Origin of the sequence: Kitasatospora sp. NPDC051164, from assembly GCF_044455625.1 — a bacterium.
In the GTDB taxonomy this organism is placed as follows: Bacteria; Actinomycetota; Actinomycetes; order Streptomycetales; family Streptomycetaceae; genus Kitasatospora.
In genome coordinates, this window is the sequence record NZ_JBITFB010000016.1 from 197,818 (window position 1) to 241,630 (window position 43,813).

Annotated in this window: 32 protein-coding genes; 11 read left to right on the forward strand and 21 right to left on the reverse strand. The window is 73.3% G+C overall.

The window, feature by feature from the left end; genetic code table 11:
- Positions 1–131: 131 nt before the first annotated feature.
- Together ftsX and ftsE are read right to left on the reverse strand one after the other, a co-directional pair.
- Positions 132–1,043, reverse strand: a complete 912-nt coding sequence (ftsX, locus tag ACIBEC_RS24730; RefSeq protein ID WP_360496768.1) for a permease-like cell division protein FtsX — start codon at positions 1,041–1,043, stop codon at positions 132–134.
- 80 nt (positions 1,044–1,123) lie between these two features.
- The gene (ftsE, locus tag ACIBEC_RS24735; RefSeq protein ID WP_030059730.1) at positions 1,124–1,813 is read right to left on the reverse strand and encodes a cell division ATP-binding protein FtsE; all 690 of its coding nucleotides are present in this window, start codon (positions 1,811–1,813) and stop codon (positions 1,124–1,126) included.
- A gap of 350 nt (positions 1,814–2,163) precedes the next feature.
- Between ftsE and ACIBEC_RS24740 the strand changes: the two genes are divergently transcribed.
- A complete protein-coding gene (locus tag ACIBEC_RS24740; protein ID WP_360496765.1) occupies positions 2,164–2,358 on the forward strand; it encodes a hypothetical protein in 195 nt (64 codons plus the stop codon).
- 94 nt (positions 2,359–2,452) lie between these two features.
- Here the strand turns inward: ACIBEC_RS24740 and prfB are convergent, their stop codons facing one another.
- From prfB to ACIBEC_RS24755, 3 genes are all read right to left on the reverse strand, one after another.
- Complete coding sequence (gene prfB / locus ACIBEC_RS24745; protein WP_360496762.1) at positions 2,453–3,565, reverse strand: peptide chain release factor 2; 1,113 nt, start codon at positions 3,563–3,565, stop codon at positions 2,453–2,455.
- Between the two features lie 58 nt (positions 3,566–3,623).
- A complete protein-coding gene (locus ACIBEC_RS24750; RefSeq protein WP_360496759.1) occupies positions 3,624–4,877 on the reverse strand; it encodes a serine/threonine-protein kinase in 1,254 nt (417 codons plus the stop codon).
- A 248-nt stretch (positions 4,878–5,125) separates the two neighbouring features.
- A complete protein-coding gene (locus ACIBEC_RS24755; protein WP_360496756.1) occupies positions 5,126–6,994 on the reverse strand; it encodes a protein kinase in 1,869 nt (622 codons plus the stop codon).
- Between the two features lie 411 nt (positions 6,995–7,405).
- Here ACIBEC_RS24755 and ACIBEC_RS24760 point away from each other — a divergent pair, with 411 nt between their 5' ends.
- A complete protein-coding gene (locus ACIBEC_RS24760) occupies positions 7,406–10,261 on the forward strand; it encodes an FtsK/SpoIIIE domain-containing protein (protein ID WP_360496753.1) in 2,856 nt (951 codons plus the stop codon).
- Positions 10,262–10,342: 81 nt separating this feature from the next.
- Here ACIBEC_RS24760 and ACIBEC_RS24765 read toward each other — a convergent pair whose 3' ends face one another.
- From ACIBEC_RS24765 to ACIBEC_RS24800, 8 genes are all read right to left on the reverse strand, one after another.
- Positions 10,343–11,362, reverse strand: a complete 1,020-nt coding sequence (locus ACIBEC_RS24765) for a CU044_5270 family protein (RefSeq protein WP_360496750.1) — start codon at positions 11,360–11,362, stop codon at positions 10,343–10,345.
- Positions 11,359–11,988 (reverse strand): RNA polymerase sigma factor, encoded by a 630-nt coding sequence (locus ACIBEC_RS24770; RefSeq protein ID WP_360496747.1) that lies wholly within the window; start codon positions 11,986–11,988, stop codon positions 11,359–11,361. The genes ACIBEC_RS24765 and ACIBEC_RS24770 overlap by 4 nt, the downstream gene beginning before the upstream one ends.
- Positions 11,989–12,096: 108 nt before the next feature.
- Positions 12,097–12,942, reverse strand: coding sequence for a hypothetical protein (locus ACIBEC_RS24775; RefSeq protein WP_360496744.1), 846 nt, complete (start codon positions 12,940–12,942; stop codon positions 12,097–12,099).
- A 199-nt stretch (positions 12,943–13,141) separates the two neighbouring features.
- On the reverse strand, positions 13,142–18,088 hold the full coding sequence (locus ACIBEC_RS24780) for an NAD-glutamate dehydrogenase (RefSeq protein WP_360496741.1): 4,947 nt from the start codon (positions 18,086–18,088) through the stop codon (positions 13,142–13,144).
- Positions 18,089–18,369: 281 nt separating this feature from the next.
- Positions 18,370–20,001 (reverse strand): L-glutamate gamma-semialdehyde dehydrogenase, encoded by a 1,632-nt coding sequence (gene pruA, locus ACIBEC_RS24785; protein WP_360497230.1) that lies wholly within the window; start codon positions 19,999–20,001, stop codon positions 18,370–18,372.
- A gap of 129 nt (positions 20,002–20,130) precedes the next feature.
- Entirely contained in the window at positions 20,131–20,787 is a 657-nt protein-coding gene (locus ACIBEC_RS24790; protein WP_360496738.1) for an HAD family hydrolase, read from the reverse strand.
- 47 nt (positions 20,788–20,834) lie between these two features.
- On the reverse strand, positions 20,835–21,344 hold the full coding sequence (locus ACIBEC_RS24795; protein ID WP_360496735.1) for a DUF6912 family protein: 510 nt from the start codon (positions 21,342–21,344) through the stop codon (positions 20,835–20,837).
- Between the two features lie 117 nt (positions 21,345–21,461).
- Positions 21,462–22,643: a patatin-like phospholipase family protein gene (locus tag ACIBEC_RS24800; protein ID WP_360496732.1), complete on the reverse strand. Its 1,182-nt coding sequence runs from the start codon at positions 22,641–22,643 to the stop codon at positions 21,462–21,464.
- 340 nt (positions 22,644–22,983) lie between these two features.
- On the opposite strand from ACIBEC_RS24800, the gene ACIBEC_RS24805 reads away from it, so the two are divergent.
- Positions 22,984–23,448: an Rv3235 family protein gene (locus tag ACIBEC_RS24805; RefSeq protein ID WP_360496729.1), complete on the forward strand. Its 465-nt coding sequence runs from the start codon at positions 22,984–22,986 to the stop codon at positions 23,446–23,448.
- A 122-nt stretch (positions 23,449–23,570) separates the two neighbouring features.
- Here ACIBEC_RS24805 and secA read toward each other — a convergent pair whose 3' ends face one another.
- Positions 23,571–26,333: a preprotein translocase subunit SecA gene (gene secA / locus ACIBEC_RS24810; protein ID WP_360496726.1), complete on the reverse strand. Its 2,763-nt coding sequence runs from the start codon at positions 26,331–26,333 to the stop codon at positions 23,571–23,573.
- Between the two features lie 242 nt (positions 26,334–26,575).
- Between secA and ACIBEC_RS24815 the strand changes: the two genes are divergently transcribed.
- Together ACIBEC_RS24815 and ACIBEC_RS24820 are read left to right on the forward strand one after the other, a co-directional pair.
- Positions 26,576–27,133 (forward strand): GNAT family N-acetyltransferase, encoded by a 558-nt coding sequence (locus ACIBEC_RS24815; protein WP_360496723.1) that lies wholly within the window; start codon positions 26,576–26,578, stop codon positions 27,131–27,133.
- A 129-nt stretch (positions 27,134–27,262) separates the two neighbouring features.
- Positions 27,263–28,474: a DNA glycosylase AlkZ-like family protein gene (locus ACIBEC_RS24820; RefSeq protein WP_360496720.1), complete on the forward strand. Its 1,212-nt coding sequence runs from the start codon at positions 27,263–27,265 to the stop codon at positions 28,472–28,474.
- A gap of 95 nt (positions 28,475–28,569) precedes the next feature.
- Here the strand turns inward: ACIBEC_RS24820 and ACIBEC_RS24825 are convergent, their stop codons facing one another.
- Both ACIBEC_RS24825 and hpf read right to left on the reverse strand, forming a co-directional pair.
- Positions 28,570–29,322: a response regulator transcription factor gene (locus ACIBEC_RS24825; protein WP_360496717.1), complete on the reverse strand. Its 753-nt coding sequence runs from the start codon at positions 29,320–29,322 to the stop codon at positions 28,570–28,572.
- Positions 29,323–29,525: 203 nt separating this feature from the next.
- Positions 29,526–30,218: a ribosome hibernation-promoting factor, HPF/YfiA family gene (gene hpf / locus ACIBEC_RS24830; RefSeq protein WP_360496714.1), complete on the reverse strand. Its 693-nt coding sequence runs from the start codon at positions 30,216–30,218 to the stop codon at positions 29,526–29,528.
- Positions 30,219–30,597: 379 nt separating this feature from the next.
- Between hpf and ACIBEC_RS24835 the strand changes: the two genes are divergently transcribed.
- A complete protein-coding gene (locus ACIBEC_RS24835) occupies positions 30,598–31,350 on the forward strand; it encodes a ComF family protein (RefSeq protein WP_396288871.1) in 753 nt (250 codons plus the stop codon).
- A gap of 74 nt (positions 31,351–31,424) precedes the next feature.
- Here the strand turns inward: ACIBEC_RS24835 and ACIBEC_RS24840 are convergent, their stop codons facing one another.
- The 3 genes from ACIBEC_RS24840 to mtrA form a co-directional block, all read right to left on the reverse strand.
- The gene (locus ACIBEC_RS24840; protein WP_360496711.1) at positions 31,425–33,323 is read right to left on the reverse strand and encodes an LpqB family beta-propeller domain-containing protein; all 1,899 of its coding nucleotides are present in this window, start codon (positions 33,321–33,323) and stop codon (positions 31,425–31,427) included.
- Positions 33,298–35,298 carry an MtrAB system histidine kinase MtrB gene (mtrB, locus tag ACIBEC_RS24845; protein ID WP_360497224.1) on the reverse strand — a complete coding sequence of 667 codons (2,001 nt, stop codon included), beginning with the start codon at positions 35,296–35,298 and terminating at the stop codon, positions 33,298–33,300. Before mtrB ends, ACIBEC_RS24840 begins: the two co-directional genes overlap by 26 nt.
- Before the next feature lie 112 nt (positions 35,299–35,410).
- Positions 35,411–36,088, reverse strand: a complete 678-nt coding sequence (gene mtrA / locus ACIBEC_RS24850; protein ID WP_030061806.1) for an MtrAB system response regulator MtrA — start codon at positions 36,086–36,088, stop codon at positions 35,411–35,413.
- Between the two features lie 288 nt (positions 36,089–36,376).
- Between mtrA and ACIBEC_RS24855 the strand changes: the two genes are divergently transcribed.
- The 5 genes from ACIBEC_RS24855 to ACIBEC_RS24875 all read left to right on the forward strand — a co-directional run bounded on the left by ACIBEC_RS24855 (position 36,377) and on the right by ACIBEC_RS24875 (position 41,954).
- Complete coding sequence (locus tag ACIBEC_RS24855; protein WP_360496708.1) at positions 36,377–37,564, forward strand: hypothetical protein; 1,188 nt, start codon at positions 36,377–36,379, stop codon at positions 37,562–37,564.
- 5 nt (positions 37,565–37,569) lie between these two features.
- Positions 37,570–38,316, forward strand: coding sequence for a DUF4129 domain-containing protein (locus ACIBEC_RS24860; protein WP_360496705.1), 747 nt, complete (start codon positions 37,570–37,572; stop codon positions 38,314–38,316).
- Entirely contained in the window at positions 38,313–39,533 is a 1,221-nt protein-coding gene (locus ACIBEC_RS24865) for a DUF4350 domain-containing protein (protein ID WP_360496702.1), read from the forward strand. Before ACIBEC_RS24860 ends, ACIBEC_RS24865 begins: the two co-directional genes overlap by 4 nt.
- Positions 39,530–40,543 (forward strand): AAA family ATPase, encoded by a 1,014-nt coding sequence (locus ACIBEC_RS24870; RefSeq protein ID WP_396288874.1) that lies wholly within the window; start codon positions 39,530–39,532, stop codon positions 40,541–40,543. Before ACIBEC_RS24865 ends, ACIBEC_RS24870 begins: the two co-directional genes overlap by 4 nt.
- Positions 40,544–40,643: 100 nt before the next feature.
- Entirely contained in the window at positions 40,644–41,954 is a 1,311-nt protein-coding gene (locus ACIBEC_RS24875) for a DUF58 domain-containing protein (RefSeq protein WP_360496699.1), read from the forward strand.
- Positions 41,955–41,977: 23 nt separating this feature from the next.
- Here ACIBEC_RS24875 and ACIBEC_RS24880 read toward each other — a convergent pair whose 3' ends face one another.
- On the reverse strand, positions 41,978–43,135 hold the full coding sequence (locus ACIBEC_RS24880; protein WP_360496696.1) for a DUF6596 domain-containing protein: 1,158 nt from the start codon (positions 43,133–43,135) through the stop codon (positions 41,978–41,980).
- A gap of 7 nt (positions 43,136–43,142) precedes the next feature.
- The gene (locus ACIBEC_RS24885; RefSeq protein ID WP_360496693.1) at positions 43,143–43,550 is read right to left on the reverse strand and encodes a YciI family protein; all 408 of its coding nucleotides are present in this window, start codon (positions 43,548–43,550) and stop codon (positions 43,143–43,145) included.
- Between the last annotated feature and the right edge of the window lie 263 nt (positions 43,551–43,813).

The following is a 43,813-nucleotide window of genomic DNA, read 5'->3' on the forward strand; positions in this document are numbered from 1 at the left end:
GGGGGTTTTTTCCCCCTTGCAATGGTTTTTTACCCCCCGCGCCGCGCCCGCGGGGCGGCACGGGGGGCGCGCGGGGGGGGGGGGCCCCCCGCGGGCGCGGGGGGGGGGGGGCCCGCCGAGGCGTCCGGGGATCAGACCTTGAGGTACTTGCGCAGCGTGAAGAACGCCGCCACACCGGCCATGCCCATACCCACCACGATCAGCAGAGGTATCACCGCGAGCACCGAGCCGAGGCCGATGAAGTGGATGAACTGCACCCGGTCGGCCAGCCAGTTCTGGACGAAGAAGTGCCCGCCGATCAGCAGTCCGGAGGCCATCGCCGCGCCGAGCAGCGCGGAGAACGCGGCCTCGGCGATGAAGGGCATCTGGACGTAGAAGTTCGAGGCACCGACCAGGCGCATGATGCCGGTTTCGCGCCGCCTGCTGTACGCCGACACCCGGACGGTGTTGACGATCAGCAGCAGGGCGACGAAGAGCATCAGCACCATGATCACGAAGGCCGCCGTCTGCAGGCCGTTGAGCAGGCCGAACAGGTTCTCCAGGATCTTCCGCTGGTCCTCGACCGACTTCACGCCGGGTTTGCCGGCGAAGGCGCTCTGGATCACGTCGTACTTGGTCGGGTCGTTCAGCTTGACCCGCCAGGACTGCGGCATGGCGTCCGGGCCCAGGACGGGGATGAGCGGGTTCTCCGGGTTCATCTCCTTCCAGTGCTTGTACGCGTCGGGGGAGCTCTCGTAGGTGGAGGTCTGGACGACCGAGGTCATCTTGTCCAGCTGGTCCTTGATGTCCTGGACCTGCTGGTCGGTGGCCGCGCCCTTGTCGCACTGGGGCGAGTTGCGGGCGTCCGCCTTGGTACAGAAGTAGATGCTCACCTCGACCTTGTCGTACCAGTACCCCTTCATGGAGTTCACCTGGTCGCGGACCAGGAGCGAGGAACCGGCGAGGGCGAGGGAGAGCGCGACACTGACGACGACCGCGATGGTCATCGTCAGGTTGCGTCGGAGACCCACACCGATCTCCGACAGGACGAACTGGGCACGCATGCGGGAAACAACTCCAGGGTCGGTACTGCTCCGGGTCGGGCGATTCGGGCCGGCGGCCCTACGGGGTCAGCGCTGGGGGGTCAGTGCTGGTATCCGTAGACGCCGCGAGCCTGGTCGCGGACGAGCAGCCCCTTGTCGAGCTCGATGACGCGCTTGCGCATCTGGTCGACGATCGCCTGGTCGTGGGTGGCCATCAGCACCGTGGTGCCGGTGCGGTTGATGCGGTCGAGCAGCTTCATGATGCCGACCGAGTTCTGCGGGTCGAGGTTGCCGGTGGGCTCGTCCGCGATCAGCAGCATCGGACGGTTCACGAAGGCGCGGGCGATCGCCACGCGCTGCTGCTCACCACCGGACAGCTCGCCCGGCATGCGGTCCTCCTTGCCGCCCAGGCCGACCAGCTCCAGCACCTCGGGCACCACCTTGTTGATGGCGCTCTTGGGCTTGCCGATCACCTCGAGGGCGAAGGCGACGTTCTGCGCGACCGTCTTGTTGGGGAGCAGACGGAAGTCCTGGAAGACGGTGCCCAGCTGGCGGCGCATGTGCGGCACCTTCCAGTTGGACAGCTTGCCGAGGTCCTTGCCCAGCACGTGCACCGCGCCCGTACTGGGACGCTCCTCGCGCAGGCACAGGCGCAGAAAGGTGGACTTGCCCGAGCCGGACGAACCGACCAGGAAGACGAACTCACCCTTCTCGATCTCCAGCGAGACGTTGTCCAGGGCGGGACGGTTCTGCTTGGGATAGGTCTTGGAGACGTTGTCGAATCTGATCACGGCTGCATCACGGAGGCCATCCTAGGCGGCACCAGTCCTCGGTCGATCCGCCCCGGTCGCCCGGTCCGGGGGCGGGCGAAAGGAGCGCAGAGGGCCGCTCCCGGTCTGGGACCATACGCGAACCGGCAGCCGGCCCGCAGGGGCAGCCCGTGACAGCGCCCGGAATCCGGGAGACAATGTCCGGTTATGCCCCGAATTATGCGAGGCATGTCACAGCCCGGGAGCCGGAACCGCCGGAACCTGGCAGAGTGGGAGACGGCGACCGCGTTCGGCCGCTCCCCCGTACAGGGCAAGAAGTGGAACCAAAGCCCCGTCCGGTGCGTTGGCTGTAGCAGCGAGGAGGAGATCGCATGACCTGCGACCATCTGGTGTGCGCCAACTGCAACGGCCGCGTCAGCGACGGGCGTTGCGCGGTGTGCCGCGCCAACCGGGCCCGGCTGCAGGAGCAGCAGGGGCCGTTCGCCGCGCTCTCCCCCGCCGTGCTGCTGGCCCTCCTGGCCGGGCTGCTCGCGGTGGCACTGATCGCCCGGCAGGCACTGGCCTGAGTTCTTTCCGGACGTACGAACCGGACGTGCGAAGGGCCCCGACCGCTACGGTCGGGGCCCTTCGTACGTCTTTCTCTGCTGTTCGGCGCTGGTCTTACTCGGCGCTGGTCTCGCGCTGCTTGCGCCAGCGGATCCCGGCCTCGATGAAGCCGTCGATGTCGCCGTCCAGCACGGCCTGCGGGTTGCCGGCCTCGTACGCGGTCCGGACGTCCTTGACCATCTGGTACGGGTGCAGGACGTAGGAGCGCATCTGGTTGCCCCAGGAGCTGCCGCTGTCCTTGAGCGCGTCCATCGCCGCCTTCTCCTCCTGGCGGCGCCGCTCCAGCAGCTTCGCCTGGAGGACGTTCATCGCGGACGCCTTGTTCTGGATCTGCGAGCGCTCGTTCTGGCAGGAGACCACGATGCCGGTCGGGAGGTGCGTGATGCGCACCGCCGAGTCGGTGGTGTTGACGCCCTGGCCGCCGGGGCCGGAGGCGCGGTAGACGTCCACGCGCAGCTCGCCCTCGTCGATGTCGACGTGGTCGGACTGCTCGACGACCGGGAGGACCTCGACGCCGGCGAAGGAGGTCTGCCGGCGACCCTGGTTGTCGAACGGCGAGATGCGGACCAGGCGGTGGGTGCCCTGCTCGACCGAGAGGGTGCCGTAGGCGTAGGGCGCCTTCACGGTGAAGGTCGCGGACTTGATGCCGGCCTCTTCGGCGTACGAGGTGTCGTACACCTCGGTCTGGTACCCGTGCCGCTCGGCCCAGCGCAGGTACATGCGCATCAGCTGCTCGGCGAAGTCGGCGGCGTCCACGCCACCGGCCTCGGCACGGATGTTGATCAGCGCCTCGCGGGCGTCGTACTCACCGGACAGGAGGGTGCGGACCTCCAGCTCCTCGACGGCCTTCTGGAGGGAGACCAGCTCGGCCTCGGCCTCGACACGGGTGTCCGCGTCGTCCTCGGCCTCGGCCAGCTCGAACAGCACACCCAGATCGTCGATGCGGCTGCGCAGGCCCTCGACCCGGCGCAGTTCACCCTGGAGGAAGGAGAGCCGGCTGGTCACCTTCTGCGCATTCGCGACGTCGTCCCACAGGGTGGGGGCGGCTGCCTCCTCCTCCAGGACCGCGATGTCGGCCCGGATCTTGTCCAGGTCGAGGACGGCCTCGATCGACCCCATGGTCGTATCGAGGTTCTTGAGCTCTTCGGAAGGATCGACGGCTGCCACGCCCCCAGGGTAATGGTTCCGGGGGTGGTCATGACGACACCCCCGTTTCCCACCGGGGCTACGGCGCCCGCGGGGCGGTGCCGTGCACGGCCGGACGGGCCGGGTGGCCGCGGTCCGGGGCGGTGGCCGCGAAGGCCGTCCAGGCCGCGGCGGCGCCCGCCAGCAGCAGCACGGTGGCCAGCAGGACGGCCAGCAGCCGGCGGCGGCGCAGCAGGGCCTGGCGGTCCCGGCGGTGGCCCGGGGCGGTGCGCTGGGCGCGGGACTCGGCGGCGTACGCGGCCAGTTCCTCGGCGGACGGGCGACGCAGGCTGGTGTGGGTGTCCCGGGTGGAGTCCGGGGCGACGCCGGGCACCAGCGGGACGGCCGGGCCGCGACGGCGCTTGTGGAGGCCGGGGCCGGCGTCGACCTCGGCGTAGACCGCCTCGCCGGGGGTCAGCTGCTCCTCGGCCGGGGCGCGACCCTGGGTGGGCACGGCGAGCACCGGCAGACCGGCCAGCGACGGCAGCTGCTCGCGCAGCCGGGCGGCCAGCTCGGCGGCGCGCAGCCGGGAGGCGGGGGCCTTGGCCAGGCACTCGGAGATGATCCGCCACAGCCCGTCCGGCAGGCCTGGGATCGGCGGCACCTGCTCGGTGACGTGCCGGCGCAGCACCGCGCCGGTGTGGCCGCCGCCGAACGGGGTGGAGCCGGCCAGCAGCTCGTACAGGACGGTGGCGAGGGCGTAGATGTCGACGGCGGCGCGCGGCTCCAGGCCCTCGATGATCTCGGGGGCGAGGTAGTCGGGGGTGCCGATGATCCGGGTGGCCCGGGTGCGGCGCGGGGCGTCGACCAGGCGGGCCACCCCGAAGTCGGTCAGCTTGGCGCGCGGGGCACCGCCGGGGCCGGGGGCGGCGGCGAGGTCGAGCAGGACGTTCTCCGGCTTGACGTCGCGGTGGACGATCCCGGCCGCGTGCGCGGCGGCCAGGCCGTCGGCGACGTCCGCGATGATCGAGGCGGCGGTCTGCGGCGGCAGCGCGCCGTCCCGCTCCAGCCGGGAGCGCAGGTCGGTGCCCTGGACCAGCTCCATCACCAGGGCAAGGTCGCTGCCGTCCACGACCATGTCGCGCACGCCGACCACCCGGGGGTGGTCGAGGCTGGTCAGCGCGGTGCGCTCCTGGACGAAGCGGCCGACCAGCACCTGGTCGGAGGCGAGGTCCTCGCGCAGCAGCTTGACCGCCACCGGGCCGTCGGGCCCCTCACCGAGCCAGACCGTCCCGGCCGAACCCCGGCCGATCACCTGGTGGACGGTGTACCGGCTGCCGATCTTGCGTGCCAATGCTGCTCCGTGGGCGGCGCGGGAGCGCTCCGGGGGGTCCGGTGCACTCGGTGGGGCGGGACAACAGCGACCAACCTACGCGCCCGGCGGCCCCGTGGGCCCGCCTGAGGGGTCCGGAGCGGGAGTCTCGGGCGAGAAATCTCGTCAATTGTCGACAAAGCGTCAATCTAGCTGTCCGGAGCCGGTCCAGAGTCCGGGTCAGAGTCCGGACCGGAGTCCGGACCAACCCGATCCGGGGCGTGACGGCGCTACTTGCCGAAGACGCTGTTCACCCAGTCCCGCGCCGAGTCGTACCAGCCCACGACGTTGTCCCAGTAGTGCGGCAGCGGCGTGAAGTTCCACAGCGCCACCGCGGCCACGGCCAGCACCAGCAGCACCATCAGGCAGCCCTTGAGGCAGCCGAGCCCCGGGATGTACATCCGGTTGCGGCTGCGCGGGCGCCGCTCGCGGGCCGGCGCGGGCTCGCGGCGGGCGGACTCGCGCGGCGGCTCCTCGCGGCGCGGCGGGGCCTCCCGGTACTGCGGCGCGGGCGGCTCGGCCCGGCGCGGCACCGGGGTGGGCGCGGGCGGCGGCGGGTAGCCGCCCTGCGACCGGCCGTGCCCGGCCGGGGCCTGCCGGTAGCCGCCGGGCGGCTGCGGACGGCCGCCGGGCCGGCCGCCCTGGGGGCCGCGGCCGGCCTGGCCGCCCTGCCCTGCCGGTCCGGCCTGGTAGGGCGGCGGGGCCACCGGCGGGCGCTGCGCGTACCCGGGCGGCGGCGGGGCCTGCTGGTAGCCGGGGCGTCCGCCCGGGGCGCCCTGCCCGGCCTGCCCGCCGTAGGGCGGCTGTCCGGCCTGGTAGGGCGGCGGAGCGACCTGCGGCTCGCCGTACTCCTCGTAGTCCTGCGGGCCGAAGTAGCCGACCTGGGTCTGCTGGTTGCGGTCCCGCGCCGCGCGCAGCTGGGTCTGCCACGGGTGCGGCGCCTCCTCCTTCGGCCCGGGGGGCGCGGTGGGCGGGGGCGGCGGCACGGCGGTGGGCGGCATCACCTGGGTGCGGTCCGGGGTGCCGTACGGGGGCGCGGGCGGCGGCTGGGTGCCCATCACCCGGGTCGCCGCGGCCGGGTCGTACTGCCCGCCCGAGGCTGTCGGGGGCAGCACCTGGGTGCGGTCCTCGGTCCCGGCCGCCCCCGGGCCGGCAGCCGAGACACCGCCGGGGACCGCGGTGGGCCGCGGGTCGGGCTGCAGCAGGGCGGCGACCGCCAGCGCCTCGTCCACCGCCGCCGGGGAGGCGTGCACGCCGACGCCGGCCGCGACCACCCGCAGGGCGCGGGCCAGCGCGGTGGCGCCGGGCCGCTGGGCCGGGTCCTTGCGCAGGCAGCGCTCGATCACCGTCCAGAGCGGCTCGGGCATGGTGCTGGGCCGCTGCGGCTCCTGCGCCAGGTGGGCCTGGAGGACGGCGAGCGCGCTGTCGCCCTGGAACGGCTGGCGGCCGGTGACCAGCTCGTACAGCATGATCCCGGCGCCGTACACGTCCACCGCGGAGGTCTGCGGGCGGCCCTCGGCGGACTCCGGCGCGACGTACGCGGGGGTGCCGACGAACTCGTGGGTGCGGGTGACGCCCGGGGAGTCGGCGAGGCGGGCGATGCCGAAGTCGGTGAGCAGCGGGTGCATCCGCTCGGTGCCGTCCACCACGGTGGAGGCGAGCAGGACGTTGGCCGGCTTGAGGTCGCGGTGGACGATCCCGTCCGCGTGGCTGGCCGCCAGCGCGTCCGCCACCTGGGCCATCAGCAGCGCGCCCGCGATCGGGCTGAACGGGCCGTTGGCGCGCAGGTAGCGGGCCAGGTCGGGGCCCTCCACCAGGTCCATCACCAGGGCCAGCAGCTCGCCCTCGACGACCAGGTCACGGACCCGGACGATGTTGGGGTGGGTCAGCCGCAGCAGCAGCGAGCGCTCGCGCAGGAAGCGCATCACGACGTCCGGGTCGGCGGCCAGCTCCTCGCGCAGCACCTTGATCGCGACCCGCTGCCCGGGCTCGCTGCCCGGCACCTGGACGTCCTCGCGCACCACGCCGCGCCAGACGGTGCCGGTCGCACCCCGTCCGAGGGTCTCATCCAGCAGATACTTGCTGCCGACTGGCCGCACCTGTCGCACTCCTCGCCGTGCCGCCCGCGCGGGGCGCTCCTCCGCCGGTGCGGTGAGCCTGCCGGGCCCGTGTCTGCGGCCACTCTAACGGTGTCCGTTCGGGTTTTTGAGGTGACCGGCAGGCCATCCGAGGAGGGTTGGGGGACATCCCCTAGGGGAGTACCCGGAGTGGGTCGGCGGCCTGCTCAGGGGGCCCTGAGGGCGGTGGTTGACCTGACTCACCGTCGCCTCCACCATGGCGATGATCGCAAGATCGTCAAATCCGGTACCGTGCGCGGACCGTCCGTGCCGGATGGCAGGATGGACACTCGCCACTCGTGTGGCCCAAAGGGGTCGCCGCGGCCGCCCGGTGCGTCCACGACGGCGCCGGGGTACCAGGCTTCACCTCAGCAGAAGGGACCCGCGGGCGAGATGCAGATCCGGCTGACCGTCCTCCGACCGCGCAGCGGCCCGGCCGCCGCCGGCTCCGCCATCCCCTACGTGGACGTGCTGGTCACCGCGCCCGTCGGCACCGCGCTCGGCGCCATCGCGGGCGCCCTCGCGGGCGCCGTGGGCGTGCGCGGACCGCGGGCCGCCACCCATGTGCACCTGTACGCCGGCGCGCACCGGGTGGACGAGCACACCCTGCTCGGCCACCCCCCGCTGCTCGACGGAGCCGTCCTCAGCCTCAACGAGCCCGACCCGACCGCCGACGACCCCGACGACACCCCCGCCGTCGCCGAACTGCGTGTGGTCGGCGGGCCGGACGCCGGCGGCGTGCACCGGCTGCACGGCCGGGAGATCCGGATCGGCCGCTCCGGCGAGGCCGACGTCCCGCTCGACGACCCGGACGTCTCCCGGCTGCACCTCGCCCTGCACCTCGCCGAGGACGGCCGGGTCTCCGCCCGCGACCTCGGCTCCACCAACGGCACCACCCTGGACGGCCGGCTCGTCCCGCCCAGCCCGCCCGAGGCCGCCGTTCCGCTGGAGCCCGGCGCCCTCCTGCGGATCGGCGAGTCGACCCTGCAGGTGACCGCCCCCCACCCGGCCGACACCGCCGGGGCCGCCCGCACCGCCCTGCCCGACGGCCACGGCCACCTCCGGCTCGCCGCGCCCGGCCCTACCCGGCCCGCGCCGCCGGTGGTCGAGCCGCCCGCCGCCCCCGAGCCCGCCCCGGGCCGCGGCCGCGGCCTGTTCTCCCTGCTGCCCGGCCGAACCGCCGAACCGCCCGGCCAGGAAAGCGCCGAACGCCACCACGCCGCCGTACGGCTGCGCCAGACCGCCGCCCAGCGCGAACGCTGGCCCGACCTCGCCGCCCTGCTGCTCAGCGCCGTCGGCCCCGGCCCCCGGCTGTGGGAGCGCGGCCCCGGCCACCCCGACGCGCTCACCCTGCGCCTGGGCACCGCCGACCGCCCCGGCGGCCCCGGCACCACGCCCGGCACCACCCTGCCCGCCGTCCCGGTCACCCTCGACCTGCAGACCGCCGGCAGTCTCGGCCTCTGCGGCCCGCGCGAGCGCCTGGACGCGCTCACCCGCGCCGTCGTCGCCCAGCTCGCCGCACTGCACCCGCCGACCGGCCTGAGCCTCGCCGTGGTCGACGCCGACCCCACCCGCACCCCCGAAGAACGCGCCGACACCTGGGCCTGGGCCCTGTGGCTGCCCCACCTGCGCCCCGCCGACGGCCAGGACTGCCGCCTGCTGCTCGGCCTCGACGACGAACAGGCCACCGCCCGGCTGACCGAACTCACCACCCGGCTCAGCGGCCCCAGCGGCCTCGGCGGCCACCCCGCCACCGTGGTCGTGGTGGACGGCCGCCCGGCCACCGAGACCGCCCGGCAGGCACTCGACCTGCTGCTGCGCCAGGGCCCGGCCGTCGGCATCTTCCCGATCTGCCTCGCCGAACAGCCCGAGCTGCTCCCCCGGGGCCTCGGCGCCACCGCCCTGATCACCGGCGAGGTCGGCACCCAGCTCTCGCTCGACCGCCCGGTCGCCCGCGGCCGCGAAACCCTGCACGAGATCTCGCTGGACGCCGTCTCCGACGCCTGGGCCGAGCGACTGGCCCGCCTCCTCGCCCCGCTGCGCGAAGCCGCCCCGGCCGCCCGCGGCCCGCTGCCCGACGCGCTGCGCCTGCTCGACCTGCTGCAGCTCGACACCGTCACCCCGGCCAAGCTGTCCGCCCGCTGGGCCGCGCACGCCGGCGGCATCGGCGCCGCCACCGCACTGCTCGGCACCACCCGGGACGAACTGTGCACCCTCGACCTGGCCGACCCCGAGCTCGCCCTCCCCTCCCCCGACCCCGGCGGCCCGCACCTGCTGATCGGCGGCGCCCACGGCTCCGGCAAGACCGAGCTGCTGCGCACCCTGGTCGCCTCGCTCGCCGTCTCCGAACGCCCCGAACGGCTGGCCGTCACCATCATCGAGGGCCGGGCCTCCGAGGACGGCCTGGACGGCTGCACCGAGCTGCCGCACGTCACCGGCCTGGTCAACGCCGCCGACGACCCGCGCGCCGGGCTGCTCGCGGCCGAGGCCCTGGAGGACGAACTCGCCCTGCGGGAGCGGCTGTTCGACGGGCTGGACTTCGCCTCCTGGCACGCCGCGCGCATCCTGGACGACCGGCACGGCCTGGACGACCGGTCGCAGGCCGTGAACCACCCGCAGGTGCCGGTGCCCGCCACCGTCGGAGCCGCGTCCGCCTCGACGCCCCGGATCATCGCGCCGCGCAGCGCGGAGGGCCCCCGGCCCGGCGCCGCCCCCGCCGCGCCCGTCCCCGCGACGCCCGTCCCCGCCCGCCTGGTCGTCGTCGTGGACGACTACGACGCCCTGCTCTCCCCCACCTCCCCGGCCGGTCGGCCGCTCGCCCGGGCGCTCGCCGACATCGCCCGCCGCGGCGGCCCGCTCGGCATCCACCTCGCCGTCGCCACCGGCAGCCCGGAGGAGAGCGCCGGCACCGAGGTGGACGAGGCCGCGTTGCTGCGGATCGCCCTGCGCACCGACGACCCCGCCGACTCCGACCTGCTGATCCACCTCGGCGACGCGGCCGCCCTCCCCGAGGACACCCCCGGCCGCGGCTACCTGCGACTGCCGGACGGCGGCGTCACCGCCTTCCAGACTGCCCGGATCAGCGGCCGCATCCCGCGCACCGCCACCCTGCGCCCCACCGTGGTCGCGATAGACCCGCTCCAGCTCGGCGCCCCGCCCGCCCGCCGCCCGGTCCGCGAACTCGGCAACGGCCCCACCGACCTCGCCCTCCTCGCCAGCGCCCTCCAGCGCGCCGCCGCCCGGCGCTGACCCGCGGCAAGGGCACCTCGGCCCGTCATTCCGCCCCACCCCGCCCCGATCACGGCAGGGCGGGGCGGGGCCGAACACGGATCAGCCCGTCGGCAGGTCGCCGGGCTTGTCCACGACCGCGCGCTGCTGGACGGCGCTGTCGTAGAGGACGGTTCCCTTCGCCTCCTGGGGGCTGTCCGTGAGCCGGGTGTCCCGGGAGCCGAGGAACTCGTAGGTGTTCCGGTCGAAGATCCACTCCAGGCGGGCCTGGCCGTCGTCCCGCACCACCGCGACGCCGTGCCGACCCAGGGCGTCGGCCTCGTCGTCCAGCATCGTGACGCCCGGGATCAGGGCGGCCGCGCGGTACAGGGCGGCGCTGGTCTCGGGGGCCATCAGCTGCTCCGAGATCAGCTCTCCAATGTCCCGGAAGGCGGCCTGGTCCCGATCGACGCCCTTGCCGTTGCCCTCGGCGTAGACCTTCGTCAGGAGTTCCTGCGGGTCGGTCGGCAGTGTCGTCAGGTAACGGTAGGTGGGTCGGATGATGCTCGCCGGTCCCGGCGCCGGCGTGAGGCCGATCCGGCCCTGCGGGTTCTCCTCGCGGCCGAACGCGACCCGGTCCTCGATCAGCCCGTCGGTGCTGCCGTTCACCGAAAGCCAGACGGCCCGGGGGTGCAGCGGAGCCGGCACCCGCTTGCCGGTCTTCGGATCGCTGGTGGTGCCGGTCCACTGGCTCTTCACGTAGACGTACTGGTCGTCCCGTACGGTCGCGGCGGGCCGGCTCGCCGAGACCTGGGCGATCCGGTCCAGCAGCTGGGCCGCGCTGACCGGATCCTGCGGCCCTGCCGACGGCGCTGCGGACCGTACGGCGGACGGCCCCGCCTGCACCGGCCCGCCCGTCGTACCGTCGCCCCCGCCGGCCGGCACCAGGGCCAGCGCCAGTCCGCCCGCCAGGGCGGGCAGTGCCACCCAGCCGAGCCGCCCCCGTCGGGCCCGTTCGGGCTTCGTCTCCCGGATCTCGCTCATCAGATGTCCCCTCAGCAGCCGGTGGCGGTCGGGGGAGAGCCCGGGCCGTGCCGGTGTCGGCAGCAGCCGGTCCAGCTCGGCACGCTCGTCCTCGTTCATCGGTTCGTCTCCCGTGTCGACCGGGCCGCGTCGGCGCGGCCACCCGGTACCTGTCCGGCCTTCGGGCGGAGTTCCCGCCCGTTTCGGAGCTCCTCCTCGGCCAGCGCGCGCAGCTTCGTGCGGGCGCGCGAGAGCCGCGAACGCACCGTGCCGATCGGCACCCCGAGTGCCTCGGCGGCGCTCGCGTAGTCCAGGCCCGCCCAGACGCACAGCCCGAACACCTCGCGCTCGGCCTTCCGCAGTCCGGCCAGCGCCCGCTGCGCGGCAGCGAGCTGCGCGCTGTCGTCGAGCCGCCCGACCAGCTCGTCGGCGAAGTCCGGCACCACCTCGCGTTCGGGCAGCCGCTCCATCGCCGCCCGGTGCCGCCGGGCCGCCCGGGCCCTGTTGCGCAGCACGTTGGCGGCTATGCCGAACAGCCAGGGCCGGACCGCTCCGCCGTCCTCACACAGTGTGCGCCGCAGCCGCCAGGCCTCCAGGAACGTCAGCTGGACAACGTCCTCCGCGACCGCCCAGTCCCCGGTCGCGCGCACCGCGTACCGGTAGAGATCACCCGCCGCGTCGTCGAACAACTCCCCGAACGCCCACTGGTCCCCGTCCCTCAATCGGCCCCGCTGTGACAGTTCCACACCCCCACCTGTCCGCACGCGACTCAGGGTTCCCACCGGAGCACGGCGGAGGGGCCCCCCCCCCCCGGGGGGGGGGGGGGGGCCCCCCCCCCGCGGCCGGTCAGCCGGTCAGACGCACTTCAGGTCGCGGTTCACCACGGCCATCCCGGCGACCTTGTCGCCGTCCATGGTGAACTCGTACTGCCAGCCCTGCTGACCCTCCACCGGGAACACGTACTTGCCGCTCTTGGCCAACTGGAGGCCCTTGGCGCCGTAGGCCTGCTGCAGGGCCTCCAGGGTGGCGCCGGCGCCGATGCCCTCGGCCGTCTTCGCCTCCGCCGGGGCGACCAGCTCGCGCAGGCCGGCCGCGGCGAAGGAGACCCGACCGGTGGCCAGGTACGCCTTCTCCTTGGTCTCCCGGGCGACCATCAGGTCGACGATGGCCTGCGTCGCGTCCGCCATCAGCTTGGCGGTGGCGGCCGAGTCCTTGGCCGCGGCGGCCGAGCCCGCGGCGGCGGCCGCCGCGTCCTTCGCGGAGGCGTTCGGCGGCAGGGTGCCCGCCGGGGCGGGCGTCTTGCCGGTGGCCGCGTCCGCCTTGGTGTTCAGGTCCTTGTAGCGGGCCTCGGTGGCCGCCTCGGCGGTCATCCGGGCCTGGTCCGGCGCCGGGCCGCCCTTGTAGACGAAGTCCGTGCAGCCGTCGAGCAGCGAGACCGGCGCGGCCTCCAGTGCGCCGGTGGCCAGGCCCGCGTCCTTGGCCATCCCCGGCTTCAGGCCGCGGTAGCCGGCTGCCGCGAAGGCCTCCGGCCCCTTGGTCGTGGGCGCCGCCGAGGGCGCGCCCGGCTGGGCCGGCGCCGCGGCGCCGGCCTTGGCCGTGTCCTTCTTGTCGTCGGACGAGCAGGCCGCCGCTCCGGCGACCAGCAGTGCCACCGAGATGCCCACGCCCGTCGCGCGGACCGAGGCTCGGTTCTTCCCCATGTGCATGCCCCCCACTTGATCGTTCGAGGATCACCGTAGCGAAGGTCCGCTCACGATCCCCAATCGGTTTCCGCACGGAACGGGCACAACAGGGCGCGCGCAGCGGGAGTACGCACAGTCGGGGTACGCACAGCCCGGCGTGCGCACAGCGGAAGGGGCCCGCGTCCGTGGACGCGGGCCCCTTCCGTGCGGCTGTCCGTCAGCGCATCGAGCCGGTGCGCAGCAGGGTGCGGATGACGCGCATCGCGACCGAGAGGCTGGACAGTTCGTAGTTGTCCGAACCCCTTATGTCGTCGAGGGTGCTCTTGGCGCGGTTGAGCAGGGTCCCGTTGAGCTCCGCCCAGGCGGTGTAGCGCTCCTCCGGGGTGGCGCCCTCGGGGCCGCAGACCAGGATGTCGGCGGTCAGCGCCGCGTGGGCCGCGAAGAGGTCCTCGCGGATCGCGGCGCGGGCCATCGACGACCAGCGGTCGGTGCGGGGCAGCTCGATGATGCGGTCGAGCAGGTGCGAGATCTGCAGCCGGTCGCCCAGGTCGTAGTAGAGCTCGGCGACGTCGGCGACGTCCTTGCCGGAGCGGTCCGCGACCTCGGTGATGTCCAGGGTCGGGAAGACCGAGGAGAGGCCGGCGATCCGGGTGGCCAGCTCCTCCGGCACCCCGGCCGAGGCGAGCTCGTTGTACACCTTCTCGAACCAGGTCAGGTCCTCGCCGCGCAACGGCTTGGGCAGCGAGCCCCAGACCTGGGCGACCCGGTCGTGGAAGAACTCGATGGTGCCGGCGATGTCGAGCGGCTGGCGGCGGTTGTTGAGCATCCACCGGGTGGCGCGCTCGACCAGGCGGCGCGAGTGCAGGCGCATCTTGGTCTGCACCCGGGCCGGGACCTGGTTGTCCAGGCCCTCGATCTCGCCCCAGATCGTCTCCAGGTCGAAGACGGCCCGCGCGGCGGTGTGCGTCCGGGCGATCTCCTCGTAGGTCGCGCCGGTCTCCTCCTTCAGGCGGAAGGCGAAGGTGCAGCCACCGCGGTTGATCGTGTCGTTGACGATCAGCGTGGTGATGATCTCGCGGCGCAGCGCGTGGTTGTCGATCGCGTCGGCGAACCGGGCCCGCAGGGCGCTGGGGAAGTACTCGTGCAGCGCGGTGCGGAAGTACGGGTCGTCGGGCAGGTCGGTGGCGAGCAGCTCGTCGGCCAGGATGATCTTGGTGTAGGCGAGCAGCACGGACATCTCGGGCTGGGAGAGCCCGCGGCCGTTCTGCTGGCGGTCACGGATCTGGCGCTCGGTGGGCAGGAACTCCAGGCCCCGGTCGAGGCGGCCGGCCGCCTCGAAGCGGTTGATCATCCGGGCGTGGACGTTGACCATGCTGTGCGCCTGGGCGACGGCGTTGGCCAGCACCACGTTCTGCGCGTAGTTGTTGCGCAGCACCAGGCGGCCGACCTCGTCGGTCATCTCGGCCAGCAGGGCGTTGCGCTGCTTGACCGTCATGTCGCCCTCGGCGACGACCTGGTTGAGCAGGATCTTGATGTTGACCTCGTGGTCCGAGGTGTCCACACCGGCCGAGTTGTCGATCGCGTCGGTGTTGATCCAGCCGCCGATGCCCTCCGGGCCGCCGGTGGCCGCGTACTCGATGCGGCCGAGCTGGGTGCAGCCGAGGTTGCCGCCCTCGCCGATGACCCGGGCCCGGACCTGCTCGCCGTTGACCCGGATGGAGTCGTTGGACTTGTCGCCGACCTCGGCGTTGGTCTCGGTGGAGGCCTTGACGTAGGTGCCGATGCCGCCGTTCCAGAACAGGTCGACCGGCGCCTGCAGGATCGCCTTCATCAGCTCGGCGGGGGTGAGGCGGCTCTCCTGGATGCCGAGGGCGGTCCGGATCTGCGGGGTCAGCTGGATCGACTTCGCCGATCGGGGGTGCACCCCGCCGCCGGCCGAGATCAGCGACTTGTCGTAGTCGTCCCAGGAGCTGCGCGGCAGGTCGAAGAGGCGGCGGCGCTCGGCGTACGAGACGGCCGCGTCCGGGTTCGGGTCGAGGAAGATGTGGCGGTGGTCGAAGGCGGCGATGAGGCGGATGTGCTCGCTGAGCAGCATGCCGTTGCCGAAGACGTCGCCGGACATGTCGCCGATGCCGACGACGGTGAAGTCCTCGGTCTGGGTGTCGTGGCCCAGCTCGCGGAAGTTGCGCTTGACCGACTCCCAGGCGCCGCGGGCGGTGATGCCCATGCCCTTGTGGTCGTAGCCGGCCGAGCCGCCGGAGGCGAACGCGTCGCCCAGCCAGAAGCCGTACGACTCCGCGACGCCGTTGGCGATGTCGGAGAAGGTCGCGGTGCCCTTGTCGGCGGCGACGACCAGGTAGGTGTCGTCCTCGTCGTGGCGGACCACGTCGGCCGGGTGCACGACCTCGCCGCCGACCAGGTTGTCGGTGATGTCGAGCAGCGCCGAGATGAAGGTCTTGTACGAGGAGATGCCCTCGGCCAGCCAGGCGTCGCGGTCCACCGACGGGTCGGGCAGCTGCTTGGCGACGAAGCCGCCCTTGGCGCCGACCGGCACGATGACGGTGTTCTTGACCATCTGCGCCTTGACCAGGCCGAGGATCTCGGTGCGGAAGTCCTCACGCCGGTCGGACCAGCGCAGACCGCCGCGGGCGACCTTGCCGAAGCGCAGGTGCACGCCCTCGACCTGCGGCGAGTAGACCCAGATCTCGAACGCCGGGCGCGGGGCCGGCAGGTCCGGGACGGCCTTCGGGTCGAACTTCATCGACACGTAGGAGTGCCACTCGCCGTTGCCGGCGCGCTGGAAGAAGTTGGTCCGCAGGGTGGCCTTGATGAGGTTCAGGAAGGAACGCAGGATGCGGTCCTCGTCCAGCGAGGCGACCTCGTCGAGGGCGCCGGACAGCTCCTCCAGGATGCCCTCGGTCAGCTCCAGGGCGCCCGAGCGGTGGCTCGGGCTCAGCCGGGCCTCGAACAGGTTGACCAGCAGGCGGGTGGTGTGGGTGTTGTTGCGGAGCGCGTCCTCCATGTAGTCCTGGGAGAACGTGGAGTTCGCCTGGCGCAGGTACTTGGCGTACGCGCGGAGCATCATCGCCTGGCGCCAGGTCAGCCCGGCGGTCAGCACCAGCTCGTTGAAGCCGTCGTTCTCGGCCTTGCCGGTCCAGGTGGCGGCGAAGGTCTCCTGGAAGCGCTCGCGGGCCTCGTCGGTGAGCTCGGTGGCCTCGCGCAGCTTCAGGCCGAAGTCGTAGACCCACGCGGTGGTGCCGTCGGAGCGGCGCAGCGCGTACGGGTGCTCGTCGAGCACCTCGACGCCCAGGCGCTGGAGCACCGGCAGGACCTCGGTGAGCGAGATCGGGCCGCCGACCCGGTAGATCTTGAAGCGGCGCTCGTCGTCGCCGGCGCCGACCGGCTGGTACAGGTTCAGGCGGAAGTCGCCCTCGCCGTGCAGCGCCTCGATCTGCTTGACGTCGGCGACGGCGGTGCGCGGCGGGAAGTCGGCACGGTAGCCGTCGGGGAAGGCGTTGGCGTACTTGTGGCCGAGCTCGGCGGCCTTCTCCTCGCCCAGCTCGAGGTGCAGCTGGTCGTGGAAGCCGTCCATCCAGAACCGGGCGGCCTCGGCGAGGCGGTTCTCGATCCGCTCGATGTCGGTGTCGGTGAGCCGCGGCAGCTCGGTGCCCGGGGCGACCCGGACCACGAAGTGCAGGCGGGTCAGCACCGACTCGGTGGCGTACACCGTGTAGTCGATGGTGGCGCCGTTCAGCTCTTCCTTGAGGATGTCGGTGAGCAGCAGCCGGATCCGCGTGGTGTAGCGGTCGCGCGGCAGGTAGATGAACGCGGAGAAGTAGCGCCCGTACTCGTCCTGGCGCAGGAAGAGCCGCAGCTTACGGCGTTCCTGCAGGTAGAGCACGCTGGTGGCGATGGAGAGCAGTTCGGAGGCCGGGGTCTGGAAGATCTCGTCCCGGGGGAAGGTCTCCATGATCTGCAGCAGGTCGCGGCCGTCGTGGCTCTCGCTGGAGAAGCCGGACTCGTCCAGCACCGCCTGGACCTTGCGGCGCACGACCGGGATGCGGGTGACCGACTCGGTGTAGGCGGCGGAGGAGAACAGGCCGAGGAAGCGGCGCTCGCCGATCGGCTCGCCGGCGGCATTGAACTTCTTCACGCCGACGTAGTCCAGGTAGGCCGGGCGGTGCACGGTGGCGCGGCTGTTGGCCTTGGTCAGGACGAGCAGCTTCTTCTCGTGGGCCTTGGCGCGCACCGGGGCGGAGAGCCGGCCGAAGGCCTCGCTGACCGCGTGGTGGCGGTCGTCGTGGCTGTGCGGGTCGGAGCGCAGGATGCCGAGGCCGGTCCCGGCGACGGCCTTGAGGACCTCCTCGCCCTCGTGCTCGACCAGGTCGTACTCGCGGTAGCCGAGGAAGGTGAAGTGGTCGTCGCCGAGCCAGCGCATCAGCTCCCAGGCCTCGCCGACCTCCTGGTCGGGCAGGCCGGCCGGGGGCTGCTCGGCCAGCTCGTCGGCCAGGCGCAGCGCGCTCTCGCGCATCTTGCCCCAGTCCTCGACGACCTCGCGGACGTCGCCGAGCACGCGGCGCAGGTTGCCCTCGATGGCACGCAGGTCGTCGCGGTCGGTCTCGCGGTCGATCTCGATGTGCATCCACGACTCGACGGTCGCGTCGGCGGGCCACTCGGTGCCGGCGGCCTGGCTGCGGGAGCAGGCGTCGACGTCCAGGATCTCCAGCAGCTTGCCGGTGATGTCACGGCGGACGAGCAGCTGGGGGTGGATCACCAGGTGGATCGCGCGGTCCTGGCGGGAGAGCTCGTTGGTGACGGAGTCGACCAGGAAGGGCATGTCGTCGGTGACGACCTCGACGACGGTGTGGCCGCAGGACCAGCCGTTCTCCTCGACCGAGGGGGTGTGGACCCGCACCTCGGCGGTGCCCTGCGGGCGCTTGAGGCCCAGGCGGTAGTGGGAGGCGGCCGCGCCGTAGACGTCGACCGGGTCGAGGTCGACCAGGTCCTCGGGCGCGGTGTGCAGGTAGTAGTGGTGCAGGTACGCGGTCAGAGCACCGTTGCTCAGACCCTCCCCCGGCGCCGCTCCCCCCACCTGGCTGTTCTCAGCGGCTGCGGCTGCCTTCTTGAGCAGTTCGGCCTTGGCTGCGTCCAGCTTGGTCTGCATGACTTCTTGGCTCCTGTCGCGCGCCGTTGCGTGACTCGGTGGTGTGTGGATGTACACCGACGGGTCTTTCGCAATCCTGCCGCACCGTCCGACTGAAAGGGGCTCATGGCACGCATGAAACGTCCTTGCAGCGGGTAGGACGGTTCGTTCGTCCTGCGAAGCCACCCGACGACGCCAGCCAGCCTAACCGGATCAATCGAAGGTGGACAGGGACAGGTAGGCGCAAACCTGCAGGATGTCGGGTCCGTCCTGGACAGCATGTCCAAACCGGAGGCTCATATTCACTCTGAGCCCATGTGCGGGTAACGGTGGTGGATCGGCGGGACGAAGGTCTCCTTGATCGACCGCGCCGAGGTCCAGCGCAGGAGGTTCTGCGCGGCTCCGGCCTTGTCGTTCGTGCCGGAGGCCCGGCCGCCGCCGAAGGGCTGCTGGCCCACGACGGCGCCGGTGGGCTTGTCGTTGATGTAGAAGTTCCCGGCGGTGAAGCGCAGCTCCTCGACGGCCTGGGCGATGGCGTAACGATCCTGCGCGATCACCGCGCCGGTCAGGCCGTACGGGGCGCCACGGTCGACCCGACCGAGCACGTCGTCCCAGCGGGAGTCCTCGTAGACGTGGACGGCGAGGATCGGGCCGAAGTACTCGGTGCGGAAGATCTCGCCCCGGTGGTCGGAGGAGACCAGCACGGTGGGCCGGACGAACCAGCCGATCGCGTCGTCGTACTGGCCCCCGGCCGCCAGCTCGATCGTCGGGTCGGCCTTGGCCCGCTCGATGGCGTCCCGGTTCTTCTCGAAGGCGCGCCGGTCGATCAGGGCGCCCATGAAGTTGGACAGGTCGGTCACGTCGCCCACCGGGAGCGCGTCCACCTCGGCCAGGAAGTCGTCCTTGATCTTCTGCCAGAGGCTGCGCGGCAGGTAGGCGCGGGAGAGCGCCGAGCACTTCTGGCCCTGGTACTCGAAGGCGCCGCGGATCAGCGCGGTCCGCAGGATCTCCGGGTCGGCCGAGCGGTGGGCCAGCAGGAAGTCCTTGCCGCCGGTCTCGCCGACGATCCTCGGGTACGTGCGGTAGCCGCCGATGTTGGCGCCGATGGTCTGCCACAGGGACTGGAAGGTGGCGGTGGAGCCGGTGAAGTGCAGCCCGGCCAGCGCCGGGTCGGCCAGCGCGACCGGGGAGACCTGCAGGCCGTCACCGGTCACCAGGTTGACCACCCCGGGCGGCAGGCCGGCCGCCTCCAACAGCCGCATCAGGTGGTGGGCGGCCAGGGTCTGGGTCGGCGCGGGCTTCCAGACCACGGTGTTGCCCATCAGCGCGGGCGCGGTGGGCAGGTTGCCGGCGATCGCGGTGAAGTTGAACGGGGTGACCGCGTAGACGAAACCTTCCAGCGGGCGGTGGTCGGTGCGGTTCCACACGCCGGGCGAGGAGACCGGCTGGTCGGCCAGGATCCGCCGGGCGAAGTGGACGTTGAACCGCCAGAAGTCGATCAGCTCGCAGGCGGAGTCGATCTCGGCCTGCTGTGCCGTCTTGGACTGGCCGAGCATGGTGGCCGCGTTGAGCGTCTCCCGCCAGGGCCCGGAGAGCAGGTCGGCGGCGCGCAGGAAGACCGCCGCACGGTCGTCGAAGGAGAGCGAGCGCCACTGCCGCCCGGCCGCCAGCGCCGCGTCCACCGCCGCCCGGGCGTCCTCCCGGGTGGCGTTGCCGAGCACGCCCAGCTTGGCCGCGTGGTGGTGCGGCTGGACGACCTCGATCCGCTCACCGCCGCCGAAGCGCTGCTCGCCGCCGATGGTCATCGGCAGCGGGACCTGCTCGGCCGCCAGCTCGTCCAGCCGCCGGACCAGCCGGTCCCGCTCCGGGCTGCCGGGCGCGTACGCGTGCACCGGCTCGTTGACCGGGGTCGGCACCTCGGTGACTGCGTCGATGGGCATGGCGGCTCCGTCCTGCTGACTGCTCGGCTGTCAGTCCAGCCTGACCAGCGACGGCCCGATCCGCCCGCTCAGACACGCGGACGGCGGACGTGGCACCCGCCACTGCGGCCCGCCCGGGCGTGCTCAGCCGGTAATCCGGCCCGCCAGCTCGACCGCCTCGGCCAGGGTGTCCACCACCGGGACGCCGACCGGCTCCAGCTTCTCCCGGGTGTGCGAGCCACCGGTGTACAGCACCGCCCGCGCGCCCACGCTCAGCGCCGCCAGGGCGTCGTCCGCGGCGTCGCCGATGAGCACCGTACGGGCCGGGTCCACCTGCTCGCCGAGCGCGGTCAGGTGCCGGACCAGGTGCTCCGCCTTCTGCCCGCCGGCCGGGCCGCTGCGGCCGTCCACCCGCAGGAAGTGCCCGGTCAGGCCGAAGGTGTCGACCAGCGGCACCAGCTTGTCGTGCACGTACAGCGACAGCAGCGACTGGCTGTGCCCCGCCGCCTGCCAGCCGGTCACCAGCTCGCGGGCGCCCTCGGTCAGCCCGCAGGACGAGCTCAGCTCGCGGTAGCGGTCGTGGAAGGCGTCGTCGAGCTTCAGCCACTCCTGCGGGGAGGGCTCCCGGCCGAGCAGCCGCTGGTAGAAGCGCGGGATCGGGATCTCGTACTGCTCGCGGTACTCCTGCAGGCTCATCGGCCCGACGCCGATGGTGGCGAAAGCGGCGTTGCTCGCCCCGAGCACCGCCTCCATGTCATGGAAGAGGGTGCCGTTCCAGTCCCAAACGATGTGAGTGCGCACGGGGGACAACGGTAACGCCGGGCACCGACACACCGGTAGGACGGAGCTCACCCGAGCAGCGAGGGGATCTCCTGGGTCGCGAACCAGAGCAGGTCGTGGTCCTCGGCGCCGTCCACGGTGAACTGGGCGTCCTGGTCGCCCGCATCGGCCGCGGCCACCGCCGCCACCGCCGCCGCGACGTCCGTGACCACCTCGTCGTCGGGCACGTCCGCGTGCACCGCGGCCGCCTTGGCCAGCCGCACCGGTCCGGCCAGCACCACCCGGCCGAGCGAGGCCTGGTCCTGGTACTCGTCGCCGGGGAACGGCCACACCGACGCGTCCGCCACGTCCAGCGCCACCACGACCCGGCGGCGCGGGGCCTCCGGGTCGGCGGCCAGCAGCCGCAGCGAGGACTGGGCGGCCCGGTTCAGCGCCGCGTACTCCAGCTCCTCGATGTCGTCACTGACGTACCACTCGCGCAGCGCGGGCGTCACGGCGTACGCCGCGGACTGCTCCAGGGCGCCGCCCTCGTGCGCCGCCGCCAGGCCGGTCAGGGTGGTGGGCACGTACACGCGCATCGGTGGCACTCTCCGGTTCGGTCCAGCGGGCTTCGTCCAGCGGAACGGATTCCCCAGCGCCCCAAGAATAAGCTCCGCCGGGCTCCCGTGATCACCGACGGTGCGGGGTCCGGCCGATCACCGCGCGGCCCGCAGCGCCTCCAGGCTGCTGAGCAGGGCGCTCTCCAGGACCGCACCGCGGCGGGCCGGGTCCATCATGTTCGGGCCCATCACCGCGAGGTCCGCCAGGGTCGGCGCGAGCAGCCGCACCCGGACGCCCTCGGCCCGCAGCAGCGCGGCCTCACGCAGCAGTTGCCGGGTCACGGCGCGGCGGTAGCGGCTGACCAGCTGGGCCAGCACACCCCGCGGGCGGTCCCGGGCGCGCCACTCGCGCAGCGCGGCCAGGGTGTCGCGCCCGCGCCCGACCGGCCCGGACCCGTCGGATCCCCCGAGCCGCTCGGGGCGCTCGGGGCGCGGGTCCAGCCGCAGGGCCATCGGGGCCAGCACGTACACCTCGTCCAGGCCGCGGCCGAGCATCAGATCGGCGTTGGTGGCCGACCAGCAGCCGCCGTCCACGTACGCCGAACCGTCCAGGCGCACCGGCGCGAACCAGCCGGGGATCGCGCAGGAGGCCATCACGGCGTCGGCGACCGCGACCGCCGGGGCGTCCGGATCACCGAAGACCACCCGGCGGCCGCTGCGGTAGTCCACGGCGGCCACCCGCAGCGGCGAGCTCACCACCACGGCACCCGCGTCGGCGTCCGCGTCCGGGGTGTCCGCGTCCGGGGTGTCCGCGGCCGGGGCCGGCCAGCCACCGGGGCCGAGCAGCCCGCGCACCAGCTCGCCGACCGGCGCCAGCAAGCCGCGGCCGTGCGGCGCCATCGCCGAGACCATGGTCAGCAGCGGGTACTCGCGCGGGTGCCGGACGGCGTCGCGCAGCAGGCCCGGCGAGCCGATGCCGACCCGGGGGCGGGGCGGCAGCGCGCCACCGACCGCGGTGTCGTAGTCGAAGGCGACCCCGGCCAGCGGGCCGTCCGTGATCGGCAGGCCGCGCTGGTGGTCGCGCAGCTGCTCGGGGCGGACACCTCCGGACAGCATCGCGGCGAGGATCGCGCCCGCCGAGGTGCCGAGCAGGACGTCGGCGTCGCCCGGCTGCCGCCCGGTGGCCTCCTCGACGGCGCACAGCGCGCCGACCGTCCAGGCCGCGCCGAGCATCCCGCCGCCGCCCAGCACCAGGCCGCGCCGGGGTGGGCCCCCGGCGCGCGGGGTGGTGCCCGCGACCGCCGGGGCCGGCACCGCTGCTGCTACCCGTGTCGTCATACCGCCGCCCGTCGTCGTGGGGGCGGCTGCCCGCTCCCCGCGGTTCCCGGTCAGGCTCCGATGGTGCGCGCCGGGCCGGTACGGCGCAATGCGGCAGCCGGGCGCCGACCACCCGGTCCGCCCAGCCGGAGCGTCCCCTTTCGGACCCTACGGCCCGCCCCCGCACGTCAACCGGGCGCCGCACGACCGCTGCGCCGGCCCTTCGCCGCGCTGGCCTCTTCACCCGGATAGGTGAACTTGAGACCCGGCTCCGAGCGCCCGGAAAAGGCGTTGCCGCCCCGCGTGTGGCGCCGCCAGCCTGGACCCGTCCGTACCCGCACCACCCCGTCGAGGAGCCACCGTGACCGCCCACCACACCCACCACCACGCCCACCTGTCCGCCCGCCCGCACCGCCGCCCGCACACCGTCGGCGGCGGCTGCGACCCGGCCGGGCGCCGGCCCCGGCACCCCCGCACCGCCTGCGCCGGCGACCCCGGCCACGACCCCCGCGCACTGGCCTCCCGGTTCGCCCACCAGCTGGTCGAGGTGCTCACCGGCGTGCGGCCCTCCGGCCAGCTGATGCGGCACACCAGCCTGGACGGCTACGGGCAGCTCGCCTCGCTGGTCCGGACGGGCGCGCTGCGCCGCGGCGGGGCCGCCGACCGGCCCCGGCTCGGCCCGGTACACGACCGCTCGCCCTCGCCCGACGCGGTCGAGGCCTGTGTCCGGGTCGACCTCGGCCGGCGGCACCACATGGTCGCCTTCCGGCTGGAGCAGCGCGGCCCGGCCGGGCAGTGGCAGTGCACCGCCGTGGAGGCCCGATGACGGCGGTGCACTGCCACGCGGCGGTCCGGGGAACGGCGCAGGGCGCCGCCCCCGTCCGGGAGCTGCGCCCTGCGCGGCGTCCTGCGTGTCGTTCCACGGCCCGAGCCGGCCGTACGGGCGGCTCAGCCCTTGCGGCGGCGGCCCTTGGCCGACTTGGCGGCCTTGCGGCGCTCGGCGCGGGTCATCCCGTCGCCCTCGTCCTCCGGCGCGAGGTCCTCGAAGTCGCCCTCGATGACACCGCCGCCGACCTCGTCCGAGGGGGCCGTGTAGTGCAGCCGCTGCGGCTTCGGGGCCTCCAGGCCCTTGGCCTTGATCTCCGGGCGGGCGGCGTCCTTCTCCAGCTTGTCGAGCACCACCTGGGCGTCCTCGACCGGGACCTCCTCGACCTGCTGCTCGACCTGGACCTCCAGGTTGAACAGGTAGCCGACGGACTCCTCCTTGATGCCCTCCATCATCGCGGTGAACATGTCGAAGCCCTCGCGCTGGTACTCGATCAGCGGGTCACGCTGCGCCATGGCCCGCAGGCCGATGCCCTCCTGGAGGTAGTCCATCTCGTAGAGGTGCTCGCGCCAGCGGCGGTCCAGCACCGACAGCACGACCCGGCGCTCCAGCTCGCGCATGATCTCCTCGCCGAGCTGGTCCTCGCGGGCGCCGTACTGCGCCTGGATGTCCTCCTGGATGACCTTGACCAGGAACTCGGGGGTCAGGCCGGCCGAGCCGCCGGCCTCCTCCTCCAGGTCCTCCAGGTCCAGGGCCATCGGGTAGAGCTGCTTGAGCGCGGTCCAGAGCTTCTCCAGGTCCCAGTCGTCCTCGAAGCCCTCGCCGGTGGCCGCCTTGACGTAGGCCTCGACGGTGTCGTCCATGAAGTGGCCGACCTGCTCCTGCAGGTCCTCGCCCTCCAGCACGCGGCGGCGCTCGCCGTAGATGACCTCGCGCTGGCGGTTGAGCACCTCGTCGTACTTGAGGACGTTCTTGCGGATCTCGAAGTTCTGCTGCTCGACCTGGGTCTGCGCGGAGGCGATCGCGCGGGTGACCATCTTGGACTCGATCGGCACGTCCTCGGGCACGTTGGCCATCGAGAGCACGCGCTCGACCATGCCGGCCTTGAACAGGCGCATCAGGTCGTCGCCCAGCGACAGGTAGAACCGGGACTCGCCCGGGTCGCCCTGACGGCCGGAGCGGCCGCGCAGCTGGTTGTCGATCCGGCGGGACTCGTGCCGCTCGGTACCGAGGACGTAGAGGCCGCCGGCCTCCTTGACCTCGTCCTGCTCGGCCTTGACGGAGGCCTTGGCCTTCTCCAGCGCGGCGGGGAACGCGGCCTCGTACTCCTCCGGGGTCTCGGTCGGAGTGAGCCCGCGCTGCGCCAGCTCGGCCGCCGCGAGGTGGTCGGAGTTGCCGCCGAGCATGATGTCGGTGCCACGACCGGCCATGTTGGTGGCGACGGTGACGGCGCCCTTGCGGCCGGCCTGCGCGACGATCTGCGCCTCGCGCTCGTGGTGCTTGGCGTTCAGCACCTCGTGCGGGATGCCGCGCTTGCGCAGCTCCTGCGACAGGTACTCGGACTTCTCGACCGACACGGTGCCGACCAGCACCGGCTGGCCCTTCTCGTGCTTCTCGGCGATGTCCTCGACCACGGCGGCGAACTTGGCCGGCTCCGACTTGTAGATCAGGTCGGGCTGGTCGATGCGCAGCGGCGTCTTGTTGGTCGGGATCGGCACCACGCCGAGCTTGTAGATCTGGTGGAACTCGGCGGCCTCGGTGGTGCCGGTACCGGTCATGCCCGCGAGCTTGTCGTACAGGCGGAAGAAGTTCTGCAGGGTGATGGTGGCCAGCGTCTGGTTCTCGTTCTGGACCTCCACCCCCTCCTTGGCCTCGATCGCCTGGTGCATGCCCTCGTTGTAGCGACGGCCGGCCAGGATGCGGCCGGTGTGCTCGTCGACGATCATGACTTCGCCGTTCATGACGACGTAGTCCTTGTCCGCCTTGTAGAGCTCCTTCGCCTTGATGGCGTTGTTCAGGAAGCCGACCAGCGGGGTGTTCACCGACTCGTAGAGGTTGTCGATGCCGAGGTAGTCCTCGACCCGGGTGACGCCCTCCTCCAGGATGCCGACGGTGCGCTTCTTCTCGTCGACCTCGTAGTCGCGGTCGATCTTCAGGCGCTGCACCAGCTTGGCGAAGTCGGCGTACCACTTGGTCGCCTGGTCGGCCGGGCCGGAGATGATCAGCGGGGTGCGGGCCTCGTCGATGAGGATCGAGTCGACCTCGTCGACGATCGCGAAGTTGTGGCCGCGCTGGACGAGTTCGTCCTTCGACCAGGCCATGTTGTCGCGCAGGTAGTCGAAGCCGAACTCGTTGTTCGTGCCGTACGTGATGTCCATCGCGTACTGCTGCTTGCGCTCCGCGGGCGTCATGTTGCCCAGGATCACGCCGACTTCGAGGCCGAGGAAGCGGTGCACCCGGCCCATCCACTCCGAGTCACGCTCGGCGAGGTAGTCGTTGACGGTGATCAGGTGGACGCCCTTGCCGGTCAGCGCGTTCAGGTACGCGGGCAGGGTGCCGACGAGGGTCTTGCCCTCACCGGTGCGCATCTCGGCGACGTACCCGTGGTGCAGGGCCGCGCCGCCCATGATCTGGACGTCGTAGTGCCGCTGGCCGAGCACGCGCTTGGCCGCCTCACGGACGGTGGCGAACGCCTCGGGGAGGATGTCGTCCAGGCTCTCGCCGTCCACGAGCCGCTGCTTGTACTCGTCGGTCAGTGCGCGCAGCTCGGCGTCGGTGAGGTTGACGAAGTCCTCTTCGATGGAGTTGACCTGGGCAGCAATCCGCTGCAGCTTGCGAAGGATCTTGCCCTCGCCTGCGCGCAGGATCTTGTCGAAGACGGACACTTGAGCGGGCTCCTTGCCTGTATTGGCACTGGACGACTGCACGGGGGGTCCACCCCACCGCACGGGCCATCGTATGCGAGGAGTCCAATGCCCCGGGAGGTGCGTCAGCACGGTATTCCCGTGTCACCCGCGCGAGCACATGGCCCGATAGCACCGTTCACCGGGACAAAACGGTCGGCGGGTCGAGGAGTTGGCCGCATAATCGGATGCCCGCCTTCCTTATTCGGAGAAATAATCCGTTCATGGAAGAACCCCGCACCGAACCGGTCACCCTCGTCACCGAGCGCCTCGTGCTGCGCGCCCCGCGGGAATCGGACATCGACGCCGTCTTCGCCGCCTGCCAGGACGCCGAGATCCAGCGCTGGACAGTGGTCCCCTCGCCGTACCGGCGCGAGGACGCGGAGTTCTTCGTACGCGATCTCGCCCCCAGCGGCTGGCACACCGGCGCGAACCGGATCTGGTGCGTGTTCGAGCGCGAGTCCGGCGCCCTGGTCGGCTCCCAGGGGCTCGTTCTGCGCCAGAACGACCCGGGCTGCGCCGAGATCGGCTGGTGGGCCGCGAAGGAGTTCCGCGGCCGCGGCTACACGGTCGAGGCCGCCCGCGCGGTCTCCCGCTTCGGCCTGCGCGAGCTCGGCCTGCGCCGCCTGGAGTGGCAGGCCTACGTCGGCAACGACGGCTCCCGCGCGGTCGCCGAGCGGGTCGGCTACCGCTTCGAGGGCACGCTGCGCTCGTACGCCGAGCAGCGCGGCGTCTTCCACGACGCCTGGGTCGCCTCGCTGCTGGCCGCCGACCTGGACTGAACCCCTTCCGGCCCCGGGCCCCGGGCACCGGGGCCGCGGCCGGCGTCCGTGCCCGGGGCCGGCGTCCGTGCCCGGGGCCGGTGTCCGCGCCCGGGACCGGTGTCAGTGCCCCGGACTACGCTCGCCGGCATGACCGCCGCAGCCGCGCACAGCAACCCCGTCACCGTCCTGAGCGCCGACGACGCCCGCCGGATCGTCCTGCGAGCCCAGGGGCTGCTGGGCGTGCCCGATCGCCGGGCCGGGGTGCGAGGGGTGTTGCGGCACCTGGGCGCCGTCCAGCTGGACACCATCTCGGTGCTCGCCCGCTCGCACGAGCTGGTGCCGTACGCCCGCCTCGGTGCGGTCGGCCGCCCGGCCGTCGAGGCGGCGTACTGGGGCGGCGGCACGAGCTTCGAGTACTGGTCGCACGCGGCCTGTGTCCTGCCGGTCGAGGAGTGGCCGCTGTTCGCCTTCCGGCGGCGCCGCTACCGCGACCGCGGCCACCTCTGGGGCCACCAGGTCACCCCCGAGACCTACCGGCTGGTGCTCGACAAGCTGCGCGCCGAGGGCCCGTTGACCTCCACGGAGTTGGGCGGCGCCAAGAAGACCGCCGAGTGGTGGGACTGGTCCGACACCAAGATCGCGGTCGAGCGGGCACTGGCCTTCGGCGACGTGGTCTGCACCGAGCGCCGGAGCTGGAAGCGCGTCTATGCGCTGGCCGAACAGGCCATCCCGGAGGCGCTGTTCGGGCAGGAGCGGTCGGACGAGGACTGCGTGCGCACCCTGGTTGCCCAGGCCGGCGCCGCGCTCGGCGTGGCCACCCGAGCCGACCTGCTGGACTACCACCGGCTGCGCGCCGAGGAGTTGGACCCGGTGCTCGCCGACTGCGGGCTCGTCCCGGTCGAGGTGGCCGGCTGGGGCCCGGACGGCGCCCCGGCCCCGGCCTGGGCCGACCCGGCCGCCCTGGCCACCACCCCGCGCGGACGCCACCGCACCACGCTGCTCTCGCCGTTCGACTCGCTGGTCTGGGACCGCGCGCGCACCGAACGGATCTTCGGCATGTCGCACCGGCTGGAGGCCTACACCCCCAAGCACAAGCGGGTGCACGGCTACTTCGCGATGCCGCTGCTGGCCGGCGGTCGGCTGGTCGGCCGGGTCGACCCGGCCCGCGAGGGCCGCACCCTGGTCGCCCGGCAGGTCTCGCTGCACGGCGATCGAGGACGTGACGGCCGGCACCTCGAGCCGCTGGCGACGGCCCTGCGCGAGGCGGCCGCCTGGGTCGGCTGCGACACCGTACGGGTCGAAGTACTGCACGACGAGCGGCTGCGCCCGCCCCTGGAGAAGCTGCTGGCGGACGGCTAGGCCCGACCCTCCCGGTCCGACCCGGAAAACCCCGGGGAAGCGGCCGGGACGGGCGAGTCCGGTCGGGCGAGTCCGGCCCGGCCCGCCCTGTTCCCTCACCCTATTTCGAGGATCTTCTCCCGCATCGCGTACACCACGGCCTCCATCCTGGAGTGCAGTTGGAGCTTCTCCAGGATGTTGCGCACGTGGTTCTTCACGGTGTTCTCGCTGATGAACAGCTCCTTGGCGATCTCCCGGTTGTTCATCCCGGTCGCCACCAGCTTGAGCACCTCCAACTCCCGGTCGGTGAGCCGGGGTGCGGGCACCAGGTCCCGGTCGTCGGAGCGGCGCTGGATCATCGACTTGAACTCGGTGAGCAGCTTGGAGGCCATCGACGGGCTGATCTGCGACTGCCCGTCGGCGACCGCGCGGATCGCGGTGGCGACCTCGTCGGTGGAGATCTCCTTGAGCAGGTAGCCGGTGGCCCCCGCCTTGATCGCCTCGTAGAGGTCGGCTTCCTCGTCGCTTATCGTCAACATGATGATCTTGGTGCTGGGTGCCACGTCCTTGATCGCCGTACAGGCCTCGATCCCGCTGCGGCGCGGCATCCGGACGTCCATCAGGATGATGTCGGGCAGCAGGTCGGCGGCCTTCAGCACGGCCTCGGCGCCGTCCCCCGCCTCGCCGACGACCTTGATGTCCGGCTCCTCCGCGAGGACGATCTCCAGCCCCCGCCGGAACAGCGCGTGGTCGTCCACCACCAGCACACGGATCGGCTCACCCCGGTGCGGCGCGTACGCAGGCTCCTCCCCCGGCCCCGACGGCAGCCCGGGCCCAGCCGCGGGCCCCAGCCCGAAGTGATCCCCCATCCGCTCCTCCCCCTTCGCAAGTCGTCCTGCGCCAATCATTCCACGCCCGGCAGCCGCCATGGTCACCCTCCGGCGCCGACGCGTTCGCACCGGGTGACCCCTCCGCCCGGGACCCGACCGGGTTCGAACCACCCGGCCCCGAAACGCCGGTGACCCCGGCGGCCGCGGCCACCGGGGTCACCCCTCCATCACTGCTCGGACGGTCAGTCCTCGTCGCCGGTCCCGCCGATCGCGCCGCCCGCGCCACTGCCCGGCCCGGCCTGCAGGTCCGTCTGCAGGTGGATGACACCGTAGTTGTAGCCGTGCCGGCGGTAGACGACGCTGGGCAGGCCGCTGTCCTTCTCCACGAAGAGGTAGAAGTCGTGGCCGACCAGCTCCATCTCGTAGAGCGCCTGGTCGAGCGCCATCGGGGCGGCCGGGTGCGTCTTCTCCCGGACCACCAGCGGGCCTTCGCCCTCCACTTCCAGGGATCCCATCATGGTCTTGCGGACGGCGCCGTTCGTCCCGGCCACCTGCGCCGGCTCCGGCAGCGCGGCCAGGGCCGCGGTCGCCTCGGCGACGCTGATGGGGGTGCGGCCGTTCGCGCCGCCCTTGTGCACCCGGCGCCGGTCTGCGGACTTGCGCAGCTGCGCGTCGAGCTTCGCCGAAGCCAGGTCGAGCGCCGCGTACGGGTCGCCGGCGGCGGCCTCGGCCCGAATGACGGGGCCGCGGCTGCGGAGGGTGATCTCCACCCGATCGGAGCGGTCGGCCTGCCGCGGGTTGTGCTCCTTGGACACCTCGACGTCGAGGCTGATCGCCTTGGCGTCGAACTTCTGGACCTTCTCCAGCTTCTCGGCCACGTGCTCGCGGAACCTCTTGGGCACCTCGGTCTTGCGGCCCTTGACGACGATGTCCACGCAGAACTCCGATCCCTCGTGCTGACGCCGATCCGGGTGCTACCGGATCGGGCTGAGACCCAGCTGGACCAGCCCGTCCACTGCCGGCCCCCCGCGCCCCGCCACCGGCGGGAAACGACTGGCCCTCACCTCACTTCCTCCCCACCAGGGACGGTTGAAACCCCCTGGAGCCTTATCGAACACCTCACGCGGGGTTTTCGCCTCCCCGGGCGGGAAGGTGGGTATGACCCGATACTGCGAGCGGGCTGTCAAGCTGCTGCACCCTGTCTACCCCCCCACGAGTGAAGTAAGGGTAAATACCTGGACAACACCCCCCATACGGCGGATCCTTTGCTCACTCCCCGTGCCTGTCGCCTGCCTGTCGCCGTCAGGAGCAGCCGTGCCGCCGCGCCCCTCCCCCACCCGTCCGCCGTCCGCCCGCGGACCGTTCGGCCACGCACTGGCCGGGCTGCTGGACGTCCTGCTCCCCGCAAACTGCGCCGGCTGCGGCACCGAGCGCACGCAGCTCTGCCCGGCCTGCCGACACGTCCTGGCCACCGCGCTGCCCGGCCCCACCCTGCTGCCCTGGGCGCACGCCGCCGCCCCGTACACCGACCCGGTCCGGCAGTTGCTGCTCGCGCACAAGGAACGCGGCGCGCTGCGACTGGTCGGCCCGCTCGGCGAGGCCCTCGGCCGGGCGGTGCGCTCCGCCCTGGGGGCGCGGGCCGGTGGCGCGCCGCTGCTGCTGGTGCCGATGCCCTCGACCCGCGCGGCCGTCCGCGCCCGCGGCCACGACCCGACGCTGCGGCTGGCCGGGGCCGCCGCCCGCTCGCTGCGCCGGGCCGGCCTGGACGCCCGGGCCGCGCCGCTGCTGCGGCACGCCCGTCCGGTCGCCGACCAGACCGGGCTGAACGCGGCGGAGCGGCGCCGCAACCTGCACGGCGCGCTCACCGTGCTGCCCCGCGCCCGAACGGGCCTGGGGAGCCTGGCGGGCCTGGCGGGCCGTCACCCCATCCTGGTGGACGACCTGGTGACCACCGGGGCCAGCCTCGCCGAGGCCGCCCGGGCGCTGGCCGACGCCGGCCTGCCGGCCCGGGCCGCCGCCACGGTCGCGGCCACGGTTGCGGCTGCCTCGGTGCACCCGACGGGCTGACCGCGGGCGCCGCCGACTCCGCTGCCGCCCCGTCAGTCCGCCCGGACACGGGGGCAACCCACTCGGACGCGGCGTCAGCCCGCGTAGAAGAAGGACCGCGGCTTGTCGATCAGCGGGGCCTCCCGCCACTGGTTGTTGACCAGGCGGTAGGCCTTGACCTCGCTCGGCTTGCCGTCCGCCTGCTTGACCTCGGCCATCGCGAGCACCGGCGGCGCCTGGGTCAGGCTGTCCCCCCGGGACTCGGAGGCCGCGACGGTCATCATGCTCTCGGCACTCTGCAGCTGGGTGTCCGTGCTCTGCGACCCGTCGGTGCTGATGAAGTAGAGCTGCTGGGTCCGGTCGGCCTCCTTGCCCAGCACCAGCAGCTGGTCGGTCTCCGCCCAGGACACCGAGGCGACATCGGTGAGCGTGGGGGCCGCCCGGCGCAGCCCGGTGATCTTCACCGTCGGCGCCTGCGGGGTGCCGCCGTGCACCACCAGGCCGAACATCAGCGAGCGGATGGCCAGACCCGGGGTCTTGACCACCAGGGCGACCCGGACACCGTCCGAGGAGATCTTCAGCGACTGCACGGTCTGCCCGGTCAGGCCCTCGACCGGCACGGTGTACGGCTTGTTGCCGCGCACCATCACCACCCGCTGCCCCTGCTGGTTGCGGTCCACCACCCAGAGGTCGCCGCGGCCGTCCCAGCTGGGCGAGGCGAAGCCGTCCTCCTTGTCGCCGGACTTCGCCGGCGAGCTGAGCACCGGATCGCCCAGGGTCACCGCGGCGTCCGCCAGCGGCACCGAGTAGACCTGGTGGCCGTCCTCGCTGATCGCGGCGGCCTGGACACCGCCCCGGCTGACCGCGATGGCGCCGAGCGCCGGCTTGGTGTTCGACTGCGGTCGGCCGAGGACGCCGTGGACCGGGTCGCCGGGACGCCCCTCGTCGGTCGACACCAGGGCGCCGTCGGCGCGCTGGTAGTACTGGGTCGCGGGCGTCGGCCCGGCCAGAGCACCGGGGCCGGTGGCCGGCACGTCGGTGCGGCTGGCGGTGCAGGAGCCGCGCTGCCCCTTCAGTTCCAGCCGCTCGACCTGGCCCTTGCCCTGGTCGGCGAGGGTGTAGAAGAGCTGGGTCGCCATCCGCCGGCAGGCCATCGGCTCGCCGAGGTCCGCCGCGCCGAGCTGCACGTGGGCGACCCGGCTGTCGTCGATGGTCACCCGGTCGACCTTGGCGCCGCTCGGGAAGGCCGTCCGGACCACCGGCGAGAGCCAGGTCGAGGGCCCGTCGGCCACCGCTTGGGCGGCCGAGGTCAGCGGGTCTATTCGGCGCCGCAGGTAGATCGGGTCGGCGACCAGCACCTCCTGGCCGACGTTGCCGGAGGCCACCGCGGACGGGTCCGGCGCGGTGTAGAAGAACCGCTCGACCTGCCGGAAGCTGTTCCGGAAGTTGGTCTCGTTCATGATCACGCCGGGCGGCAGCTTGTCGATCCGCCACTCGCCGTCCTTCTCCCGGACGAAGGTGAAGTCGGAGGAGACGTTGTTGTTCTGCCCGGCCACCGGCAGGTAGGAGTGCTTCTCGTCGACGCCGGCGACCAACTGTCCGCTCACCGTCACGGTCACCGGGGCCAGGGTGTCGGCGTCGGTGACGTCCTGACCGCTGGGGATGGTCGTGGACGAGAGCACCCGGATCCCGGCGTCCGGCTTCCAGGCCGCGGCGGCGCTCTCGGTGAGGTACTTGCGCGCGGTCTCGTACCCCTCGTCGGCGGTCACCGCGTCCAGGAACCCGGTCAGCAGCTCGTGCGGCTTGGCGCCCTTGCCGGGTGCCACCGGGTAGACCCTGGCCTGCAGGTTCTTGTCCGCCGAGCCCTGGCCCAGCTCCACCCTGGTGATGCCGCCGGAGTCCGGCATGGCCGCGCAGCCGCTCGCCATCAGGGCGAGCAGCGCGCCGGTCACCGCGAGGAGCCGCGGCTCAGTCCTCTTGCTCGTCCCTCGCACGCTGCGACCCCTCCACGTCCGTCCCACCCGTCACGTCCGGCTCCGCCGTCCGCTGTGCCACCGACGGCCGTCCGGGCGTCGGGTCCACCATGACCTGGGCGCCGGTCGCCCCGTAACCGGCTCCCGCCGTCCGCACGTCCGAGGGGTCCGAACGCGGGCCCTCGGGCATTCGGCTCCGGCCGAGACCGGGGCCGATGTTCAGCACCCCGCCGAGCCCGCTGCCGAGACCGGCGCCGACGCCGACGCCGTCCGGCGCCTCCGCGGGCTCCTCGGTGGCGGTCAGCGCGGTCGAGCCGACCGGGCTGATCGCCCGCCGGTACGGCGTGCCGTACGTGCCCAGGCCCCGGTTGTTGCGGGAGTCCTCCGGTTCCAACCGGAACGGCGCCCGGGAGATGTCGCCGCCGCGGGTGCGCGGCAGGGTGAGCCGGAAGTGCGAGCCGCCGCCGGGCTCGCCCCAGGCCTGGAGCCAGCCGCCGTGCAGGTGGGCGTCCTCGACGGCGATGGACAGGCCGAGGCCGGTACCGCCGGTGGTCCGCACCCGGGACGGGTCGGCCCGCCAGAAGCGGTGGAACACCCGGGACGCCTCGCCGGGCTTGAGGCCGATGCCGTAGTCGCGCACGCCGACCGCGACCGCGCCGTCCGCCGAGCCCAGCCGGACCACCACGTCGCGGCCCTCGCCGTGCTCCAGCGCGTTGACCACCAGGTTGCGCAGGATGCGCTCGATCCGGCGGGAGTCCACCTCGGCGAGCACCGGCTCGCCGTCGCCGCGGATCACGATGGTGCTGCCCTTGGCCTGCGCCAGCGGATCGGCGGCCTCCACCACGCGGCCGACGATCTCCCGCAGGTCGACCGGCTCGGCGTCCAGGATCGCGGCGCCGGCGTCGAAGCGGCTGATCTCCAGCAGGTCCGCGAGCAGTGACTCGAAGCGGTCCAGCTGGCCCTGCAGCAGCTCCGCCGAGCGGGCCGCCATCGGGTCCAGGTCCTCGCGGCTGTCGTAGATGAGGTCGGCGGCCATCCGGACCGTGGTCAGCGGGGTGCGCAGCTCGTGCGAGACGTCCGAGACGAAGCGCCGCTGCACCCGGGACAGCTCCTCCAACTGGCGGATCTGCGCCTGCAGGGCGTTGGCCATCCGGTTGAAGGATTCCCCGAGGCGGGCGATGTCGTCCGTCCCGGTCACCTTCATCCGCTCTTCCAGGCGTCCGTCGGCGAGCCGCTCGGAGATCCCGGCGGCCATCCGGACCGGGGTGACCACCTGGCGCACCACGACCCAGGCGATGCCGCCCATCAGGATCACCACGAACACGCCGGCGGTCGCCAGGGTGCCGGTGACCAGGTTGAGGGTGTCGGTCTCCTGGCCGAATGAGAACACGTAGAACATCTGGTAGCTGTACCCGGCCGGGCCGCTGAACTGCATGCCGAGGGCCAGCCCGGGCTCGGACTTCCCGCCGCTCTCGGGCGAGCGGTGGATCCGGGTCGGCTGGTCGAACATCTGGCCGGGCTCGGAGTCGAGCTTGGCCCGCAGCGTGTCCGGGATGCTGCTGGGCTGGATGTCGCCCGAGTAGCGCGGCGCGAAGCCGCCGGTGTCGGGGACGACGGCGCCGGTGCCGGGGGCCATCGCGATCACCGAGTAGACGGTCTGCCCGCTCCCGGCCAGGTCGTTGACCTGCCGCAGCAGCCAGGTGCCGGTCTCGTCGACGGTCGGGTCCGCGGTGCCCCGCAGTTTCTGGTCCCTGGCCTCGTCGATCTTCTTCTGCTCGACCTGGAAGCCGATCCTGGCCTGCGCCCGGGCGGCGTCCATCTTGGTGTCGAGCAGGCCGGTGCGCACCTGCGCCACGACGACCACGCCCAGCACCAGGACCACCGCGATGGATGCCAGCAGTGACACGGCGACCACGCGCAGCTGGATCGACCGGTGGTACAGCGCGGCCGCCCGGCGGGCGGGACGGCGCAGCTGACGCTTCGCGAGTCCGACCATGCCGACCGGGCCGCGCCGGCGGCGGGTGGTCGAACTCAGCACGTCCCCGCGCACGGCCCCGGCCCCGTCGGTCGCGGTACCCGACGGGGTCTCGTCAGCCCGGTCCGTCACGTCAGCTGGGTCCGGCCTTGTAGCCGACGCCGCGGACGGTCACCACGATCTCGGGGCGCTCCGGGTCCTTCTCGATCTTGGACCGGAGGCGCTGCACATGGACGTTGACCAGGCGGGTGTCCGCCGCGTGGCGGTAGCCCCAGACCTGCTCCAGCAGCACCTCGCGGGTGAACACCTGCCAGGGCTTGCGGGCCAGCGCGACCAGCAGGTCGAACTCCAGCGGGGTCAGCGGGATGCCCCGGCCGTCCCGCTTCACCGAGTGGCCGGCCACGTCGATCACCAGGTCGCCGATGGTCAGCTGCTCGGGCGTCGGCTCCTCGGCACGGCGCAGTCGGGCCCGGACCCGGGCCACCAGTTCCTTGGGCTTGAACGGCTTGGTGACGTAGTCGTCGGCACCCGACTCCAGGCCCACCACGACGTCGACCGTGTCGGTCTTCGCGGTCAGCATGACGATCGGGATGCCGGACTCGGCCCGGATCTGTCGACACACGTCGATGCCGTCCCGGCCGGGCAGCATCAGGTCGAGCAGGACCAGGTCGGGCTTGGTCTCCCGGAACGCGGCTAGTGCCTTGTCTCCATCCGCGACGAAAAACGGCTCAAAACCCTCACCACGCAGCACGATGCCGAGCATCTCGGCCAGTGCGGAGTCGTCATCAACGACGAGGACGCGTCCCTTCATGCGTCCATCCTCTCATTACCGGATTGTGACCTGCCGCACAGCAGTGCCAATGCGCCAGAACGGCCAACTCCACCGACCGGCTAATTCCGGCCATACCGGGCGAATGACCCCCGTCCGAGCACCTCCGAACCGTCCGCGGCCCGCCGCCCGACCCGCCGCGGCCCCCCGTTGCCGATCAGCAACCGGATCCCCATGGGGCCTGCTCCGGCCCCATGGCACGATTGGCGCTGCGCGCGGGCGGAAGATCCGTCCGGAGCCGCGCCCACGACGCCCCTTCGAGGAGCAGTGATGACCGACACTCCGGGCTGGGCCTCGCCCGGCTCGTCCGAGCCACCCCGCGACGGCGTCCGGCCCCCGGTCGACGCGTCCGCCGCCGTGCCCGGACCGTCGGCACCACCGCAGGCCACCCCCGGCTGGACCGACCAGGGCCAGCAGGCTCAGTACGACCAGTACGGCCGGCCGCAGCGGGGGCAGCAGCCCCCCGGCGGCCACCGCCCGTACGGCTGGGGCGCGCCGCAGAGCCCCAAGCCGGGCGTCATCCCGCTGCGCCCGCTCGGAGTCGGCGAGCTGCTCGACGGCGCCGTCAGCACCGTCCGCCGACAGTGGCGGACGGTCCTCGCCCTCTCGCTCGGCATCGCCGTGGTCGCCCAGGGCGGGACCGTCCTGGTGGACCTCCTCGTCAAGGGCAAGACCGGCGCCGCCACCCAGACCCTGCGGCTGCTGGCCGCCCTGCCGCTGCAACTGCTGCTCGACGTGCTCGCCGCCGCGCTGCTCACCATCGTCGTGAGCCGAGCGGTCCTCGGCCGCTCCGCGACCGCCGGGGAGGCCTGGCGCGACGCCCGGCCGCGGATGCTGCAGCTGCTCGGACTCACCCTGCTCACCGTCCTGATGGGCCCCGGTGTGGCCCTGCTCGGCTTCGCCCCGCTGATCGGCTACAGCGCCGGCGGCGCCAACCAGCCCGCGACCACCGGACTGCTGTTCCTCGTCGGCCTGCTGGCCCTGCCGGTGGCCGCCTGGTTGTGGGTCCGCTTCGGCCTGGCCGCCCCCGCGCTGATGCTGGAGAAGCAGGGCGTGGTCACCGCGCTGTCGCGCTCGCGGCGCCTGGTGCGCGGCGCCTGGTGGCGGGTCTTCGGCATCACCCTGGTGAGCAAGCTGCTGTCGCTGGTCGTCGCGGTGGTCATCGCCGTCCCGTTCCGCTTCATCGGCGTACTGCTGGGCTTCGAGAGCCTCGACAGCCAGGGTCTGGGCGACACGACCCAGCAGGGCGCCTGGATGGTGGCCGTCATGGCCGTCGCCGGGATCATCGCCGGCACCCTCACCACTCCCTTCATGGCCGCCGTCGGCGTGCTGGTCTACGTCGACCAGCGGATCCGCCGCGAGGCCCTGGACATCGAGCTCGCCCGCGCCGCCGGACTGCCCGAGTACGGCGGCACCGGCTGGGGCGAGCAGGCCGACCAGACGCCGGCGAGGCGCTGAGCCGCATGCCTAGCTGGGGGGACAGGCTCCTCGCCGCGAGCGGCGCCCCGGTCACCGTCCCGCGCGATCCCGCGCGCGACGCCGCCCGGGACGAGCTGCTCAACGCCGAGTACCACAAGCACGACCCGTCGATCCTGCAACGCGCCACGGACTGGTTCTGGGACCGCATATCGGGCGCGCTCGACAGCATCTCCGGCGACGGCACCGACGGCACCACCGGCCTCGTGCTCTTCCTGATCGTCGCCGTGCTGATCGCCGCCGCCCTCTGGTGGCGCCTCGGCGCGCCCCGACGCGCCGCCCGCACCATCGGCGACGTGTACGGCGTCGAGGGTCCGCGCAGCGCCGCGCAGTACCGGGCAGACGCCGCCGAGCACGCCGCCGGCGGGCGCTGGGCCGAGGCCGTCCGCGAGCAGATGCGCGCCCTGGTACGGGGCCTGGAGGAGCGCACCCTGCTCGACTCCCGCCCCGGCCGCACCGCCGACGAGGCCGCCGCCGAGGCCGGCCGGGCGCTGCCCGAGCACGCCGCCGCGCTGTCCGCGGCCGCCCGGACCTTCGACGACATCGCGTACGGCGAACGCGCCGCCGACCAGGCCGCGTACCGGCTGCTGCACGAGCTCGACCGGACGCTGGAACGCTCCCGCCCGGTCCTCGCGCCGAACCCGGCGGCGGCTGCCCCGGTCTCGGCTCCGACTCCGGCTCCGGCCTCTACTCCGGCCTCGGCTTCGCCCCCGGCCTCGGGAGGAACGGCATGACCGCCACCGTCCCCGCGCCGCCGCCCGTGGCCGAGGCGCCCTCCGGCGCCGCCCCGACCAGCCTCGCCCCCACCCCGCGCGGCCTGTGGCGCCGGGCCCGCTGGTACCTGGCCTTCCTCACCGCCCTGCTGATCGGCGCCGTCGCCGTGACCTCCCTCGGCCAGGACCACCGCTACCCGCCGCTCGACCCCCGCTCGTACGACCGCAACGGCGCCCACGCCGTCGTCGCGCTGCTCGAACACCAGGGCCTCAAGGCCGAGTTCACCACCGACCCGACCGCCGGTCCGGCCGGCCCCGACACCCTCGTGCTGCCCGAACCCGACCTGCTCGACCCCGCCCAGCTGCGCGCCATCGCGGCCGCCCGGCACCGGCGGCTCGTCCTGATCACCCCGGGCCCGGCCGCCCTCTCGGCGCTCGCCCCCGGCATCCGGCTGTCCGAGGAGGACGGCGGTCTGCCGTACGCCACCGTCCGCAGTGCCCCCGCGGACTGCTCGCTCATCGAGGCCGCCCGGGCCGGCAGCGCCCACCTGGGCGGCATGCTCTACACCAGCGGCAGCCGCGGCGAGGGCTGCTACCCGCGCGGCCACGGCTACCCGCTGGTCTCCACCCCGGTCGACGGCGGCGAGGTCATCGTGCTCGGCACCGGCGCCTTCCTGCAGAACGAGCAGCTCGCCAAGGACGGCGACGCCTCCCTCGCGCTCGGCCTGCTCGGCTCGCAGCCCCGCCTCACCTGGCACCTGCCGGACTACTCCGCCCCGCTCGCCGAGGACACCCGCCCCAAGAGCTTCGACGCCTTCATCCCGAGCCGCTGGCACTGGGCCTACTACCAGCTCGTCGTCGCCGCCGTACTCGCCGCCCTCTGGCGCGGCCGCAGGCTCGGCCCGGTGGTCAGCGAGGACCTGCCCGTGGTGGTCCGCGCGTCCGAGACCACCGAGGGCCGCGCCCGCCTCTACCGGCGGGCCAAGGCCCGCGGCCGCGCCGCCGAGGCCCTGCGCCGCGCCGCCGCCCACCGTCTCGCCCCGGCCCTGGGCGTCCCGCTCCAGGCCGGCGTGCCCGACCCCGAAGCGTTCTGCGCGGCCGTGGCCGACCGGCTCCCCGACCGGCCCGCCGGGGATGTCCGGGCCCTGCTGTACGGCCCGCCCCCGACCGACGACGCCGCGCTGCTGCGGCTCGCCGACGACCTCGACACCCTCGAAAGGCAGGTCCGGAACCCGTGACCGACCAGGCAACCGCCCAGCTCCGCACCGTTCCCGGCACGGCGACCGCCACCCCCGGCGGCACCGACCCGCGGGCGGCGCTGACCGCCCTGCGCGCCGAGATCGGCAAGGCCGTGGTCGGCCAGGACGCCGCCGTCACCGGGTTGGTGGTCGCGCTCCTGTGCGGCGGCCACGTGCTGCTGGAGGGCGTCCCCGGCGTCGCCAAGACCCTGCTGATCCGCACCCTCTCCACCGCGCTCAGCCTGGAGACCAAGCGCATCCAGTTCACCCCCGACCTGATGCCCGGCGACGTCACCGGCTCGCTCGTCTACGACGCCCGCACCGCCGAGTTCTCCTTCCAGCCCGGCCCGGTCTTCACCAACCTGCTGCTCGCCGACGAGATCAACCGCACCCCTCCGAAGACCCAGGCCGCCCTGCTGGAGGCCATGGAGGAGCGCCAGGTCACGGTGGACGGCGAGCCGCGCGCGCTGCCGGTGCCGTTCATGGTCGCCGCGACCCAGAACCCGGTCGAGTACGAGGGCACCTACCCGCTGCCCGAGGCCCAGCTGGACCGCTTCCTGCTCAAGCTGGTCCTGCCGCTGCCCGACCGCGACCAGGAGTTCCAGGTCCTCTCCCGACACGCCGCCGGCTTCGACCCCCGCGACCTCGCCGCGGCCGGCGTCCGCCCGGTCGCCGGGCCCGAGCACCTCGCCGCCGCCCGCGCGCAGATCGCCACGCTGACCGTCTCCCCCGACGTCCTCGCCTACATCGTCGACCTCTGCCGGGCCACCCGGCAGTCCCCGTCGCTGTCCATCGGCGTCTCCCCGCGCGGCGCCACCGCCCTGCTCGCCGCCTCGCGGGCCTGGGCCTGGCTGGCGGGCCGCGACTACGTCACCCCGGACGACGTCAAGGCGCTCGCCCTGCCCACCCTGCGGCACCGGGTCGCGCTGCGCGCCGAGGCCGAGATGGAGGGCGTCACCGCCGACTCCGTCATCCAGGCCGTCCTCGCCCAGACGCCCGCACCCCGCTGATCCACCCGATCCGCCCGATCCAGCCGATCCGCCGCCCGCTTCCCGTCGCCCGTTCCCGTCGCGGGTCTGCGGACGACGGGTCTCCGAAGGAGCGCACCGCATGGCCCTCACCGGGCGAACCGCCCTGCTCGCCGCGCTCGGCGCGCTCGTCGTGGGCCTGCTGCTGCCGTCGGCGGCCGGGATCTGGCTGGTCACCGGCGCGGTCCTGCTCGCCGTCGTGGCCGACCTGGTGCTCGCCGCCCCCGTCCGCGACCTGCGGTTCGAGCGGGGCGGCGACACCACCGTCCGGCTGGGCGAGCCCGCCTCGGTCGAGCTGACCGTCACCAACCCGTCCGGACACCTCCTCCGGGCCCTGGTCCGGGACGCCTGGGCCCCGTCCGCCTGGCGCCCCGGCACCGCCGAGGCCGCCTCCCGGCACACCCTGACCATCCCGGGCGGCGAACGGCGCCGGACCGTCACCGTACTCACCCCGACCCGCCGCGGCGACCACCACGCCCACCGGGTGACGGTCCGCTCGCTCGGCCCGCTCGGCCTGGCCGCCCGGCAGGGCTCGCACCTGGTCCCCTGGACGGTCCGGGCGCTCCCCCCGTTCGCCAGCCGCAAGCACCTGCCCTCCCGGCTCGCCCGCCTGCGCGAACTCGACGGCCGCACCTCGGTGTTGACCCGCGGCCAGGGCACCGAGTTCGACGCCCTGCGCGAGTACCTGCCCGGCGACGACGTCCGCTCCATCGACTGGCGCGCCAGCGCCCGCCGCAACACCGTCGCCGTCCGCACCTGGCGCCCCGAACGCGACCGGCACATCCTCGTCGTCCTCGACACCGGCCGCACCTCGGCCGGCCGCGTCGGCGACGCCCCCCGCCTGGACGCCGCCCTCGACGCGGCCCTGCTGCTGACCGCCCTCGCTACCCGCGCCGGGGACCGCGTCGACCTGCTCGCCCACGACGCCCACAAGCGCGTCGCCGTGGCCGGCAGCTCGGCCCACGAGGTGCTGCCCGCCTTCACCAACGCGATGGCCGGCCTGGAACCCGCGCTGCACGAGACCGACATGCGCTCGCTGGTCTCCACCGCCCTCAAGATGGCGCCGCACCGCTCGCTGATCGTCCTGCTCACCGGCCTCGACGCGGCCCCGGTCGAGGACGGCCTGCGCCCGCTGCTGCCGCTGCTCACCAAGCGCCACGAGGTCGTCCTCGCCTCCGTCGCCGACCCGCAGCTGGACTTCCTCGCCGCCGGCCGCGGCACTGTCGAGGCGGTCTACGGCGCCGCGGCCGCCGAGCAGACCCGCGCCGACCGCCGCGCCACCGCCGAGCGCCTCACCCGCCACGGCGTCACCGTCCTCGACGCCCCGCCCGCGCGGATCGCCCCGGCCCTGGCCGACACCTACCTGGCGCTGAAGGCGGCCGGCCGCCTCTGACCCGCTCGCCCCGGCCGGTACTCTCAGCGCGACTGACGGGCATTCAACCCGGCGTTGAGCCGAGCCGCCTGACGCGTCAGATGGTCGCGCTCGGCGAGATTGGACGCCTTGTGCGCCGCCTCGACGTACAGCCGCGCCGCAGTCCCCGGGTCACCGTCACGCTCGTGGAGGTACGCCGCCACAGCGGTGTGGCGGGGCAGCGAGTCGTCCAGCTCGGCGAGCGCCGCCAGCCCGGCGCGCGGACCGTCCGCCTCACCGACCGCCACCGCGCGGTTGAGCCGGACGACCGGGCTGTCGGTCAGCCGCACGAGCTCGTCGTACCACTCGACGATCTGCACCCAGTCCGTCTCCTCGGCGGTCTGCGCGTCGGCGTGCAGCGCCGCGACGGCGGCCTGGGCCTGGAACTCGCCCAGCCGGTCGCGGGCGAGGGCCGCCTGCAGGATCTCGACGCCCTCCGCGATCAACCTGGTGTCCCACCTGCCGCGGTCCTGCTCGGCCAGCGGCACCAGACCGCCGTCGGCCGCGATCCGGCCGGCCCGCCGGGCGTGGTGCAGCAGCATGAGGGCCAGCAGCCCCGCCACCTCGGGGTGGTCGATCGCGGCCGCGAGCTGCCGGGTGAGCCGGATGGCCTCGGCGGCGAGGTCGACGTCCCCGGAGTAGCCCTCGTTGAACACCAGGTAGAGGACGCGCAGCACGGTCGAGAGGTCGCCGGACCGGTCGAGCCGCACACCGGAGACCGTGCGCTTGGCCCGGCTGATCCGCTGGGCCATGGTCGCCTCCGGCACCAGATAGGCCCGGGCGATCTGGCGGGTGGTCAGACCCCCCACGGCCCGAAGGGTGAGTGCGACCGCGGACGACGGCGTCAACGACGGGTGGGCACACAGGAAGTAGAGCCGGAGTGTGTCGTCCGCCTCCGCCGCAGGCCCCGGCTCCGGCTCCTGGTCGACCAGGTCCTCACGCCGACGGCGAGCGGTGTCCGACCGGGCCGCGTCGAGGAACTTGCGCCAGGCCACCGTGACCAGCCAGCCCTTCGGATCCCGCGGCTGGTCGACCGGCCAGACGCGGACCGCCTCCACCAGCGCCTCCTGCATGGCGTCCTCGGCCGCCGCGAAGTCTGCTCCGCGGCGGACGAGGATCCCGAGCACGCTCGGCGTGAGGCTCCGAAGCAGGGCCTCGTTCATCGGGAGGTCACTCCGTGATGGTCGGCGGCGCGGCCAGGAACGGACGCAGCTCCAGCCACTCGTGGATCGGCTTCCCACCCGCCCCGGGCGCGGCCGACAGCTCCCCGGCCAGCTCGACGGCGCGCTCGTAGCTGTCGACGTCGATCACCATCCAGCCGGCGATGAGGTCCTTGGTCTCCGCGAACGGGCCGTCGGTGACCGGCGGGCGGCCCTCGCCGTCGTACCGGACCCACGTCCCCTCGGCCGCGACCGCCTGGCCGTCGACGAACTCGCCGGTCTTCTCCAGCCGGGCCGCGAAGTCCTGCATGTACCGGATGTGCGCGGAGATCTCCTCCTGCGTCCACTGGTCCATCGGCGTGCAGTTCACCGCAGCCGGGGCGCCTCGGTAGTGCTTGAGCAGCAGGTACTTGGCCATCGTGCTTCTCCCTCGGTGCTGTTGCGACCCATTGTGGTCGCGTTCACCCCGGGGACGGAGCCCGCCACGGGTTCTCGACACCGCCGGCCAAGATTTTTTGGCCCATCCCTCCGGACCCTCGTGGCTCTTGTGCCCCTCGTGACTCTCGTGGATGGGCCCGGAAATGCAAAGAACCCCCATCCGGGATCCGGATGGGGGTTCTTCTGAAAGATTGTTCGGCGGCGTCCTACTCTCCCACAGGGTCCCCCCTGCAGTACCATCGG

What these genes read in the sequence shown, in the direction of transcription:
- ftsX (WP_360496768.1), bottom strand. Translation starts at nt 1,043, where the DNA reads ATGCGTGCCCAGTTCGTCCTGTCGGAGATCGGTGTGGGTCTCCGACGC.
- ACIBEC_RS24740 (WP_360496765.1), top strand. Translation starts at nt 2,164, where the DNA reads ATGACCTGCGACCATCTGGTGTGCGCCAACTGCAACGGCCGCGTCAGC.
- ACIBEC_RS24760 (WP_360496753.1), top strand. Translation starts at nt 7,406, where the DNA reads ATGCAGATCCGGCTGACCGTCCTCCGACCGCGCAGCGGCCCGGCCGCC.
- ACIBEC_RS24765 (WP_360496750.1), bottom strand. Translation starts at nt 11,362, where the DNA reads ATGAACGAGGACGAGCGTGCCGAGCTGGACCGGCTGCTGCCGACACCG.
- ACIBEC_RS24775 (WP_360496744.1), bottom strand. Translation starts at nt 12,942, where the DNA reads ATGGGGAAGAACCGAGCCTCGGTCCGCGCGACGGGCGTGGGCATCTCG.
- ACIBEC_RS24780 (WP_360496741.1), bottom strand. Translation starts at nt 18,088, where the DNA reads ATGCAGACCAAGCTGGACGCAGCCAAGGCCGAACTGCTCAAGAAGGCA.
- ACIBEC_RS24795 (WP_360496735.1), bottom strand. Translation starts at nt 21,344, where the DNA reads ATGCGCGTGTACGTGCCCACCACCCTGACCGGCCTGGCGGCGGCGCAC.
- ACIBEC_RS24800 (WP_360496732.1), bottom strand. Translation starts at nt 22,643, where the DNA reads ATGACGACACGGGTAGCAGCAGCGGTGCCGGCCCCGGCGGTCGCGGGC.
- ACIBEC_RS24815 (WP_360496723.1), top strand. Translation starts at nt 26,576, where the DNA reads ATGGAAGAACCCCGCACCGAACCGGTCACCCTCGTCACCGAGCGCCTC.
- ACIBEC_RS24820 (WP_360496720.1), top strand. Translation starts at nt 27,263, where the DNA reads ATGACCGCCGCAGCCGCGCACAGCAACCCCGTCACCGTCCTGAGCGCC.
- ACIBEC_RS24825 (WP_360496717.1), bottom strand. Translation starts at nt 29,322, where the DNA reads ATGGGGGATCACTTCGGGCTGGGGCCCGCGGCTGGGCCCGGGCTGCCG.
- mtrB (WP_360497224.1), bottom strand. Translation starts at nt 35,298, where the DNA reads ATGGTCGGACTCGCGAAGCGTCAGCTGCGCCGTCCCGCCCGCCGGGCG.
- mtrA (WP_030061806.1), bottom strand. Translation starts at nt 36,088, where the DNA reads ATGAAGGGACGCGTCCTCGTCGTTGATGACGACTCCGCACTGGCCGAG.
- ACIBEC_RS24855 (WP_360496708.1), top strand. Translation starts at nt 36,377, where the DNA reads ATGACCGACACTCCGGGCTGGGCCTCGCCCGGCTCGTCCGAGCCACCC.
- ACIBEC_RS24860 (WP_360496705.1), top strand. Translation starts at nt 37,570, where the DNA reads ATGCCTAGCTGGGGGGACAGGCTCCTCGCCGCGAGCGGCGCCCCGGTC.
- ACIBEC_RS24865 (WP_360496702.1), top strand. Translation starts at nt 38,313, where the DNA reads ATGACCGCCACCGTCCCCGCGCCGCCGCCCGTGGCCGAGGCGCCCTCC.
- ACIBEC_RS24875 (WP_360496699.1), top strand. Translation starts at nt 40,644, where the DNA reads ATGGCCCTCACCGGGCGAACCGCCCTGCTCGCCGCGCTCGGCGCGCTC.
- ACIBEC_RS24880 (WP_360496696.1), bottom strand. Translation starts at nt 43,135, where the DNA reads ATGAACGAGGCCCTGCTTCGGAGCCTCACGCCGAGCGTGCTCGGGATC.
- ACIBEC_RS24885 (WP_360496693.1), bottom strand. Translation starts at nt 43,550, where the DNA reads ATGGCCAAGTACCTGCTGCTCAAGCACTACCGAGGCGCCCCGGCTGCG.